Below are 57,671 nucleotides of genomic sequence, written 5' to 3'. Positions count from 1 at the left end.
TGTGTGGAAAGGCTTTGGTTATGGCGCGATTGTTTATTTAGCCGCATTAACAGGGATTGACCCTGGTCTTTATGAGGCATCTTCAATTGATGGTGCTAATCGCTATAAGCAATTACTGCATGTCACTTTACCAGGAATTTTGCCAACTATTATGCTGATTACAGCACTGAATTTGGGGAATATTCTAAACGCTGGTTTTGACCAAATCTTTGCCTTATATAATCCTATTGTGTATGAAACCGGGGATGTTATTGACACTTATGTGTATCGTGTAGGTCTGTTAGGACAACAATACAGTTTTGCAACGGCAATTGGCTTATTGAAATCAATCGTAAGTTGCGTATTAATTTTATCAGCTAACCAATTGTCCAAGAAACTTGCAAACATGCGGATCTTTTAAAAGGGGAGAAAGAGTCAATGAAATCAAAAACAGTTGGCAGTCAATTTGCCGTTGTATGGGGGAAACAGTCGATAAAATCCAAACGTTCTAAACCCTTTGGAAGTCGGATTGCCGATTTATTTATTTGGGCAATCCTATTGCTGATGACGGCCCTATGTGTATTACCATTACTTAATATGGTATCTATTTCTTTTAGTGACAGAGTTGCGGCTCAAGCAAATGAGGTTGGCTTGTTGCCAGTAAATTTCAATGTAAGTGCTTATCAGGTCTTACTTGGAGATGCACAATTTTGGCGTTCCTTTATGATTTCTGTGGAAAGAGTTGTTTTAGGGACTTCTTTGAACATGTTGTTAACGATTTTAATGGCCTATCCGTTGTCTAAAAATAAACGGGAATTTGGTGCACGCAATATTTATATGAATCTTTTGATTTTCGCGATGCTCTTTTCCGGTGGGATGATTCCAACGTTCCTAGTTGTAAAGAACTTAGGTTTGATTGATTCTATTTGGTCACTTATTTTACCGGGGGCAGTGCCAATTTTTAACGTTATTTTATTAATGAACTTTTTCAAGAGTATTCCAGGTTCGTTGGAAGAAGCCGCTATTATGGATGGTGCGACAAAATTAAAAGTTTTGTTTAAAGTTTACTTGCCCATTTCACTGCCGGCTTTGGCAACTATTTCACTTTTTTCTATTGTAGGGCATTGGAATGATTATTTTAGTGGTTTGCTTTACATTAACAAAGCTGCTAACTATCCGCTGCAAACGTATATTCAACAATTGAACATTGATGTTACTAAAATTACGGATGTGTCGCAATTAAAAGCTGTTGCGGCCATTTCAAACCAAACACTGAATGCAGCTAAGATTGTGGTCTCTACGATACCAGTGTTATTAATCTATCCGTTTTTGCAAAAATATTTTACAAGTGGGTTAGTGATCGGTTCTGTTAAAGAATAGGTATAATATCCTATTTGTGTTTAGGAGGATACAAAATGAACTTGTTTAAATACAGTGATCAGTTGATGAAGGGGCTCTATATGATTCTAAAACTGACGGGTATTTGGTGGCTATTTAATCTTCCATATGTTTTTTTAGGGGTGACTCTTTTGGGGGCACCCGATGTAACCAGTGTACACACGATGGTCATCGTCGGTATAGTTCTGTTACCCTTTGTTGCAGTACCGACAACGGTAGCTACCTTGGCTTTGGCAAGAAGATATGTGAAGGGTGAAGACGGGTTTCCATTCCTTAAAATATTCTGGAATTATTACAAAAGAGAGTATGTTAAAAGTATGGTTTTAGGCTGTCTTAATGCCACTGCGTTGATCGTTTTTTATCTATCACTAAGGTATTATTCAGGGCTGTCCTCACTATTGGCAATTGTCTTTTACGTATTAGTCATTGTGACACCATTTTTCTTTTTATTTGTATACAGTTTCCTTGTTGATCAGGAACTGCCTTTGAAGGCGTATCTGACTAATGCCATGTATCTATTGTTCCTGCATCCTTTGAATACAGTTCTGATGATTCTTGATGCAGTAGTCGCAGCTTATATCATGTGGATGATGTTTCCTCCTTTACTACTCTTTATTCTACCAGGATTAGTAGCTCTGATTGTTACTTATTTTTATCAAAAGAGTATGGGGAATGAAATCAGAAAAAGGCGATCAGTTCATATTCTTAATGCCAATTCATTAAAAGGAAGCTGAAAAAAGCGTTTTGTCCATTCTGACCATGGAAACAAAACAGTAAAGGCAAATCCGTGAAAGTATAAAATAACTTGAACCATTCCAGGTGAATAGGTAACATGAAATACAGATGTATGACGTAAAGAAGGGGATTTCACTGATGAAGAAGATGCAGGTAAACAAGTTTTCAACAAAGGTCATCATAGCCATATTCATTAGTATATTGATTCCTAGTTCGTTCATCAGTGTGTTCTATTTTATTTCTTCATCTAACATTGTGAAAGAGAATGTAAGAGAATCTTCACTTCAAACAGCTAAACAGGCTGCTGACTCCCTATCTTTCGTTTTATCAGTAGGAAGTGATATGTCGGATCTTCTATACAGTAATAAGCAGCTTCAGAATATTGTCAAAATGGATGAGGATCCCGTGCTCTCTTCGATAGATAAAGAGCAGAATGGTGCCGAATTGACTTCATTTTTAAACTCACAAATTTATTCGAGTTCCTTTGTCAGAATCCTCTATATTTTAAAGGATGAAGGAACAAGCTGGGGAAGCGGTTCCTTTTCTTATGTCAAATTGGGCAGATATCGACTCCATGATTTCAACTGGATCCAGGAATCGATAAAGAAAGACGGCGATCTGGTTTGGCAGGGGCTTCAATATGATCTTTTTAGCGGGGCCGGTGAGAATACCGAACTTGTTCTGCCTGTCACTAGGGAAATGAAAGACCTTGATACTATGGAAAATATCGCTTTTATTCAGGTGAATTTGGATGGAAGGTCCATTTTGAATAAAATCGAACAGTTGAAGCTAGGCAAAACGGGACATTTTTTCGTTGTAGATGATCAGGGGCGAATCATGATTGATTCCAATATGGATAAAATCAACAAGCAGATTGAAAATCCCGATTTACACAAGCACATCCGAAATAATAAGGTTGATGAATTTGAATATAAAGAGAATGGGGATTTCTTTTATGGAGTGAAACAACCGCTTTCAAATGGCTGGAACATTGTGGGTATTGTTCCGATTGACGAAATCACTGGTGAACTGGCAAAGGTACAGCGAATTACGATTCTCTCCTCCATCTTGTTTACTCTGTTTGCTGTTGTATTTGGTTTGTTCGCAGCCAATAAAGTGACAAAGCCGATTCTGACTCTGACGGAGCATATGAGGCAGGTTGGGAATGGGAATTTTAAAGTCCGAACCCATATTAAATCAAATGATGAAATTGGTTTGATGAGTGACACCTTTAATCAAATGACGAAACAAGTTGACCAGTTGATGGAACAGGTAAAAGAGGAACAAAGCCTTAAGACAGAAGCGGAACTTCGGGCGATTAAACATCGAATCAATCCTCATTTTCTGTTTAATACATTAAGTACGATTCGCTGGCTTGTAAAATTCAAGCAAACAGAAAAGGCAAATACAGCTTTATCTGCTTTAAGCCAGTTACTTGAAGTAAGCATGGGGAAAAGTGGTACCTTTGTAACGCTTCAGCAAGAGTTAGAAATCATTGAAAGATTCCTTGTTATATTACAAATTCGGTACGAGCAGTCCTTCCACCTGAAACTGGATATGGAAGCTGAGACAGAAGGGTTTATAATTCCAAGAATGCTTATTCAGCCTATAGTTGAAAATGCAGTTTTTCATGGCTTAGTCCCTACAGGAAAATCAGGGGTGATATCCATGAAAGCTTATTCCATTGGCAAGGGTGTAAAAATCGAAATCCAGGATAATGGAGTCGGGATCACCAAAGAAAGATTAGACCAAATCTTGCCATCGGAAGAATCCAAAAATTCTTTCATAGGAATCGGGTTAAATCATGTGTATGATTCGGTACGGCTTTATTTTTCGCTTGCATCAAGCGTGGATATTAAAAGCGGAGATCACGGAACGCTGGTTACATTAGAATTATTCCCGAAGGATGGAGGTGAAAATAATGTATAACGTAATGATTGTAGATGATGAACCAGTCATTCGGTTTGGTTTAAAGGCTTCTGTTGATTGGGCCGTGGAGGGCCTCCATTATCTGGGGGATTATCCGAATGGAGAGGAAGCCCTCAAAGCGGCTGAGGGTCGACTAGTTGATTTGTTAATCACGGATATCAAAATGCCTGTCATGGATGGCATCACTTTAATGAAGAAAATGCTTCAGCGGTTGCCTAATTTAAAAGTAATTTTAGTCAGTAGTTATACCGATTTTGACTATGTTCGGGAAGGTTTAAAGCTTGGCGCCGTGGATTATGTTTTAAAACCAACATTGGAACCTGAAGAATTTGTGAAACTTATCCAAAAAACTGTGGAAATGATAAAAAAAGAGCGGCTAGTTGAAGAGAAACTACAGTTGGCCAATCAGACCACTTTTTTAAGTGAACGTAAAAAACTAGAACAAGCCATCAAAAAAGTCATTCTTGAGGATTCTAATCTTAATGAGCTTCATCAGAAATTCGGGTGGCTGCAAGAGCCCTTCCTTATGTTAACAATGAGCCTAAATCATGTGGATAAGCTGGAGGAACAGCATGGCTTTTTATTTAAGACAATGCTTTTGGAAGACGTCCAAAATTATTTCTACAAGAATATAGACGAAGGAATATGTTTTCCAGTTAATGAGAACCAAATGCTTTTCTTACTATACACGTCATTAGATCCGTATGCTAACATAGAAAAATTGAAAAAGGAAATTGAGCTCGAAACAAGCTCCAGCTTTACTGTTGGTTTTGAGGTAATTCGAGATCTATCTTTTGTAAAGCAAGGATTTAAAAGAAGTGGCTCAGCACGCGAACGAAGATTTTTTAATCCAGGTGCATCCATTTTCCGATATGAGCAGTTTCCTGAGGGAAAATTGCCTCCTTTAGATACGGCTTCGCTTCACCAGATTTTATTGCCCTATGATAAACAAAGTCTTGCAGATTTCCTCTGTAGAAGATTTCAAGAATGGGAATCGGTGGTTATTTCCCCAGTCGACATTAAAAACGATGCGTGTGAGATTATTAGATATTTATTTATAAAGCAATTGAATGCTGATGAATTAATGGAAAAATACGAGCAGTTAAAAAAGATTGAAACGCTCGATGAATTAAAAAAGACCTTGTTGTTGCAAATAAGAGAGTATTCAGAGTTAATTCAATATAGTAAGCAACACCCACAAGGTGAAAATGTGATCATGAAAAAAGCACTGGAGTTTATTCATGATCATTATACGGAAGAACTGACATTGCAACTCGTTTCAAGTCATGTCCATATCAGCCGTAATTATTTTAGTGTCTTGTTTAAAAGGCTTGTCGGTCAGAATTTTATCGACTATGTCATGGATTTACGTGTCCGGAAGGCAAAAGAATTATTGGAAAATACTTCATTAAAGGTGTATGAAGTGGCGGAACAATCTGGGTTTAAGGATGTAAAGTATTTTAGCAAGCTTTTTAAGAAATTAATGGGCTCTTCTCCCATTGATTTCCGGACGAAGAATCAGAGTCCATAATAATGTTGCAGCTATGAACATACCTGTTGTGGAAGGGGGATGATGGCTTTGAACAGATGGCTTTTGGCTATTGTCTTAGCAGGATTGGTTTTAATCTCAGGATGTAATAATCAATCGATTATAGATGGCGATCATTCTCTTCAGAAACCTGATAACAAAAAAGAAGAGATTATTGTCTGGCATACCTATAGTGAAGAAGAAACCGCAGTTTTTGAAAACGAGGTCATTCCCCTATTTGAAAAACAACATCCTAATCTTGATGTAAAGCCTGTCCGCCAGCCCTATGGTGAACAGTTGAAGTGGACTCTTCTTGCTAGAGCTTCTGCCAAGAAGCCACCTGATGTCGTACGGATGGATATTTCCTGGGTTCCATTTTTCGCTAAAATGGGACAAATCTCTTCTGTTAGTGATTTCAAGGATTTTCACTTTGTAAAGGAAGGTTTACTGGAAACTCCGTTAAAATCGAATCTTTTTAACGGAAAATATTATGGCCTTCCTCTTAATACCAATACGAAGGCTGCCATTTACAATCGCGAGTTGCTGAAGGACGCTGGATACACCAGGCCTCCAGGAAATATGGATGAACTACTGGATTTAATCGTTAATCACCATTACCAACTAGGCCTGACTGGATATACAACATGGGAAAGTCTGCCGTACTTTTATGGGTTCGGCGGGACACTATTAAGTCCTGATCATACAAAGGCAGATGGATTTTTAAACAGCCCAAAAAGTATTCAAGCGGTTGAGAAATTACAGATCCTCTATAACTCCTCGGGAAAAACGGATACGTGGCAGGGAGTCGTTGATGGAAAGTATTTTATGATTGATGAAGGCCCTTGGTTCTATAGTGTCCAAACTCCTCAAAAGCTGGAAGAAATTACCGAGAATACTATCTCTGCTCCGTTTCCCGTTACAAATGGAAAAGGGTCTGTGCTTGGCGGGGAAAACCTTGTTATCATGAAAGGGGCTAGGAATCTAGAAGCGAGTTGGACGTTTATTAAATGGATGGCTAGTCCGGAACCACAAAAGCTTCTAATGAAAACCGGCTTAATGCCTACGGTAAAAGGAATCAAAATAAAAGAGTCGACTATGGAATCAGGCTACTTAAGCAGTTATATTGAAGGTCTTGAGAATTCCTTTTCACTACCGCCTGTGGTTAATTGGGCCGAGATTGAAGAAATTTATATAAAATATTTAAGAATGATAATCCTAGAACAAATCGGTGTAAAAGAAGGATTGTCGCTTGCAGCAAAGGAAATTGATAGCTTACTTTTGAAAGAGAAAGGAAGATAAAAAATGGAGAAACAATGGTGGAAAGAAAGTGTTGTGTATCAAATTTATCCGCGAAGCTTTATGGATAGCAATGGAGACGGAATCGGCGATCTTCGTGGAATTATTTCAAAGCTTGATTATTTAAATGAATTGGGAGTAGATGTGATCTGGTTGTCGCCAGTTTACAAGTCGCCAAATGATGATAATGGTTATGATATTAGTGATTATCAAAATATCATGGATGAGTTTGGATCAATGGTAGATATGGAAGAATTATTAAAACAGATACATGACCGCGGAATGAAGTTGATGATGGATCTCGTAGTAAATCATTCATCAGATGAGCACCACTGGTTTGTCGAGTCCCGTAAATCGAAGGATAATCCGTATCGTGACTATTATATTTGGCGGCCGGGAAAGGATGGGACAGAACCAAATAACTGGACCTCTTTTTTCAGCGGTTCGGCGTGGCAATATGATGAAGCAACCGAAGAATATTTCCTTCATCTTTTTAGTAAAAAACAGCCGGACCTGAACTGGGATAATCTAGCCTTAAGAAAAGAAATTTATGACATGATGAAATGGTGGCTGGATAAAGGAATTGATGGTTTCCGAATGGATGTTATTAACTTGATTTCCAAAGTAGATGGACTCCCAAGTGCTCCTGGAGGGAAACAGTACGACTGGGGCGGCGATTTCTTCATGAACGGTCCGCGTGTCCATGAGTACCTGCAGGAAATGAATCGTGAAGTTCTATCGAAATATGACATCATGACAGTGGGTGAAAGTCCGGGTGCATCTACTGATGATGCCGTAAAATATGCTAACAATGAAGGTACAGAATTGAATATGATTTTCACCTTTGAGCACATGGATCTAGATTCAGGTCCTGGCGGCAAATGGAATGTAAAACCATGGAAGTTGGCCGATCTGAAGGACGTCATGTCAAAATGGCAGAACGATCTGGACGGCAAGGGTTGGAACAGTCTTTATTTAAATAACCATGATCAGCCGCGGATGGTTTCCCGTTTCGGAAATGACAAGGAATACAGGGGGGAATCAGGTAAAATGCTCGGAACCTTCCTTCATATGATGAAAGGAACCCCATACATCTATCAAGGTGAAGAGCTAGGGATGACAAACGTCCGTTTTGAAAATTTGGAAGATTACAATGATATTGAAATCCACAATATGTATAGGGAAACAGTGGTAAAAGGCGATGCAGACCACAATACAATAATGGAGGCAATCTATAAAAAGGGCCGCGACAATGCAAGAACGCCAATGCAATGGGATAGCAGTGAAAATGGAGGTTTTACAACAGGTATTCCGTGGCTAAAGTTGAATCCGAATTATAAGGAAATCAATGCGGCAGAAGCTATTGCTGATCCAGACTCCATCTTTCATTACTATCAGCAGCTTATTAAGCTGCGTAAAGAAAACGAAATAATTGTATATGGAAAATATGAATTGATTTTGCAAGACGATGAAAAGATTTATGCATATACGCGAACGTTAGAGAATGAAAAATTAGTTGTTTTGTGCAATTTCTCTGCTGAGGAATCGCCATTTGAATTGCCAAAAGGTTTTGAGCTTGATACAGCTGAGTTGTTAATTGGCAACTATAAAGTTGAAGCAGGAGATTCTGTTAATTTATTTATTTTGAAGCCTTATGAAGCTAGAGTATATTTGCTTAAATAATGTATATTTGTTTGGTCCTGTCTTAATTGGCAGGGTCTTTTTTGGGGAGGGGAAGAACAATTTTAATAGAAATTTGTACAGTTTTTTTGTTCCTATAAAACTCAGTCTATTTTGGTGTTTTTTATCTCTCAACTAGTAATAATAAAACACTCCCTCTAACATGCTTCTATTTTCCATGAACAAGATATAAGACACCAACAAAGTAATGTTAACGGTTACAAATTTTCGTAATCTATATGAAAATGAACCTAACATACTTTTCCGAAAGGAGATACAAGATTAGTTTTGACGAACGCTTCCATAAATCTTAAGAAACTAAGGAGGAAAGCATGAAAATTTTCAAACGTAAACGAAAAAAGTTATCACTTGTCAGTTTAGTAGCATTAAATTTGGCATTAACGTCGGTGCCGTTTACACCAGTGATCAAAGCTCACGCCACTAGCGAGCAAATATCTCAGGCAGCTAAAAAGCAACTGCCTGCAGAACCTATTCAAGCATTTTTGGTAGACAAAGCACGTTATAATCCGGGAGAAAAAGTAACGATGTCGCTGTTGTTTGATTCATCCCAAGAGTGGAAAGGCACGCTTAATTTGGAAGTCTATCATTTAAATGAGAAGGTCGCGGAAGGTAAGAAAAATATTCAGGTCAAGAAGGATCTAAAGGGAGTCGAAATCGTATGGACACCTTCTGATGAAGACTTTCGAGGCTATCTGGTAAAAGCATCCATTGAGGGTTCCAATCAAGTTCTTACAGCAGCAATTGATGTCTCCAGTGATTGGACTCATTATCCACGGTACGGCTATACAACGGAGTTTCCTAAAGAGACAACAGCTGAAAGTGATAAGAAGATGAAGCAACTTACACAAGAATACTATTTAAATGGATTTCAATTTTATGATTGGATGTGGCGGCACGATGTATCTGTTTATTCCAAAACGGATAGCAGCGGGAAAGCACTTTTAGACGAAAAAGGAAATTTTATTACACAAGAGATCGGACCGAATACTGCTTATAATGATTTATTAGGCCGTAAACTTTTTCCGTTGTCCGTAAAACAGCAAGTTCAAGCAGCGCAAAAATATAATGCAGCAGCCTTAGCTTACCAAATGAATTATGCAGCTAGGGAAAATTACGAGGATTTTGGAGTGAAAAAAGAATGGGGGCTGTATCGGAAGAATGCTCAATTCCCAAATCCTAAACTTGCTGATCAGGAAGGTTTTTTCTTTGACTGGGCGAATACAGGGCTATACCTGCAGGATCCAGGCAATCCACTATGGCAAAAATACATTAACAAAGAGTTTACTAGAAGTGTAAACGAATTTGGCTTTGACGGCATACACCTAGATCAGTGGGGCGCGAATGATAATGATTACCTATATGATTACAGTGGTGAGAAACGTTATTTTTCAAAGGACTATGATTCTCTGATTAATTCAGTAAAAGATTCTCTTGTAAAAAATGATAATAAGAAAAATTTTGTTACCTTCAATATGGTTGGTGGAAATGAAGGTTACAAGGATGTTCCGATTCCATCTACAAACACAGATTTTGATTATAGTGAAATTTGGCAGGATAAAGACAACTATCGAGATTTAGTAAAAGTAGTTGAGGAAACCCGTAAGACAAATGGTGGAAAAGCTGTTGTCATTGCTGGATATATGAATTATAAGCAGGCTACCGGAGACCACTATGAGGTGGCAGATGTGAAAGGTATTCCTAAATCAGAGCAATTTGTATCGCGGATTCAAAAAACTCCTGGTTGGGTTGGGGACTTTGGAAAAAAAGACGAAGATCAAATTATATGGACAGTAGATGTTCCTGATGCAGGAACCTACAATGTTTCTCTCAAATACGGACATGATAATGGCGATAACCCTGAAGGGAAATTATCTGTCAATAATCAAATCGTTAATAATGCGATAAATTTTAATGAAAAAACAGGATGGGGAAATCCTGTGGCGATTAAAAATTTATCATTAGATTTAGAAAAAGGAATAAATCAAATAAAACTTCAACTCAATACTAATGATCTCTGGTTAAACGTGGATAGTATAGTTGTTAAAAAGGATTTGTTTGAAAAGGAATATGAGGCAGAAGATGCAGAACTAATCAGTTGTAAAGTAGATAAAATTGGACATGTATATAACTTTGATACAGACGGAGACTTTATTAAATTTACAGTGAATGAAGATCAGGCAGGAACATACCCAATTAAATTTGGATATGGTGTTGAAAGCGTGGCTGTAAATCGTCATATGTATGTCAATGATGAACTCGTTTTTGATTCTATTAAGTTCGAACCAACTGGTGGCTGGGAAGCTATTGAAAATTCTAAAGAAATTCAAGTGCCGTTAAAAGCAGGAGAAAACAAAGTTGTTCTAAAAGTAGAAGGTGCCAACGATACAGGGGGGAAAGTTGATTACATGATGGTTGGGGATACGCGATTCCAAGCTGAAAGAGCAGAAATCGGCTGGGAGCCAACACGGCAACCAATTATGGAAAAATCAACTAATTCTATAAGTAACTTTAAACAACAGGGAGATTATGTATCTTTTAAAGTAGATGCTGATGAGCCAAAAGAATATGCAATCTCCGTTGCGTATAAAAATGCTGGCAGGGTAACACAACGAAGCTTTTTCGTTAATGGTAAAAAAGCTGGAGTGGTTAACTTCTCCAAAACAAGCGGCGATGGCTGGAATAAAGTTGAAATACCAATCTATTTATATAAAGGAACAAATGAGATACAACTGAAGATGGAAGGACAAACCGCTGAAACAGGAATAGAAGTCGACAATTTTGAAGTGAGTAATAGAGTGATAGAAGCCGAACAAGCCGACCTTGGATGGAATCCTTTTGTGGAAAGAACTAGTAGTATTGCTGTTTCTCCTGGTAAGACTGATAACTTTGGAAGCGCAGGCCAACGTGCTATTTTCACTGTCAATAATCAAAGCGAAACTGATACACTAAGATTTAAATATAAAACAGGCAATAATCCAAAAGTAAATATCTATGTCGACGGAAAATTAATTCCAGCAAACAACAGTTATGTTGATGGAAAAACAGTTTCTGAAAATATATTTTCCAGTACACCAGGTGGTTGGGATGGTGCGATGGTTGAGAAGTCGATAAAAGCAACTGTTCCTGCTGGCCAGCATGCGGTTGTGTTTGAACTGGCTTCAAATGGTGAGTATATCAATTTAGATAGTTTACTGGTTGGTGATGAAGAATATCAAGTCGAAGAAGCAGCATTTGCGCCGGAGGGTAATGGAATTACAACTTCAATAGGAAATGTGTATGATTTTAATGATGATGGGGATTTCTTAACTTTTGAGGTAAATGCTCCACATACAGGAAACTTTGATTTAGTCTGGAGATATAAAAATGACTCTTCATCGAAAAGAGCTGCAAATCGCTCTGTCTATGTAAATGATGAGAAAATGAAAAACATTAGCTTTACTTATAGTTACAGTTGGAAAGATGAAACAATGACTGGAATTCCTTTGAAAGAAGGAAAAAATAAGATAACCATTAGAGTGGAAAACCTCGATGATGACGGAGTGAAGTTGGATTATTTGCAAATAGGAAGTAAAAAATATCAAGCAGAATCAACCAATTCTCTTCCTCCAATGCATATCTACAAAGATACATTGTTAAATTTCGGGCATGCAGGGGACGAAGTAACGTTTGACGTAAATTTAGCTCAAAAGGGAGAGACTAGTTTTATCTTCACTTATGCTAATGCAGGAGCAGATACAGTAAGGAAAATTTATGTAGATGGAAAACCGATATTAGATGACAACGGGAAACCTTATACGGTTGTATTTAAGAGTACAGGAAGTAAGGATTCCTATAATGAGGATGGATACGTTGTTTTACCAGGTTTAGACTCAGGGAAACATAAAATAACATTGAAACAAGAGGAAGATCAAAAAGGATCTATTGATTTACGCAGAATGACAGTAGGCCTATTTGATGAACCATCTGTACGTTTAATGGATGCGGGATTAGCGGCTCTGGGTGCAACACATATTGAATTGGGTACTGCAGAAAAATATGAAGAAGGACCTAACATGTTGGCCCATGAATATTATCCAAATCGTAGCAAAAAAATGACAAGTCCTCTCAAAGGATCGATGAAGGATTACTATAAGTTCTTCGCTGCTTACGAAAATCTTCTGTTTGATAGTAAAGAGACGGATCGATTGATAAAGGTGGAAGAAAAAGGGCAGCCACTTAAAGTTAGCAGAAATGGAGAGAAAAATACCATTTGGTCAATTGTCAGGGAAAATAGGAATAATAAAGGATTTGAGGATTACGATGTTGTTCATCTTATCAATCTCTTAAATAATGATTCAAACTGGAGGAATGCCGCTTTACCACCGAATAAGTATAATGATATAACGGTACGCTATCCGATTGGAAAGAGCCAACAAGAACTGCCTGACTTAAAAGTTTATACGGCAAGCCCGGATGCAGATCAGGGACAATTAAAAGAAATTCAATATAAATGGGAGAATAAAGAGATAGTTATTACTCTTCCAAGTCTGGAATATTGGGAAATGATTGTCATTGACCGCGACGGAACTGAAAATATAAAACCGACGAAAATAAAATAGTTAAAGAGATAAGTAATAGTGTTATAGAACTTTGATGGAACGCATTGAATCCTCAGTGCGTTTCATCTTTATTTAGGTGTAGTCTAGTAGGACTAGGCTGCGGAATACCGTTTGAAAGCTTTAAAATCAGCATAGATTAATTTATAAAAAGTGTTGCTACCTGTAGAAATAAAAAAGAGATATAAATAAAACTAAGTAGATTTCAAGGGCTTTTTTGGAACGCTGAAGTAGGAGAACCACAAATATAATGCAGAAAAAGAGTGATGGGTATGGATGAAAAATGGTTAGTTGGTGTTGATTTAGGTGGCACCACGATTAAAATGGCATTTATTAGTTTGCATGGTGAAATCATTTATAGCTGGGAGATAGATACTGACAAAAGAGAAAGGGGTCAGTTTATTCCAATAGCGATTGCAAGATCGATTGATCAAAAGTTGGAGGAATTAAATCAAACAAAAAATCGGCTAATCGGTATTGGAATCGGAGCGCCGGGGCCTGTTAATGAGGATGATGGTTCCATAGAGGTAGCTGTTAATTTGGGATGGGAGAACTTTCCTTTACAGGATATCCTCGAGCGAGAAACCTCATTGCCAGTTGTTGTTGACAATGATGCTAATATTGCAGCCATCGGTGAAATGTGGAAAGGTGCCGGCAAAGGAGCTACGAACTTAATCTGTGTAACATTAGGGACAGGCGTAGGGGGTGGGATTATCGTTAATGGTGAAATTGTACATGGTGCAAATGGAGCTGGTGGTGAAATTGGTCATATTACCTCTGTTCCTAAGGATGGTTCAGCTTGTAATTGTGGGAAATCCGGATGTTTAGAAACTGTTGCGTCTGCAACAGGAATTGTCCGTTTAGCACAAAAGGAACTATCTTTTACTGATTGTACTAGTAAATTAAGGGACTTTTACGAGGAAAATAAAACCCTAACAGCCAAGAAAGTTTTTGATGCTGCAAACGAAGGGGATGAAATTGCTAAGAAAATCATCCAACAGGTTGTATATCACTTAGGACTGGCTCTTGCCAATTTAGCTAATGGCTTAAATCCAGAAAAAATTGTACTAGGAGGCGGAGTTTCAAAAGCAGGTGGCACACTTTTGGGACCTTTGAAAGAGGAATTTATTTCTTTTGCTTTTCCAAGAGTGGCTCAAGGTGTTGAGATTGTTACTGCAACACTAGGAAATAATGCAGGCGTAATTGGAGGAGCGTGGCTGGTAAAAGAGAAACTGTTGATAAATTTAAATAAATGAAATGTGCATTCCTTTGAAAAAATTAGGGGGGTGGTTTTGTTGAAATCAAATCAAGAAACCCTTGAAGATTTAAAAAAAGAATTGCTTCGAATCGGTTCAACGAATCAAAGGGATTATGATTTAATGAAGAGGAAAAACCAAGTATTTAGTACAACTATTTGTCGAAGATTAAAATTATGTTGGCCAAGGGTTGTCGAGAAAACAGGGCTAATATCTTCAAAGAGATAATGGTACAATCGTCCGTATTCTTTTTTATTGTTTACGCTTTAACTGGTGAATATGAAAATAGACATAAAAAGGAAATGACGAGGAATTTGGATTTTTATCATTCAAAACCTCGTCATATTTTTCTTTATTTTGTTCAATTAAGTAATCTTAATAAAAAATTGACAGGGTTGAGGTCATTTACAATAACGCAGATTAATGGTCAATTTCGTAATATGTAAACAGTAAAAATTTAATAAAGTAAATAAAATAATCTGCAGACCACTTAAAACAGGATCTGCAGATGATGTCGGTAACATAGGGTTTGGTGCCGAATAGAAATAAAGTGGTAACATTTTGGTCACGAACTCAAAATAACTAACGATAATAATTAATAACAAAATTAATAAAAATGACGTAAAACCCTTTAAGAATAAGGATTGCTATAACTATTGATACTTAAAAATAACTTTAAATAACACTTTCCCTCTAACTTCAAAACTGCTTGAGACCTGCGTGCCAGGTCTGGTGGGTTCGATTCCCACGCAGTCCCGCCAACCAATCCAGTAATATCAATAGTTTCGACTGTTTTTAAGCTAAGTTTTTACCGCTGTTTAAACAGTGATTTGAAAGTGAAAAGTCACCAGTATTTTTTCTGAAAATTAAATAGTACTAGTGCGACTGATTTAGGGTGTACAAGTGTGTCAAATCCACCAATTTCTCAATGAAAGGTGGATTTTTTTATGCAAACCGTTAGGAAAACTCAGTAAAAAGGTTCAAGAAGTACTCAGAATATTAAACGGTTCAAACATACTGAACAAAAGATGACTCTGTTTGAAATGTTTGAGCGATTTTTGGCATTTAAACAAACTGAGGGATTGCCAAAACCTACAATCCAAGGCTATTATGAACATTTTCATTATCTCAATGATTACTTGGGAGGAGATGTTCCTAATGAAGTTACTGTTGAGTTGTTTCGAAATTATATTGGCTTTATGCTTAATGACCAAGGTTTAAAACTAACTACTGTTAATGTACGTATCAGAATAAATCGTGCTTTCTTGCGACATTGTTATCAAGACACGGTAATTGGCAGTACCAAAACTCATTCCCTAAAACAAAGTAACATTTTTTTAACCAAACACCGTTTTTAGTACTAAATATAGGGAGCAGACAAGGTAGATACAAAGCAAGATAGGAATTTTATGTAAATGATCTGACTGACTACAGCAGTAACCCTGTGATTGGTCCCTTATGTGGGAGATGGACGTCACCGAAGGTATCGATCAGAGACTGCGGACATACTGCGGTTCATTGCGGAAGGGTTCAACTGCAACCTAACCGCAATGGAGATTGAGGAAGAAACCGCAGTGACAACCGCAGCAGCGCAGCAGCAGTCTAATCAACAGACGATATCCGTTCAGGTAAAGATAGGAGAACAATTTCAAGAACTCATGAAACAGACCCAAGCTGCTAAACAGATAATGGTCGAACAAAAGGAAGAGATTATGGAGTTGCGGAAGGCCGTTGCGAAACTGCGGAACCAGCAAGTTAAGCAAAAAGAGTATATTGATCATCGATTAGAGAAACGTGATGGCGAGTTAGTGAACGCGATGAAAGAGATGATGGAAATGAAAAAACAAGTTACTGTGTTAGAGGAACAGAAAGCTCAAAGGAAGTGGTGGCAATTTTGGAGATAATGTTGGGAATTAAAAAGAACAGTTCAAGACAAAATTGATTGTCTCGGATGATTTATGGACCATGCTGGATAAACAGGTACAAGCAAACAGGATCTGGGTGTTTTAGCCCGAGTTCCACTAGCTAGTGGATTCTTAAGTGGGAAATACAGACCTGGTGCAGTGTTCAAAGATAATGTAAGGAAAAGACGAGACCGGGAAGAAATGGATGAAAAGTTACGGCTAGTAGAACAAATTCAGCAGAATGAAGTTCCAGAAGGTGTGAATATGGCAGAATGGGCTTTGGCCTGGTGCTTGCAGCACCCTGCAGTGACATGTGTCATACTTGGTTGTAAAAGTGTAGAGCAAGTTGAAGTTAATGCCAGAGCAGCCGATCTAGACTTGGTAAAAGAAGATCATCCTAGTGCGGTAATTAAATAAATAAAACTTAAATCATAGCTACATAAAAAATAACCGAGGCAATTCAATTCGGATACGAAAGTCAATTTATAACCTTTATGTAAACTTGTTAAGTTACCGAGGACATGTTTGTGAATACAAACATGTCCTTTTTGTGACTGGCATGAGCGACAAATACTTAGCGGGATGTGATAATACCACTTAGTATTTTTTTATAAAATATTCACCAACAAAAGTGTAAAATTAATTAGTTGGCAAGGAGAATATCGATTTCAGCTGCTGCACGATCCAATCCTTCTTGAACGGACAACTCACCAAGGAAAATTCTGCTCATATATCCCGTATACACCTGTTCGATATTGCCCCAGTTTTTTACAGGCGGCCGTAGAAAAACATCATCCGTAGCGTTCACATAAGGATAGAGGAAAGAATTCCGGTTCACTTTCCAAGCATCACGCGCCTTCAGATTGGTCGGTATCAATCCGGTTTGTGCCATCGTTAGCTGAGCTTTCTTTGCGGTCATCCACTTCATAAAAGTCCATGCCTCAGCTGGGTGTTTGCTCCCTTTCATGATAACCAAATGATTTCCGCCCATTATTGAAGCCGTGCCTGCATTACTCGGAAACGATACAGGAATGGTCTGCTTTAATGCGCGATCTAAGCCTTCTTTATCCAAAATTCCATAAAACCAAGGGCCTTCATCCGTCATCAGCACATTTCCGGACTTTACTTCAGTCCAGATGTCGCCGTGGTCTTTCATCCGTGAAAAATGGATGATCTTTTCCCTGTAAAGAGCCCTTAACTGCTTGACCGCTTGGACTGTCTCTTCGCTATTTAAAAACCCGGAAGACTTCGTGAAGTTCTCATTCATCAGCGATCCTCCGAGGCTGTATATATAAGGAAGCGTATCCCACGGTTCCCATCCCCCGAGTCCAATCGAATAATGGTATTTCCGTGCAAGATCAATTACTTTTTGAAACGTGGGTGGCGGCTCTGAATATCCAGCCCGTTGGAGAAGCTTCCGGTTAAAAATAGCCGATTTAACATACATATCAAGTGGCAGGGAGTAATATTGATTCTGCTCAAAGCCGACTCTCCTAGCTTCCCGTTGATATAGCCGACTGATATCTTTGTAATCGGAAAATCCGTTTAACGGTTCAAGAAGTCCTTTATGTGAAAACTCGGGTACCCAGGACAAATCGATTCGGACCACATCCGGACCCCGGTTGGAGGAGGCAAGTGAAATCAAGGTGTTCCTTAATTCGTTATTGATCGCTAGGTTTATGGAATCGACCCGAATATTCGGGTACTGCCGTTCAAAAGCCGGAATTAGCTCCTCCTCCAGTACCCGGGTTTCTTCATCGCTGTACGTGTGCCAAAAAGAAACGACAGTGACTTCGTTTCCGTGGAGTGTTTCAACCTTATTCGGATCGGAGATCAACGATTGACTCCCGCAACCGGTAGTAAATACAACAAACATTAATATTAAAATCAAACGGAAGGCCATTTCGGAATGCCTCCTTTCTTAATTGAGTTAAGAGTCTGCTGCTTTGTGCTCTTCTCTGTATTTAACCGGAGTAAATCCGGTCATTTTCTTGAACATCTTACTGAAATACTTCACATCTTTAAATCCCGCGGCTTCGGCCACTTCGTAGATATGGCAATCATACTGCGCCAAAAGCCGTTTAGCTTCCCGAATCCGCAGTTCGATTATATAATCGATAAAATTTCGGCCCGTTTGTTTTTTGAATAGAAGACTAAAATAACTTTTATTAAGATGAACGAAATCCGCCACACTCTGTAGCGTCAAGTTCTCTTTATAATGCTTTTCTATATATTCTAATGCCTTTGTAATCATTTGCCCGCCATATCCGTTATTCTCCACTTTTAATACAACTGGCTTTACGATTTCCTCCAGCTGACACTTTAAAATGAACACCAATTGTTCTAAAGTTTCCGCCCTCTGAAGCTGATTAAGCTGTTCAACGAGCAATGGTCTTTCCCCCTCATACAGCTTATAACTACCGGATAGAAGTCTGCATGCTTCTTCCTTTACTTTTTCAGGGGAGTGACCTTCACTATTCCATCGTTTAAACGCAAATTCAACAGCAATGGAAACCGGATCTCCATTATGGAGCATTTTGTAGAAAGAAGCCCAATCGCTTTTCACTTCCCCATCCATTAATGATACTCCATCGCTATTACTCTTTTCCTGTTCGTTCATTCGGTATAGCCCACCCAAGCCATTGAAAAATCGCCTTTGACAGGCTGAACGGCTGTTAAAATATCCATTTAGAATGCTCTGAATTCCTTGTTCTACCGTAAAACCGATCGATGTTGAAATTCCCCATTCCAATTCTAAATACCGCTTCCACTGAAGAAGCCAATGCTTCGCTTCTCCGTCATAATCAGGAAATAAAAGAAACATGCTGTCTTCAGATACCAGTAATGCGGATCCCTCTTTTTGCTTTAAATAAAAGCTTCCTTGCAAATCTTCCATGAGCATCTGCACATAAAGATAACCATGATTTTCTATCCATCCTTCCGCCCCATCGAGCATGAGATAGGCACATACATAAGATTGTTCGATCCACACTGGAGCCCAATCGGCTGAAGAAGGAGGAGTCTTTTCTTGTGCGATCAATCTTTTGATCTCCTGTTCAACACTTTTTTGTTTCCGATAAAGTGCTGCCTCCTGGTATTGAATCAACTCGGTATCCTTTTTCTGCTCTTCTTCGAGCATGGAGATACACCTCCGGAGGACTGCAAGAAGGTCATCCCGTAGCAAGGTCAACTTTAACAAATAATCAACGGCTCCCAACTTAAGCCCTTCCTTCACGTATTCGAAGTCGCTGTAGTTGCTAATCAGAATCACTTTCAGCGAAGGATAAAGGGGCAGTGCTTGCTTAATGAGATCGATACCGTTTAACAAAGGCATTTTAATGTCTGTTATGAGAATGTCGAAGGGATGAATTGCCATTGCATCCAGTGCCTCTTTCCCGTTGGCACATCCTTGCTCCGCCGACATTCCTTCCATTTCCCAATTAATTAAGGCGTGAATTCCGTTACTGATGATTGGCTCGTCATCCACGATGAGTACGCGATACATCGTTTTCCCTCCTGATCTATTGGTTCTATGAGACGATTGGCGCTTGGTTTTTCAACAAAATCCGAACGGTGACGCCTTTCTCAGGGCCATTCGTTATGGACCATTCCGAATGACCAGGATAATAAAGCCGCAGCGTATCGTAGAGATGGCGCAGACCGATGCCGATTTCGCCGCTTACAATAGCCGTCTCCGGATCGTTCAATTCCTTCAGCTTACGGTTCTCGATGCCCAATCCGTCATCTGAAACAAGAAACTCCACATTCCCTTTAACCAAACGTATTCGAATCAAGATTCGCCCGTCCATTTTTTTCGGCACAATTCCGTGAAAAATGGCATTTTCAACCAGTGGCTGTAACAGCATGCGGGGAATGATGAGCTCCTCCGTTCCCGGCTCCACATCCAGCTCCAGATGGAAATTTTTTTCGTAGCGAAGCTCCAAAATCACTAGGTACTTGCGGATTATGTCAAGTTCCTCCGCTACCGTTATCATATTTCCGTTTTTGCCCATATTCGCCACAAGCAGGTGATTCAGGGCCGACAATACTTGGGAGGCACGGTCGTTTTGGTTCGATTGAATAAGCCACCCGAGCGTGTTAAGCGTATTATAAAGAAAGTGGGGGTGAACCCGGTGAGTGACAGCCCTTAATTCCGCATGAAACTTCTGATTCTGCTCTTCTTGTACCTGATGTATCAATTGTTCGATCTGGTCTAGCATTCTGTTAAATTGGTTGCTCAGTATTCCGATTTCATCAGATGAGCAGACATCAGTTCTTACTGTCATATCTCCCTGCTGAATACGCTGCATGTCACGGGATAGCTGATTTACAGGCTTGACAACCCGTCTTGCGATGAGTAGTCCTATGCAGATGGCAAGTACCGAGAACACGGCGGATGAGATTAAAATCCGGGTTTTGAGCCGATCCAGCTGCCCGGTGATTTCTTGAAGCGGAACAGTACCGACAATCAGCCAGCCATTGCTCAGCAGTTGCTTGACTCCGTAATACCGTACTCCATTCAGGCTATACTCAAATTCTGTCCGGTCGTTACCCACAATGTTTTCGTATAATTCAGGAGCCGCTACTTGCTTGTTAATTAATCGTAGATTACTGTCGATCATGATACTGCCTTTTTTATCCGCAACAAAAAACTTTCCTGTTTTTCCAATCTTCAGCTTGTCGATCGTGCCAAGAATGGAACGGCCGTCCAAATGAACCTGAACCAGTCCGATATTATCGAGCGTGTCAAAATTTTTCAGAACTCGGCCGACGGGCACAATTAGGTCCGTATTGACGCCGCCTCCGCTGAAACGGTCATATTGAAGCCCCTGCCAAACAAGTTCTCCGTCTCTGCGCTTGGCCTCCTTTACCCATTCCAGATCAGAGAGCCGGACACTCTTCAATTTTTTTTCTGAGAATGTGCCGCTGCCCCAACCCCTGCCATCCTCTTTTAACACATAAACAATTTTGACAAAGGAATTGGAATAGACAAGATTGTTCAGTAAGCTATTGATGAATTGATAATTCCAGCTCTCTTCGTATGAGGGACTATTGTTCAAGTGCATCGTTGCTCGCTGAATGTTTGGATCGCTGGCAATTAAATCGGAAGTATTTATCCCGGCATTTAATATGGAAGATAGTGAATCCGCCGTTTGCTTGCTGATTTGTACAATAGACTCCCGGGTGTTTTTCTTTAAAATAGAATTGGATTCCAGATAGTAAGATAAGCTTGTAAAACAGGCCGGGATCAGGACAACAAGAACAAGAGCAAGTATGATTTTGGATGAAAAACTATTTGCTAAAATTCGGGTCATGGTGTTATCACCTTATTAAATTTTTATTTCCTATTGTAAAGGTAAGGAGTTTACTAGGCAAATGAAGGATATGGAAAGTCGAATAGTGTAGTATGTTTGTAAAACTGCAAAAGAAAGTACACTCTAAAATGGCAGAAAAAAGAAAGATCATATTACCTAATATAAGGAAATTTATCGTGAAGAAGTGTCATTTTTTTGGGGATATATAAAATAAAAAAGGTTGACTGTTTGATCGAAAGGAATTGTTAATCGAGTCAATCATACCTTGGAACTGTTTTATTTTTATTAAAAATGGTATTTTACAGTTTATTTATTGCTTTAAAGCAGTGTCCTGCATCTGTTTTAAAATTTTCCGACATACCCTTGTTAAATCTAGTTATTATTCATCATTGTACCTGTCGACTTTTGTTGTTAGATTTTTTAGTAGACCCGGGTCAAACGTTTGTTTGAAATAAACAATTTAGGAGTTGGACGATGATGATTAAAAAGAAATGGATGACGATACCCTTATGTTGCAGTCTGTTATCGGGATCAATCTTGACAAGCACGATAACGGCATCCGCTCAGATGAAAGATCAGACGGAAACATCGAAAGTATTTGTTTCGAATACCGAATTGGATAAATATGTCATCTTTCAAAGTTTCAGCCTTTATCAGCCGTATGAAAGCAATATGTATACGAATTTGATGAAAAAAAGCGCCTTATTAAAACAATGGGGACTAACTGATGTGTGGATGCCGCCCGCATACAGAGCTTTTGCCCAATCCTACTATGGAGAAGGTTACGCCATAAATGATAGATATGATTTGGGGGAATTCCCTCAAGGGAAAAATGGGGAAAAGGCAACTAAATATGGGACAAGCGATCAACTAAAACTGTTGATAACCAATCTTCATGATAATGGACTTAAAGTTCAGGAAGATCTTGTGCCTAACCAGATGATGGGTCTTCCAACGCCTGAAATATCGAGTATCACTTCAGTGGATGTTTATGGCAATGAAAATGATCCAAATGTAAAAGACAAACTTGCTGTCGCTTATACCAAAGGCGGTGGAGAGGGACAGAAAAAATACGGATTAATTAAGCAATGGACTCAAGAGTATTACAATGGAACCGGTCCACAGCAGCAAGGAATGTACCGCGTAATGGTCGATGAAAACATGAAACCATACAGATATTATGGTCCCAATGACCCTAAAAATTATCTTCCTAGTTGGTTGGCAAATACTGATGCCCAAAATTACGGGAAAATCAATACCGTTGACAATTATTTAACAGTTGATTCCTATTTTGCAGTGAAAGGGGCTAGTACGGAGTTGGATGCCGTATGGCGACCACTTTTACTGTATTATGTGGATCCTCAAAATGGAGCGACAACACAAACCTATCTTGATTATCTGAGAGCGAATGGCTTCAGTGGGGGGAATGATGATGACGTACGGAATAAAATAATTGCGGCCGATACAAAGACCGTCTCAAACCTGACGGATAAATATCTTGCTTCCCAGCCAGGGTATTCTGCTGCAACTGATCCTAAAGGCATTATGCGGTTTAACCATGGCACTGATGGAAATGTAAACAAAGATGTATTACAGTATGAATTCTTGCTTGGTAATGATATTGATAATTCGAACCCAACTGTGCAACAGGAACAATTGAATTGGCAAAGATTTCTGATCGATCAATATGGATTTGATGGATTCCGTATTGATGCGGCTTCACATTTCAATACAAAGATTCTTACAGACTCAAGGGATTTAATGACCACGCGTTATGGCAATAACTTAAATGATCATTTAAGTTATATTGAATCCTACACCGACGACCAATTAAGCTTTGAAAACAACAACAACAATGGGCAATTGGTCTATGATCACAAACTATTCGGTGCCTTGCGAAATAGTTTAGGAAGAGCATCAGGCAACAATCCTTTAAGTGACCTAGTCAACGCTTCATATGTTGACCGGACAAATCCGAATGCAGATAGGGTTCCAAACTGGTCATTTGCGAATAATCATGACCAAGAACACAATGTACTGCATGACATTCCGTTGACAGCTGAAGAAGCCAATGGAACTAAACCTGACACACCTGAATATGAGGCTATCCAGTATCAAAAATACGCTGATGACTTGATGAAGGCGGACAAACAGTATGCCCCTCATAATATTCCGAGCCAATATGCGTATATTTTAACAAATAAAGACACAGTTCCTACTGTTTATTATGGGGATATGTTTGTATCAAATAAACCTTACATGTCAACGAAGTCGATCTATCATGACACAATCGTTAATCTGCTTCAGGCAAGAAATCAATTTGCTTCAGGTGACCAGAAAATTAACTATTACACATCGAATACATCTCAAACGCCAGGATACGATTTAATCGCCAGTGTTCGGTACGGAACAAATAGAAATACAGGTGTAGCAACTGTCATTGGTAACAACCCAAATACAAAAACCACAATCAATGTTGATTTGGGGAAAAATCATGCAAACCAAACATTTGAAGATGCTACAGGATTTAACACTGAGCTATTAAAAACTGATAAAAATGGAGCATTAGCGGTCCCAGTTAATGGAGTTAAAAATTCACAAGTTCATGGTTATTTAGGGGTATGGGTACCTTCCAAAAAAGACGGAGGTCGTCAAATTGTTGTCAATAATGGTACCAACGGGGTTGCAGCCAACTACAATAAATATGAAAAATTAAATATCCCAAAATTAACTGGCCACAATTGGCAACAAGAAAATGAATCGAAAAGAATAAACCAAGAGAACGCAAGTCTAGAAGCCGATCGGTTACGAAATCAAGTTAAATAACCTTTGGACCCGTTACAATTAAGTTGTTAATATAGAGCAACTAGATGTCAGGAACTAAACATTATAAAAAGGTCTGCCCATTCAAAGCTATTTTTTATTTCAATCATTGTATTTGTTATAACATCTATTATTTGAAATGCCGCCCATAGGGTTTCGGGTCCTTAGAGTTTAATAAGGTATGCTGTTTCTACCGTTTTTGACCTTCGTAAGGAAAACGAGCAAATTATTATCTCATATGACCGAGAGAAATTCCTACACCTGAGGACAAGCTGCGAAATGATGTAGAAAAAAGTCATTTAGTGTCAACCTTCTTTTTTACAATGTAACATTAACGATATCCATAGGACTTGCCAAGGATATCAAATATATAAAAAGAAAATTAATTCGCTATTAAATATTGGGGATTAGAGGAGTGAAGGAAATTGTGGATAAACTCAGCACAGAAGAATTGCTAGAAATATATAAAAAAGCTATTAGGTTTAATGTAAGTAAAGACTTTATTATGTTATTATCCGAGGAATTAAATAAGCGGTTTATATTTGAATCTTTCCAAAAGGTTATACAAAAAGCTAGAAAATATAATTATATCCAGGCAAAATAGCATAAATAAAGATAATAAAGCCGCTAACAAGTTTACATTTGCAACATGTGTCATACTTGGTTGTAAGAGTGTAGAACAAGTTGAAGTTAATGCCAGAGCAGCCAATCTGGTTTTGTAAAAAGGAGATCATCCTAGTGCGGAATTAAATAATAAAAAGATTTGTTAAGTTACCAAGGACATGTTTGTGAAAGCAAGCATGTCCTTTTTTGTTACTGGCATGATGCGTCAAACAATTTTTTCAAAAATATTCACCTTTGGATGTTATCATTGAAAGAGCATGTGGATTAGATGTCCATAAGGACAATATCACTGCTTGTATTATGACTTCACAAGGAAAGGAGATTCAAACATTTTCTACTAAAACGGTTTTCTAAGGCTGTATTGAATTCTTTATTGAATGAGAACAAGTTATTTTGAAGAAATATAGTCCAAATATGGTTTGAACCGTGACTGGTGAGGTTACTTATCAAATTAAGGCATTTGAAGAGTTTGAGGGATTATCTGAAAGAAAAGAAATTTAATATATAAAGTTGTACGAAGAGTGTGTTTCAGAACAGGTAAGTTGGAAAGCATTAAAAACAGACTGCAACTGCTTAACTCCAGGATAAAATACCTGGAGTTTTGATGTTCTTCCTCATCTTCCCTTAGGGGGATCATCAGCAATATGCAAAAAAACCACGTTAAGGTTTAAATTAATTCAGAAAAGTCATTTCAAAATGTGCTTTAAAGGAATGACATATGTCAAAAAGAGAAAACTCGCCCTTTTGACATACAGATTAGAACTTCTTTCTAATGTGTTATAAAGTATGCTTTTTGACAGTAGCCATCCTTTTATTACTGTTTTAAAAACGTTAGTCATGGTATTCCATTAAAGAGCCATTATATTGAATAATAGGTAGCATAAAACCGATCGGACTGAACCAACCAAGCAGATTATCATCCTCATCAATTGGTTGAACGGCAATCATGCAGTTACCCCCTGGAGAAACAAAAAGCAGATGGTAATGAGAATCTATAAAAGATTCCCGCTATACCGTCTGCTTTTTCATTGTTTTAGTTCTTCACTTGGATTATTGCGAATCCATAAGGCGAAAGTTCAACTTTTGACGTTTCTCTAAGAGGTTTATTATTCCATAAATCAATGGGGCTTTTACCAGTAAAATCATATGGAATCGTCACATCCAGCGTAGAGTTATTAATCGCAATAATAATCGTTTCATCACCGGACTGCTTGGAATAAATGATATGGTTTGTGCTATTATTCGTTTCTAAAACCGTAAATTTGCCTTCATTTCCAAATGCAGCATGCTCTTTTCGAAGTGAAATTAATTTTTGGACAGTGTAAAAGAGTTCGAGGTTTTGTTCCTCTTCATCCCAAATCATGCATTTCCGACAGCCTGGGTCATTTTCTCCCATTAATCCGATTTCGTCCCCGTAATAAATACAAGGTGTGCCGATAAATGATAGCTGGAATAGGAAAAGCAACTTCAGCTTGTCGATATTTTCGTCACAAACCGTTAAAACTCTTGGGGTATCATGACTCCCTAATAAATTAAATGCCACTTCGTTTACATTCTTCGGATAAGAGGTTAAAACTTTTGTCAGCTGCTGGGCAAATTCCTCTGCATTAATCTTATCCTTTGCAAAAAAGTCTAAAGACGTATTTGTAAAAGGATAGTTCATCACTGCATCAAATTGATCGCCTTGAAGCCAAGGCATAGAATCATGCCAAATTTCGCCCAGAATGTAGGCATCTGATTTGATCGCTTTTACCGTTTTTCTAAACGCTCTCCAAAACTCGTGATCAACTTCATTGGCAACATCGAGGCGCCATCCATCAATATCAAATTCTTCAATCCAGTATTTTGCGACATGAAGAAGATATTCCTGCACTTCAGGATGCTCAGTATTTAACTTTGGCATCATATGTGTAAATGCAAAGGTATCATAGTTTGGTTCAGGAAAGGCCTGCACTGGAAATTCTCTTAAATGAAACCAATCTTTATAGTTGGATTTCTCTTGTTTTTCTAGCACATCCTGAAAAGCATTAAAATAAAAACCACTGTGATTGAATACGGCATCAAGCATGACACGAATCCCATTCTCGTGGCATACTTCCACAAGCTGTTTAAAAGTTGCTTTGTCTCCAAAATGCGGATCAATTTCCATATAATCAATCGTGTCATATTTATGATTCGTTACTGCTTTAAAAATGGGCGTGAAGTAAATGCCTGTAACCCCAAGTTTTACTAAATGATTAATATTTTCAATAATTCCTTCAAAGTCGCCGCCGAAGAATGTATCTGGTTCAGGATTTTGGCTTCCCCACGGAAGTGTGCCTTCAGGGTTTAACTTAGGATTGCCATTCGCAAACCGTTCTGGGAAGATTTGATACCATACCGTATTCTTAACCCATTCCGGCGCTTTGAATACATCAATCCGATTTAAAAACGGAAAACAAAAATAAAAGCTGGAATCACGGGGATCTTTTTCTACAAAACCTCTCTCGCCATATACAGCGGCTTCAGTATCCGAATAGAGTTCAAATCCGTAGCGTAATCGCCGGAATTCAGGTTTCACTTCCGTAAACCAGTAATCAAATAACTCATCTGAGCCTTCAAGTGTCATTGGTTTAGTAAGGTTTGTCCACCCATCTTTGGTCCATTGATAGGGATCCCCATATATTAGAAACACTTTTGTTAAGTCACCTTTTTTAGCACGAAGGCGAATGTGTAATGTTTTGTTATCATAGGCATAGGCAAAATTGTTTTTTGGTCGGTGATAAATAGCTTCTTTTAACATCAGAATTCCTCATTTCTGGATAATTTGATAAATAATTCTTATTAGTAATTTCGAAAAGGGACTTTCAAGAAAAAAATAAGTGAATGGCAGAGGTTATATGAAATAGTAAAAAAAATCACAAAATATATTGACAATTTAGAATCAGGATGATTTAATAGATTACAAGTTAGGTTAAACGTTTACGTTTATTATTATATATTTTTTTAATAGTTAAGTAAACGTTTTCGTATTAAATTGTTTATTTTTTTTAATAGTTAAGTAAACGTTTACTGAAAACAATTTTTTGAAATATTTTTCGTTAATTGCTGTTTAAAATGGAATATATACCAGAGAAAAGAAAGGAAAAAAGTAAAACCTTTATTCTTACAATTAGCTTTTTTATAGCAAAGAGAGAGTGAATGAAGTTAAAAAAATTTACAAAATCAGCAAGTGCGACTTTTTTAGCAACAAGCATACTTGTGACAGGATGTTCAAATGAAACAACTAGTATAAATCCCGAAAAAACCAAACTATTAAGCTCTGAACCTCATGGTGTCTATTATGAAATTTTAGTTCGTTCCTTTGCCGGATTCGGATGGAGATGGAATAGGAGATCTTAAAGGGGCTGCCAAGAAGCTGGACTATTTAAAAGATTTAGGAATTGAAGGAATTTGGCTTATGCCGATAAATCTATCACCAAGCTATCACTGTTATGATGTTACAAACTATCAGGAGATTAATCCAGAGTATGGCACATTGGAAGAAATGAGAGCGCTTGTAAAAGAAGCGCATTAAAGAGGAATCAATGTCATTATCGATCTTGTTGTCAATCACACAGGTAAAGAACATCCATGGTTCCAAAAAGCATTATCAGGTGATCCAAAATATAAAGATTACTATGTCTAGTTAATAAAGACACAGATACAACGGCAATGGGTGAATGTGGCCAGCAAGTTTGGCATCAAGCAGGAAGCAATAAATATTACGAAGGTGTCTTTTGGGAAGGAATGCCTGATTTGAATTATAAAAATCCTTAGGTAAGGAAAGAAATAATTGACATAAGTAGAAGGATTTCTTTCATTTAAACGAGTGACCGATAGCGAACAAATGCTGGTTATCCACAATTTAATAGGTAAAGCAAAAGAGTTCACTTTATCAGAAAAGGAAAGTGACTTTACCAATCATACTATATGACAAAGCAAGAATCAGAAGTAGACAATGAGGGAGAAAAGGAACAAATTAAAATGCCTTCCTATTTTCCATTATTTTAAAAAAGAATTCGAAGTATAGTTACACTTTAGCCAATTGTGCAAACGATTGCACTAACTTAAATTTTCAACTGTTTATTTTGGTAGAAACTTTACCAAATAAGCATTGAGATAAATATTAATAAATCAAAAGGTGGGAATTATTTTGAAAAAGCTATTAAATCTATCTTTAATCGCACTGTTACTATTTGCATTAGCAGCATGCAGTAAGCCAGGGGCCCAAACGGGAGGAGAAGCTTCTAAAGAAACCGCTAAAAGCAGTTCAGCAAAAGAAACAGCAAAAGAAGAAATTACCCCGGAAGAAGGAGCAAAGCTGGTTTTATGGGATAACAAGGATGAAGAAGGTGAATGGGCAAAATATGTCGCAAAAGAATTCACAAAAAAATATGGAATCCCGGTTAAATATGCAAATGTAAATCATACTGATGCTCCTGGAAAGCTTGAAACAGATGGTCCTGCCGGATTAGGAGCAGACGTATTTAATGCGGCCAACGATCATTTAGGAGAGATGAGCAAGGCTGGATTAGTTTACGATAACTATTATGCAGATGAATATAAGAAACGCTTTATGGATAGTGCCATTACAGCCGTATCTGCAAAAGATGAAGAGGGCAAGCTTAAAACATTTGGTTTCCCGTTAAACATTGAAGGAGTTGCCCTTTTCTATAACAAAACTTTATTGGATGAAATGGGCTTTAAACCAGCCGAAACAATGGAAGAATTAATCAAGCAATCGAAAGAGTTTCAGAAAAAACACCAAGGTTCATATGGTTTCATGATTGAACCAGGTAATTTCTACTTAATCCATGGATTTGTTGGAGGATATGGCGGTTATATTTTCGGGGACAAAAATACAGATCCAAATGAAATTGGTTTAAACAATGAAGGTTCGCTAAAAGCAGCGAAATTAATGCAACGTATCCGTGATGAATTATTGCCGCTGAAAAAAGAAGACCTTACCAGTGATGTCATCAATTCTTACTTTACTGAAGGAAAACTTTTATATAATATCACTGGCCCTTGGATGGTGAAAGGCTATTCAGATGCTAAAGTCAATTTTGGAATTACAACTCTACCGAAACTTGACAATGGGGAAGTTCCAACCACTTTTTCAGGAACAAAGGCCTACTATGTTAATGCTTATAGTAAATATCCACAAGCAGCGACATTGTTGGCAAAATTCGCGACAAGTGATGAAATGCTGTTAAAACGTTATGAATTAACAGGACAGCTGCCACCTTCTAAAGCATTATTAGAAAATGAAACCATTAAGCAAGACAAATTAAATCATGCTTTCTTAGAACAAGCACAATATTCCATTTCAATGCCTAATATCCCTGAAATGCAAAATGTATGGGGTGCAGAAGAAGTGGCATATACAGCGATTTGGAATAAGGCTGCTGAACCTCAAACAGCACTGGATAAAGGGGTTCAACAAATTAAAGATGCCATCAAGTCCCAGACTAAATAATTACATTTAAAAATGAGGCTGACTCATTGGTAAGTCTCCCGAAAGCAAAATAAATAGTATGCTTTTCCTGAGAGAAATCTATCTATTTTGTTGGTTTAAGGGGTTAATGCCTGGAGAGTCCAGCCTCTCATTTCAAAAGGAGGGTGAAAAATGAATACGACAGCTCGAAAATATGTAGATGATCAACTGCCTATCTCGCAAAAGTATGAATCAAAGAATAGAAAAAAATCTTCTAAATCACCGCAACCAGCTAAAAAATCATTCCTGACAAAGCCTAGAATGGCTGCTATACTTTCCGGATTATTTATGGGACTTGGACAGCTGTATAATCGACAAATCGTAAAAGGATTGAGTTTTTTAGCACTGGAATTGTATCTGCTTATATTTTGGACGGTCCCTTTCCAATGGGCTATGTGGGGGATTACAACATTAGGGGAAACACCTCAGCATCGGGTCGGGTTTAAAATTGTTCAGGGTGACCATTCCATTTTCTTATTAATTAACGGAATCATATTTTTAATTTCATCCCTACTTTTCCTATGGTTCTATTATTTAAATATTCGGGATGCCTCTAAGGTTGCCGTTAGAAATGAAAAGGGAATTAAACCTAATAACGCAAAAGAGATGTTTAAAAACATATGGGAAAATGGCTTTCCTTATATTTTGTTAACACCCTCTGTTCTATTTACAGCTTTTCTAACCATTCTTCCATTATTATTTGGTATTTTAATTGCATTTACAAATTATTCAGCACCCAATCACCTGCCGCCAAAGCACTTAGTGGATTGGGTAGGATTTGATACCTTTATTCAGCTGTTTCAAATGAAAACATGGAGTGCCACTTTTTATGGTGTGTTTTCATGGACCGTTGTTTGGGCCATTATTTCAACTGCTACCACTTTTTTCTTAGGACTTTTTTTCGCTGTATTACTTAACCAGCAAGGAATTAAATTGAAAAAGTTTTGGCGAAGCATTTTTATCCTGCCATGGGCGATTCCACAGTTTGTTTCGATTTTAATCATGAGAAACATTTTTAATGGTGAATTTGGTCCTTTAAATCGTTATTTAATGGACTTGGGTGTGATTCAGCATGCAATCCCTTGGTTATCCGATCCATTATGGGCGAAAATGACACTTATTGTTGTCAATATGTGGTTTGGCTTTCCCTTCTGGATGGTATTAATGAGCGGAGTATTAACAAGTATAGATAAAGAAATATACGAAGCAGCAGATGTGGATGGTGCATCACCAATACAAAAATTTTGGAAAATTACCATGCCGTTGATGATGTTTGCGACTGCACCACTTGCGATCATGTCTTTTGCAGGAAATTTTAACAACTTTAACATTATTTATTTAATGACAGAAGGCGGACCTGTCAATGTGGATTATAGCTATGCCGGATCGACAGACATTTTGATAAGCTGGATTTATAAACTGACACTGGACAATAATCAATTTGCAATGGCTTCTGTCGTCTCCATATTGATTTTCGTTGTGATTGCTACATTCTCCATTTGGAACTTTAGAAGAACAAAAGCCTTTAAAGAGGAGGATATGATGTCATGATGGGATTAAGCTTAAAAAAGAAAATTAGCCATACCGTTATTTATACTATTTTAATCATAACAACGGTATTTATTTTATACCCTGTCATTTGGATTCTAACTGGTTCTATGAACCCAGGAAACTCTTTATTCTCTACTCGTTTAATTCCTGATTCTATATCATTTGTACATTATCAATATCTATTTAAAGAAACGGATTATCTATTATGGTATAAAAATACGTTGAAAATTGCATTCGCGAATACGATATTGTCTACGCTTCTAGTTGTAACAGCAGCTTATGCTTTTTCCAGATTTCGTTTTCCCGGAAGAAAACAAGGTTTAATGACCATGCTTGTTTTGCAAATGTTTCCTAGCTTTATGGGCATGATTGCTATCTATATCCTATTATTGCAAATGAATTTACTCGACAACCATTGGGGACTCGTTCTCGTTTATGCCGGAGGATCGATTCCATTTGGTGCGTGGCTTGTGAAAGGGTACTTTGACGGTTTCCCAAAAAGTCTTGAAGAAGCAGCAAAAATTGACGGTGCCAGCCATATGACGATTTTCTATAAAATCATGATGCCACTTTCAAAACCTATTCTAGTCTTTGTGGCGGTTACAAACTTTATTGGACCGTGGATGGACTTTATTTTTGCAAAGCTTGTTCTACGTTCTGATCAAAAGAAAACATTGGCTGTTGGGCTGTTCGAGATGGTAACCGGCCGCGGGAATACAGAGTTCACTAACTTTGCTGCCGGTGCTGTGTTAGTAGCTGTACCAATTACGATTTTATTCTTTATATTCCAGGATCATCTTACAGAAGGACTGAAAGCAGGGGCAAATAAAGGTTAATGATGATTGATCTCCCTTAATCGTTGTTGTTATTAGTAAAAGAGAAGGAATGAAAAATGATCGCTTCAATTACTAGCAGGTGATGCGTCAGAATCTCGCTTCTTCTCTTTTCGAATAGTTAGGTAGTTCTTTAGTTTATCATAATTCAGAACATACAAATAATAGGGGGGTGTAAAGCTGTTGAAGAAGTTTTACACATGTGGTAATGTTTATTAGTAAAACGTTTACGTGAAAGTTGGTGATAGATAATGGTTACTATTAAAGATGTAGCAAAACAAGCAGGTGTATCTGTCGCGACTGTTTCTCGTATTTTGAATAACCTACCAGGCTACTCTGAAAAAACGAAACAGCGGGTAGAACAAGTGATTGAATCGATTGGCTATCAGCCTAACGCTGTTGCCCGGGGTTTGATTAATCGTGAAACAAAAACAATTGGCGTCCTTGTCCCCGATGTATCACAGCTATTTGCAAATGAGGTTCTGGCAGGGGTTGAGGAACGTGCTCATGAGCTTGGTTATACTGTGATGATCTGTAAAACAAACTATCGTACAAGGGATTATTTACAAACTTTGTATGAAAAACGTGTAGATGGAATTATTATGGTGAGTGGCACGATTACGCCTGATGAATATAAACAGATAGAAATGATGAAGGTACCGGTAGTATTAGTCGCAACCCAAACAAACTATCCTATACGATTTTTAAAAGTGGATGATTATCAAGCTTCATATGATGCTGCAGCCTATCTAATTAAAAAGGGTCATTCTCGTATTGGGATGATTGCAGGAACAAAAGAAGATGCTGTCGCGACCATTCCACGTGTAAAAGGATTTACGGATGCGTTAAATGACGCTGGTATAAAAGTAACCAATGAAATGGTTACGCACGGCGATTATCATTTTAAAAGTGGAATAGAATGTATGGATCAATTATTAAGCAATGATCCGTCCATTACAGGTGTATTTTGTGCAAGTGATGAAATGGCTGCAGGTGCATTATCTTTTTTATATAAACAAGGAATCAGAGTTCCAGAAAAACTATCGGTTATTGGGTTTGATAACACTCCAACGGCTGAAAAGGCGATTCCTCCACTTACGACGGTAGCGCAGCCATTATACGAAATGGGAAGGTCCTCCGTTCAGCTATTATTGGATCCATATGTAATTGTGAATCAGATTTTTCCCCATCGAATAGTTGAACGTGACACGGTCCGTTCCTTAAAATAAGATTCAGTATTTTGTAACGTTGAGTGAAAATGATGGATTTATTACTTTCACTCAACGTTATAAAATCGCTTAACCGTAAACGTTTACGTTGAAATATGAATATAAGAAATGAAAGGAAGATCAATATGGAGAAAAAATGGTGGAAAGAGAGTGTCGTATATCAAATATATCCTCGCAGCTTTATGGATAGTAACGGTGATGGAATTGGTGATTTAAAAGGTATTATAAGCAGATTAGAGTATTTAGAAAAACTGGGGATTACTGCCATTTGGCTTAGCCCAGTCTACCAATCACCAAATGATGATAATGGCTATGATATTAGTGATTATCAAGATATAATGACAGAATTTGGCACGATGGATGACATGGATGAGTTGATTAAGAAGGCTGAACAACGAAACATTAAAATCATAATGGATTTAGTTGTTAACCACACATCAGATGAGCACAAGTGGTTTATCGAATCTCGTAAAGGTAAAGACAATCCTTATCGTGATTATTATGTCTGGAGAGACCCCGTACACGGTGAAGCACCTAATTCACTCAGATCAACGTTTAGTGGTTCAGCCTGGGAGTATGATGAAGAGACGGGTCAATATTATTTACATCTATTCAGCAAAAAACAACCAGACTTAAACTGGGAAAACGAAAAAGTCAGACAAGAAGTATGGGATATGATGAATTTTTGGCTAGAAAAAGGTGTTGGTGGATTTCGGATGGATGTGATTGATTTAATCGGTAAAATTCCAGATGAAGAAGTAACAGGAAATGGGCCAAGATTACACGATTACTTGCAAGAAATGAATCGGGAAACCTTTGGAAAACACGATGTGTTAACAGTTGGAGAAACCTGGGGGGCAACGCCAGAAATTGCCAAGCTTTATTCTGATCCAAAACGTAATGAGTTATCCATGGTCTTCCAATTTGAACATGTTTGCCTGGACCAACAACCCGGTAAAGAAAAATGGGACCTTAATCGGTTAGAGGTAGAGGAATTAAAACAGGTCCTTAGTAAATGGCAAACATCCTTAGGGAATGAGGGTTGGAATAGTTTGTTTTGGAACAACCACGATTTACCTCGAATTGTGTCCCGGTGGGGAAATGATACAACGTATCGAGTGGAAAGTGCAAAAATGTTTGCAATTTTGCTTCACCTAATGAAGGGAACACCTTACATCTATCAAGGTGAAGAGATTGGCATGACGAATTGTCCTGTAAAAGATATAAGTGAAGTCGATGATATTGAAAGCATGAATATGTACCATGAGCGTTTGGCAAACGGTTATGAAAAAGAAGATATAATTGCGTCAATCAACGCAATGGGACGCGATAACGCTAGGACACCAATGCAATGGGATGATTCACAAAACGCTGGATTTACATCTGGTACCCCTTGGTTACATGTAAATCCAAATTTTGATGAGATTAATGTAAAAGCAAACCTAGAAGATTCCAAATCTATTTTTTACTGCTACCAAAAATTAATTCAATTAAGAAAAGAAAATTCAATTGTTGTCTGGGGAGACTTTGAATTAGTAATGGATGTACCTGAGCAAGTCTTTATGTATTTACGCCATTATGAAGGCCAAACCTGGGCTGTTGTTGCAAACTTTAATGAAGAGGTAACAACAGTAGAACTATCGGATTTTGGACAAAGTGATTATGTAATTATCAGTAATTATGAAAGATCAGTGATTGACTTTAAGCAACTTGATTTAAAACCGTACGAAGCATTTGCTGTGAAATTATGACTTTGGCTGAATTTATATTTATTAAAAATGTTCCTGTGACTTGGGACGATACTATCGTACCAAATGGTGAAATTGGGGAATATATATTACGGTGACCCTCATAGTTCCATCAGCTGGGAAGAACACTCGAACTACACGGATGATAAGTGTGTATAGATTGTACAGAAAACCAATCAACATTCCTGAAGATTAGCAAGGAAAATCATTAAAAGTAACATAAGGTAAGATTGATAATGTCGAAGAAACTTACTGTCTGGGGAACATTTAACTAAAAAAGGACAGCTAAAATAGCTAGAATGCTAGTGTTACATAAAAGTTTAAAAGGGGTGAAGAAAGTGGAAAAGATTGTAGTACATCTTCAAGATGGAATTCAGGCAAGAAAAGCCACCGAATTTGTACAAATAGCATCTTCATTCGTAAGTGAGATTAGCCTAATTAAAGACGAAAAATCTGTAGACGCTAAAAGTATTATGGGAGTAATGAGCCTAGCAATTAGAAAAGGTGAAGAAGTAGCCATCATTACAAATGGAAACGATGAACAAAAAGCCGTTGTAGTCTTAGGAGATTTCCTGCTAAGCGAAAACTATTGAGTTTAATAGATAAATTATTAGTTATTTTCATATCTATAATGTTCCAAAAGACGATGAAAGGTTTGAATAGGTTGATGATTTATCAGTTATAAGGATATTATGGACGAGTTTGGCACAATATCGGACTTTTAACAACTGCTTGAAAAAGTTCATTAGCGCGATATGTAATTGATTTTAGACTTAGTCATAAATCATCTGATTTATGACATCCTTGCTTTATTGAGTCCCGTTCATCCAAAGATAATCCGAACGAGATTGTGTATATTTGGGGAGATGGTAAAAACGGCAGGGAACCAAACAATGCGGGAGTTTATTTTCAGCTATCCAGCCTGGAAGTAGGATAAAGAATCAGACCAATATTTTATGCATTTTTATTCTTCCGCTAGACTGATTTAAAATTAGGAAATCCAGAGGTAAGAAACTCCCTGTATCCATGATTATTCGTGGTCTGTAAAGGTATGGATGATTTCCGAATTGACGGGATTTCGTATAAAAATAAGAGACTGATATTTCCTCTTTTCTGTAAATTAGGCAGTAATAAGCGATTGTCATTAATATTATTCGTGAAAAATCATTAGTAAAGATAAATTGAGGCAAAAAAAGTAGGTAATTATTGAAAATTATATAACTGAAAAAGAGTGATTGTTGATGGATGAAAAATGGTTAGTTGGTGTAGATGTAGGCGGTACCACAATTAAATTGGCATTCATAAGTCTGCATGGTGATATCAAATATAGCTGGGAAATAGCTACCGACAAAAGAGTAAAAGGGCGTTATATTCCTGCTTTGATTGCAAGTTCGATTGACCAAAAGTTAAACGAATTAAATCAAACCAAAAATCGTCTTATTGGAATTGGAATCGGAGCCCCGGGTCCCGTTAATGTCGAAGATGGTTCAATTGAAGTGGCTGTTAACTTAGGATGGGAGAACTTCCCGCTACAAAATATTCTAGAGATAGAAGCATCCTTGCCAGTTGTTGTAGATAATGATGCCAATATTGCTGCAATCGGCGAAATGTGGAAGGGTGCTGGTAAAGGGGCTAAGAACTTAATTTGTGTAACATTAGGAACGGGTGTAGGTGGTGGGATTATTGTGAATGGTGAGATTGTGCACGGGGTGAATGGAGCGGGTGGTGAAATTGGTCATATTACATCTGTTCCGAAAGGAGGTTCAGCTTGTAATTGTGGGAAATCGGGATGTTTAGAAACTGTTGCGTCAGCAACAGGAATTGTCCGTTTAGCACAAAAGGAACTATCTTTTACTGATTGTACTAGTAAATTAAGGGACTTTTATGAGGAAAAGCAAACCCTAACAGCCAAGAAAGTTTTTGATACTGCAAACGAAGGGGATGAAATTGCTAAGCAAATCATTCAACAGGTTGTATATCACTTAGGACTGGCTCTTGCCAATTTAGCTAATAGCTTAAATCCAGAAAAAATTGTACTAGGAGGCGGAGTTTCAAAAGCAGGTGGCACACTTTTGGGACCTTTGAAAGAGGAATTTATTTCTTTTGCTTTTCCAAGAGTGGCTCAAGGTGTTGAGATTGTTACTGCAACACTAGGAAATAATGCAGGCGTAATTGGAGGAGCGTGGCTGGTAAAAGAGAAACTGTTGATAAATTTAAATAAATGAAATGTGCATTCCTTTGAAAAAATTAGGGGGGCGGTTTTGTTGAAATCAAATCAAGAAACCCTTGAAGATTTAAAAAAAGAATTGCTTCGAATCGGTTCAACGAATCAAAGGGATTATGATTTAATGAAGAGGAAAAACCAAGTATTTAGTACAACTATTTGTCGAAGATTAAAATTATGTTGGCCAAGGGTTGTCGAGAAAACAGGGCTAATATCTTTAAAGAGATAATAGTACCAATTTTTATCATTCAAAACCTCGTCATATTTTTTCTATATTTTGTTCAATTAAGTAATCTTAATAAAAATTGGTAAATCATATTCCATTCGTTCAAATACATTCATGATTTTGTAATGTGCCGTGAGTTACATAAAATAATTAATGAAAAGTTTTCGTGTGTAGTAAAAATATTAAGATTACTTTTTACAAAGTGCCTTATATTTAGATGGATTAAATAGCATCCCCAGTGGCATGCTTTTGGCATCCAACTTAAAATAATCAGCGATAATTTTTGATTATTAGAAAATACAATAGGTAGCAAACCACTTGATAAATAAACATTTATAGAAACTGTCGGTAACACTAAATAACTAGAAAGAATACAAGACTCGTCCTTGACAGGGTTGAGGTCATATACAATAACGCAGATTAATGGTCAATTTCGTAATATGCTAAACAGTAAAAATTTAATAAAGTAAATAAAATAATCTGCAGACCACTTAAAACAGGATCTGCAGATGATGTCGGTAACAAGGGTTTGGTGCCGAATAGAAATAAAGTGGTAACATTTTGGTCACGAACTCAAAATAACTAACGATAATAATTAATAACAAAATTAATAAAATTGACGTAAAACCCTTTAAGAATAAGGATTGCTAATAACTATTGATACTTAAAAATAACTTTAAATAACACTTTTCCTCTAACTTCAAAACTGTCTATGTCAATAACAAATTTACTCATTTATAATAAATCAAAAAGTCTCGAAAAGTATTTACGAGACTTTTTGTATTTGTGAAGAAATTTTACTCCCTGCAAGTGCTAGGGGACGATAGGAATATTAATTTCTCACAAAATAAATATTATATATCGACATATATGTTATAAATTTCATATATTATATAATTGTTGTTATTTCCGATTATATAGTATATTGCATTATTACTATTAAATATAAATCATATTAATATGATTATTTAAACTCAGAGATAAAAGGTAAGCGGATATTGTATCTTTAACAATAAATGATCTTTTTAAAAGAGGAGACAAATATTTGTATATACAATCTTTTTTCTTTAATTCTCAAACAATTAACCTACAACGAATTTACATGTAGGATTGTACATAAAAGAAAAGATAAATGCGCTAGAGAGTAAATCTCCAGCTCCAAAATTAATAAGGGATCTTTTGTTATTTAATTTAAAACATCTAGATAATATTAAATATTAGACTTTCAATATTGGTTTAACATGTTTGGTGATTTACAGCTATTGCAAATAAAAATTAAAGGAATAGAGAGAGAGTTTTCCCATAAGCAATCTTGCAAAAGGGCACTCAAAAAAGAAGTAACCTGAATTCCCATTTGATATTCATCACCATGCGGTATAATTGTAACCCCCCCTTGATTCAAATTCCTGAATTCACATGTTTGTGTGCATCTTTGTGACGAGTTCCTTCTATTAATTCGTGATCTATTTTTATTTTCATTATAGTCTCGACTAATTATTAAAGTGATTATTAGATGTTACCGTTTTTGAATTATCACTGCTAATATTTGAATTCAAATCATGGATTTTACTCTATTTTGTTTACGAAAATGCTAAGTTCCGATAATATATAGTTATCGGAACTTAGAACCGGAAAAACCAGCCGTTAAGGAGGTTCGATATTATGTTAACTGAAAGTGGAAAATTTCTTCAGATTGACAAAGAAACGCTGGAAAATATTAAATTCTACATACAAAACTCTAAAAGTAGTAACACCCAGAGAAGTTACGCGTCGGATTGGAAGCATTTCACAGAGTGGTGTGAGTTGAATGGACGTGATCCTCTTCCGGTATCTGCTGGCACGCTTTGCCTTTATTTATCGGAATTGGCCTCAACACATAAATATTCGACCATACGAAGACGAGTTTCTTCTATTAATATGGCGCATAAATTCAAACATCTTCTTCCACCTTCCAAGGAAGTGGAGGTTCAAGCCTTATTGGAAGGAATTAAAAGAGAAATCGGTACTCGGCAAGAACCGAAGAAGGAATTGATGATACAGGTCCTTCCGGCCCTAATCGATAAGATTGACACCTCGACTCTTATTGGTGTACGAGATAAGGCCATCCTTTTGTTAGGATTTGCCCTGGCGAGCAGGCGTTCAGAATTGGTATCTATTAACATAGAAGATTTAGAAATTAACGAATTTGGAATGGACGTAAGGGTTCGCAAAACTAAAACGAAGAATGATGATCTTATAAAAGGTGTTGTTTATACGTACAATGAATTTTGTCCAGTTAAGGCAACTAAAGAATGGATTAAAATAAGTAAAATCACTACTGGAGCGTTGTTTCGGTCAATTGATCGGCATGGAAATATCAAGGAGAGGTTGAGTGATAAATCCGTAGCACTCATTATAAAGAAATATATCGGGGAACTTGGGATGGATGCAAACGACTTTGCTGCACATAGTTTGAGAAGCGGGCTTTCAACAAGTGCTGCCATGATGGGAATGACAGAAATTGCTATTATGAAACAAACAGGTCATAAAACCAGAGAGATGGTTGATCGCTACGTTCAGGCAGGCTTACGATACAAAAACAATGCGAGCAGCATTCTGAAAAATTTATAGTTTACAATTTTTAGCACGCTGGAGATTTGCATTGAAAAATGGAGAATTTATTGGAAGACCTAAATCCGTTATATGAAGAGTGGTTTAAAGAGCTTTCTTCCAAATTAAAATGAATGAATCAACTGGTAAATCAATTATAAATAGATTTAATGACATTTATAGTAGTGTTAAAATTAATGTTTAATAAACCATTTTGCTGAAACGGCTTGAAAAAATATTTATTTGAAGCCAGTTTAGATGGTATTAAGTTTGGTGTTGGTCCTGAAACTACTTTTCTATAATTCCTAGTATTAATATTAGTATTAAAGTTAATATTTAAAATTATTTTGCAAAATGCATTTTTTTATAAGAGAAAAAACATGGTAAAAAACTTTAGGTGATTCCCAAGCAGTTGAGGCTAATTTTTAATGGGTTTTTAACCCTATAACTGGTGTACATTCTTATTTACAAATGCAATCACAGCTACTTATATGAAGGGGGAACAAAAAAGCCCAATTTCTCAATTTTAATTCTGAGAAATTGGGCTCAATTTTATTTATATAGGGATGCTAAACTACCAGCAAAACATTTACACCGTTAAGGAAATTCCGGAATAAGTCTTACGACCTTCAAATTTTGGAATCCAGTCACCGTGTGCATCAATTAAATCATCGCACATCGCAATAATGTCATCCATTGATAATTCAGCGGCCGTATGAGGGTCAAGCATTGCTGCCTGATAGATGTGTTCTCTCTTTTTCGTTGCTGCTGCTTCAATTGTTAAAAGCTGTGTATTAATATTTGTACGGTTGAGGGCTGCTAACTGTTCTGGAAGATCACCTACATAGCAAGGGTTGATGCCACTACGGTCAGCAACGCATGATACTTCAACAACAGCTTTTTCCGGTAAATTGCTAATTAGGCGCCCCTTATTTAAAACGTTCCCGCCAAATTTAAATGGAACATTCGTCTCAATCGCTTCAATAATACGGGAACCATATTCGTGAGAACGAGTATGGGTAAGCTGCGCATTATTGACTATCTCGTCGCGCATTTTTTCCCAGCGTTCAATTTGCTCTACACAACGACGCGGATACTCATCTAGAGGGATATTGAATTTCTCAATTAATTCCGGATAATTGCGTTTAATGAAATACGGATGGTACTCAGCATTATGCTCAGATGATTCAGTTACGTAGTATCCGAATTTGTCCATTAACTCGAAGCGGACCATATCATCATGTTTTGTTTGTTGTTTTTCTCTCGCAAGACGTTTAATTTCCGGATATAAATCTTTCCCGTCGCGTTTGATCTCAAGGAGCCAGGCCATATGATTGATACCAGCTATTTTTTCTTCAACACCTTCATGATCCAGACCTAAGGATTTAAAGAGGTGCTCGCTACAAACTTGTACACTGTGACATAATCCAACTGTTTTAACATTTGTATAGCGCAGCATTGCTCCTGTTAATGTTGCCATCGGATTTGTGTAATTTAAAAACAGGGCATCCGGACATGCCTCTTCGATATCCTTAGCGAAATCCCACAAAACCGGAATGGTACGAAGCGAACGGAAAATTCCGCCAATCCCGATTGTGTCAGCAATTGTTTGACGCAGGCCATATTTTTTAGGTATTTCAAAATCTATAACGGTGCTTGGTTTGTAGCCACCAACTTGAATGGCATTAATAACGTATTTTGCTCCTCGCAATGCTTCTTTGCGATCCGAATACGCTTTCACAACTATGTTTGCTTGTAAGCTTTGTTTTAAATTATTTAACATATTTTCCGAGTCTTTTAAGCGTTGCTTGTCTATATCAAATAATGCGAACTCGAACCCAGCTAATGCGGGAACGGACATACAGTCACCAAGAACATTTTTTGCAAAAACGGTACTTCCTGCTCCAATAAACGTGATTTTTGACATAAATTTACCTCCTATAAGGTGAAGCCGGGAATGCCTATAGAATCTTCTAATAGGATAAAAAATTGCTTAAATACCAAATTCATTCCCCGTATTCATCTTTGTATTTTTTGTTGTTATAATAATATTAAAACGTTTACCTAATAACCTCAATGGTAAGTTAGTGTGATTGGAGGGTAAAATATTGTCCTTTATTAATAGAGAGAAACCTGTAAAAGATTATCGAACTTACGGTTTTCGTTTTCAAGATGTGCTTCCTAACGATGTAGCAAACATTTTCGTGCTTGGACGGGAAGAAAAAATGCCCGGCACGGTTTATGATTGGCATGGATTAAAGCGGAAAGATGTTGGCACTTATGTTTTTCAATACACTCTGTCAGGATCAGGAAGGCTTGACATAGCGGATAAAAGCTATACAGTGAAGGCTGGAGAAGCATTCATTGTCGAGATTCCTAGCGATCATCGATATTATTTTCCAAAGGATAGCGAGGGATGGGAGTTTATGTTTATTACATTAGTAGGAAGAGAGGCAGCCGATTGCTGGCGGTTTATGAAGGAACAGAGTGGTCCTGTCTTGAAAGTACCTCCGAATTCAAAGTTGATCCAGCTTTTACTGAAAATCTATCAAGAGACATATGATCAAAGGATTACAGATGCATATTATGCCTCTGCAAAAGCTTACGAGTTTATTATGGAGTGTTACCGTTTCATAAGAAATATTGAAAAAACAACGAAAGATATCTCTCTCCAGATTACAAAAGCTCTTTCCTTTATCCAAACACATTATCATGAACCGATTACACTCGACGATATAGCGGCCGTATCCGGTCTCTCAAGATATTACTTTATTAAGCAGTTTCAACACCAACTAAATATGACACCTGTGCAATACCTTACCAAAATCAGAATTCAAAAAGCGGCGGAGCTTCTTCGTACTACAAGCTCCTCTGTTACGGACGTTGCAGCCCAAGTGGGTTATGCAAATGCCAACTATTTCAATAAGGTATTCCGTAAAATGGTTGGTGTATCCGCCGGGACGTTTCGTGATAGTAAGGAAGTTGTTGAAATTGATCAATTGATCATTGATTAAGTTGATGACAATATGAATTGATAAATGAAAAGGGGATATTCGCATAATAAGGGTACACCGGAGTGGAAAGATATTGATGTAAATCTAGAGGATTATTAGATTCAAGTTCTCTTAACAAAAGAATTGAGAGGACTTCGGAGAAAAAATAAGGGAGAATCAATACGATTCCCCTTTAACTCTACGAAGTAAGCTACCTTATTTTCATTACCGACTAAGCTTTTTTGCATCTCTTTTTCCTAATACCAGGGTTAATATAAATGCAATAATCATCGAGATTACCATGCCAATTACATAATAAGGAATTGATGCTACCTTAATCGAAATAATTCCTGGAAGTCCTGCTGCTCCCATAGCAATGGCTCTTACCTTAAAGAAGGTAACAAATGCAGAGGCTATACCAGATCCGATGATTGCTCCAATAAATGGATATTTAAGTTTCAAATTCACACCGAACATTGCCGGCTCAGTTATTCCTAAAAGGGCAGAAATTCCTGATGCAGATGCAACACTTTTCATTTTTTTATCTTTCGTCATGAAAAAAACGGCAAGAGTGGCTGCTCCCTGAGCTACGTTAGACATGGCTGCAATTGAAAATAGGAATGAACCACCTGTTTTGGCGATATTTGCCAACAATTGGGTTTCAACTGCAATAAAGCTTTGGTGCATACCAGTTATAACGATTGGGGCATAAAAGAATCCAAAAATCCCTCCACCAACAAAGCCTGTTGTATTATATAACCACACGATTCCATCCGTAAAATAATTACCTGCTGAGCGAGTTAACGGACCTACAATTGTGAATGTTAGCGCTGCAGTTATCAAGATTGATAATAAAGGTGTAAATAGGTTATCCAGTGCAGAAGGAATGACTTTTCGTAAGTTGATTTCAATTTTCGCTAAAAGAAAAGAGGAAGCAAGGACCGGCAAAACAGTTCCCTGATATCCAACTTTTTCAATTGTAAGACCGAGAATATGCCATGCTGGAACCTTATGAGCTACTAATGCCGCACCATACCCATACGCATTTAATAAATCCGGATGAACCATAATCATACCAAGTGCTGCCCCTAAAAAAGCATTCCCGCCAAATCTTTTTGTAGCGGAAAAACCAATTAACACCGGGAGGAAGACAAACGCAGCGTTTGCAAATGTATTTATCATTGCTGCTAAGTCGGCAATACTAGGGTTGGCATCAATTAATGATTTTCCGTGGATAAATAAATCTTTTGCGGTTAATACATTATTAAGTCCCATTAATAAACCACCTGCTACGATGGCTGGGATGATGGGAACAAAAATATCTGAAAGTAATTTAATTAATTGAAGAAACGGATTCTGTTTTTTCGCCCCTGCATTTTTTACTTGACTGGTCGACATTTCGCTAATCCCGGTAAGATTAACAAATTGTTTAAAGACTTCGTTTACTGTACCGGCACCAATGATAATTTGAAACTGTCCTCCAGTTGAAAAGGTACCTTTTACAACCTCGAGGCTATCTAAAGAAGCTTGATTGATTTTTCCCTCATCATGCAATACTAAACGCAGCCTTGTCGCACAATGTGCTGCTGCTGAAACATTTTCTTTTCCTCCAATAGCGGTTAAAATGGCTTGTGCGCTTTCTTTGTAATTCATATCCTTTCTCCTTTGTTTTAAGTTTTTATTTGGAACCAATTTCAATCCATGGTAAAAATAAAGTAGTAAAAACAACTTGTTCCATTAAGTGTTACCAGGAACCGGTTCCATTTTATAACATAATGAGAACCGATTCTGAATCAGTAGATAAAAGATGATGCTGATTTCCTTTTGTTTTCTTTTTATTAATTGCATTTCCATATTTTTGATAAATCATGATTAATTGGTCTAATTTCCGACTACAACGAATTGTTTCATGGCTGTTTAAGCCAGTTTCTTTAGCAATCTTAATCAAATCTTTTTTGAGTAGATCGATCTGTTCTTCTAACACTTCAATCTGTAAAATCATCATGCGTACCCCAATTCTTGTAACTGTTTAATTCGTAAATGAGTTACTCGCAGCATAATATGCAAAAAAGGTAACATGTTCATTACAATGTACTATGTTTAAACCTTCTTTAGTCTCCAGAATAGGCTTATAAAATCTCCTTTAATTCTTGGTATCGTAATCCCTATGTTCATAAGCTCATCCCCACCGTACACTTCACCTGTTTCCATATGTTTGTACAAACTATCTCGATCCAATCCTTTTAATTTGAGAATCCGAATAGATGCTGCAGGTTGAGATAATACTCTGAAATAACCAACTATTGTTTCCGAATAATTTTCAGAGACAAAAGACCAGGCGGTTTCATTTCCTTCAAATGGGCTAAGGATACGGTAGAAAGTGCCAAATTGAATCAACGGTCGAATCTCCTTGTAAAAAGCAACCTGTTGCATAATCATTCCCTTTTCTTCTGATGATAATTTTGTTAAATCTAATTCATAACCGAGGTTGCCAGACATGGCTACATGGCCACGCATATCAAGTGGTGTTACTCGGCCAACCTGATTGTTTGGAACAGCTGAAACATGTGAGCCTATAGAGCTGATTGGGTATACCAGACTAGTACCATACTGGATATTCAACCGGCATACGGCATCTGTATTATCACTGGCCCATGTTTGAGGCATAAAGTACAGCATACCTGGATCAAAACGTCCTCCTCCACTAGAACAACTTTCAAATAATATGTTTGGAAACTTTGAAGTCAGCTCGTCCATAACTCGGTACAGTCCCAAAATATAACGATGTGCAGTTTCTCGCTGTCTCTCCGGTGGTAGAGTTGCCGATCCAACCTCTGTCATATGACGGTTCATGTCCCATTTAACGTAACTAATTGAAGTACTTGATAATATTTTAGATAATGCCTCAATAATATAATCACAGACCTCTTTACGAGATAAATCGAGAACCAACTGATTTCTGCCTACTGTACGAGGTCGATTTGGCACGTGCAAACACCAATCTGGATGTTTCCGATACAAATCGCTATCTTCTGATACCATCTCTGGTTCAAACCATAGACCAAATTCCATATCCATATCACGAATACGCATGGCTAAATCTTCTAGACCATTGGGAAGTTTTCTTTTATCTACTATCCAATCTCCTAGTGAACTTTTGTCATCATCTCTATGACCAAACCAACCGTCGTCTAATACAAATAGTTCCATTCCAAGTTTTTTTCCTTCTTTTGCAATCTGCTCGATTTTTTCTGTGTTGAAGTCAAAGAAGGTGGCTTCCCAGTTATTAATTAAAATAGGACGTATACGATCGCGGAATTTTCCTCGACATAAACGAGTACGATAAAGCTCGTGAAAGGTTCGTGACATTTCTCCTAATCCATTTGAAGAATAAACCATAACTACTTCCGGTGTTTGAAAACCCTCATTTGGTTCAAGCAACCATGAAAAATCAAATGGATTAATACCCATAGAGACTCGGGTATTACGATATTGATCTAACTCTACTTGGGTTAAAAAGTTTCCACTGTATACGAAATTAAATGCATATACTTCCCCATGATCTTCATCGGCTCCTTTACGAAGTAATGCCAAAAATGGATCCTGTTGTGGACTACTTGCACCACGACGGCTTTCCATAATGTGAACACCTGGCGTTATCGGACGTCTAGAAATATTTCGTTCGTTTATATGAGCCCCATATAATGATAATAATTCGAACTCATCGTCTCGAAAATCTACACTAGCACTTAATGCTCTCATGATTTTGAGATTTTCATTTCCATGATTATCAAATCGTACAGAGCGAGTGACTACATTAAAATTTCTAAAGACTGTGTAAATTAACGTAACCTTTAATCCAATCAATTCATCTATCATGACAATTTCTAATGTTTCAGCTTCTTTTTCCGATTCAATATAAGTAGATGGCAGACCTTGTAATTTTGGCTTCCCTTCATAGATTTGATGCGTAAGATAACGTAGATCTGTCACAGTAGAGCCATTTTCTAATTGAATCTGGTAAGCGGGTGATCGAAAATCCCCATTTCCATAGGCGGGATACTCAAGTGGTATTGTATCTAATGAAAATGTTCGGTCTAACGGGTCTGGATTTGGTGAAAATCCTCTATCAATGAATGTAACAGGATTACTTTTGCGATATTTTTTAATTCTTTCTCCCCAATATAAATGGACTAAATATCCATCTCGGATTACTTGCATAACATAGCTTGTATTTTTTCCTTTTAAATGAAAAATTTTATTCTCTGAATCAAACTGAATAGTCATATAGCTCTCCTAGATTATTTATTGTATTACTTGTCTCTAAAGTCTTTTTAAGCAATTTGTTGCTTATATAATTCAGGATAAAACTATTTGTTTTGTGGGACAAGGGTAAAAAAGATATACATAAGGTAAATTATTGCTCTTCGTTCGACCACAAATTTCAGTTGGATTTTAATTGTTAATACTATGCTTCTGTCTACAGGGAATTGGAAGGAGTTCCATAGTTAAATTAATTATAAATGGGGTTGAAGTGGATGTACTTATATCGTACAGTCAATTTAGAAGGAGATAACATTGATTATTATCTAAGTGAGTCAAGTGATTACAAGTAGCCAAACGCTTTTTCAAGGAAGCCTTGGCTACTTCTCATATTTTTTCAACCTCGAAGAATACATGATCTTAATTATTAAGTTAAACTACTTTTTAAATAAAATCCGATTCATATCATAATGATTATTATTCCTACGAAATTCCATTGGAGAAATCCCCATATGTTTTTTAAAAACTTTCCCAAAATAATTGGCGCATGTAAATCCCACCATTTTCGCCACCATCTCTAAATTCATTTCAGTTGAAGAAACTAATAGTTGAGTGGCCTTTTCTAATCGGACTTGAGTCAGGTAACGGTTAGGGGTCATTCCTAATTTTTTCTCAAATTCACGAGTGAGATGAAATTTAGAAATCCCTACTGCATTTGCCATATCGTCCAACCCAATTGATTCTTGATACGTTTCATTAATAAACTTCTTACATAGTTCAATCTTAGAAGGCAAAGGCCTTGTCTTTTGTTCTTGATAAAAGTGACTGGTTAACTCCATTACCAGTTGATAAGCGTATTTAGAACACTGATACACATCCTTTATTTGATCTTTCACAGCCAATTCATAGACGGTCCAAGCCAATTGCATAAAGGCTGAATCTTCTTTTACTGAAATAACAGGACCTGACAAACTAAAGAGTTGATGCCAAAAAGGTATGGCTTCTTTTGAAAATTCGATATAGAGTACTTCCCACTCTTTAGAATAGGATGGCAGTCGATAGCAGTGATCACTAGGGATTTCAACAATAAAAACATCACCTGGTTTCTGACTATAAATTTTCCCTTCAATCTCAATTTCTCCTTGACCACTTACAGTATATTGAAATAAGCAATATTCATTAGAGCGGCGTCTTCCATCCCAAATATATGTGGGAGATGAATAAGAGCGCCAGCCGATTCCCTTTAACATTAAAAGAGGCATGGGCATAATAAATTGAAAACCTATTGAAGCTTGAGATAAATCACCCAGCAAGATATTACCCTCCATTTGTTTTTTTTACTCTTGTATCAAATTAACTATCATTTTATCTTAATTATATAAGGAGTTTACCTTTTTAAAAAGTGACTTCAATGGAGGTGAATAACCGCAAGAATGTACAAATCTTGTTTCGTTGACTGTATGTATAAGACCCGGGATTTATGAAAGCGGTAAAATTTAATAACGACAGGCGCTTCAAGAATCAAACATTTCCGTTCCAAATTATTATTATCGAATCAATACCAGGAAACTTCGATTGAAAGTAACCGTTCCTACTTAATTGGTGATTAGAGAAAGCGGTGAAAAAGTAGGTAGGGAGAAGATATGACTTTAGGGGGTGAATCCAGAAAAACTGCAGACAGGATTCTTCATATTGGTAAAAAGGTTTAACATCCCTAATGAATGCTAGTGACGGCCATCACATTTTAATAGGGACATTAAACCGGAGACTCACTAGCTAACAAATGAGTTATAAATATTATATAGTAGTCTCTGCTGATTATATAGTATATGTGTTTACTAGCTAGTAGGAAATATTATTTGAGTTAAGAATTTGTGGGCAGATTTTTTTATCTCGAAACGAAAGCGGATTCAAAGTTTTAGGTTACTGCCAAAAATAGTATTCAGGTATCTTTGATATCTAGTGATAAGAAATTCAACGAACTTATCTAAGATTATTAATAACTAAGTTTGAAGAAAGAAAATGAAACTAGATTGAAAGAAAAGCATCCCAATAAGACTTAGCAATTTACCTTTTTTTAAAAAACTTATTATTTTTCAAATTTAATGGGAGGTTTCAAAATGAAAATAAAATCAAAGGTAATGTTCAAGATTGTTCCAGCAGTTCTTGCCGGCTTGCTTGCCCTTTCCGGGTGCAGTGGCAACAGCACAAAAACATCCTCAGAATCAGGTGGAAGCGCCTCTGGTAAAACAGTGAACCTTACGATGTCTGTTTGGGGAAATCCCGACGAGTTGAAGGTATACCAGAAGGGGATCGATGCTTATACAAAAGAACATCCAAACGTAAAAATTAAAATGATACCGGTGCCTAGTGACGGGTATGAGCAAAAATTATTGACGCAGCTGCAAGGCGGAAATGCTTCAGACGTATTCTATGTTGGCGACACTACCATGGCGAAGTTGGCAAAAAAAGGTGCCCTTGCTGAGTTGGGTAAATTCATGAAGAGTGATGAGAGCTATGCCAAGCCGGATGAATATGCAGTCGGTCTATGGGGCGCTGCCAAGCAAGGTGACAAAATTTACGGTATCTCAGTTGACTGTAATCCAGTGGTTATGTACTACAACAAAAAAATGTTTAAAGACCTGGGCATTAAATCGCCTCAAGAATATTTTGATGAAGGCAAATGGAATTGGAATGCCTTTAATGAAGTAACGAATAAATTAAAAGATGCCGGTAAAAAGGGATTTATAGCCGAACAATGGCTAATGGATACTTGGATTTGGTCAAACGGCGGTCTTTCCTTTGATGAATCAGGAAATTACGTGATGGACCAAAATCAAAAAGCGAAAGATGCGATCCAATTTGTAAACGATTTAATGAAAAAGAGGCAAATCACGTACGCTGGATCTCTTCCAAAAGGACAAGGAATAGATGCGATGTTCATGTCCAACCAAGTGGGAATTGTGGCTGCAGGGCGCTGGTTAACTCCAATGTTCAGCCAAAACAAGAGCCTCAAATTTGATTATATTTCCTGGCCAACTAATACTGGCAACAAAATGGAGCCAGTCCAAATTCCTGTAGCATACATTGCTGTAAACAAAAAGTCTAAAGAAGTAGACGAGGCAATGAAGTTTGCAACATTCTATGTATCAAAGGAAGGACAAAAAGAGCGTTTAACCGGAAATGGTAGCGCAGTTCCTTCAGTAAGCGGTATTGATGACATAGTAACGAGCGACAAGACAGTTGAGCATTCACAATATCTAATCGATGGTCGTGAAACAGGTTTTGCAAGCGGCTCTCCTAAACTATTTAAAGGACAAGTTCCTGGCTTGAACAAGGAGATTGAAGACCAATATGACTTGTTGTTCCTAAAAAAGCAAGATGTGGATACAACCATCAAGAAAATTTCAGAAAAATCAAAGAAAATGATAGAAGAATTTAAAGCGGGTAACTAATTTTACTAAAATCATAGGGAAAGGGAGTTGATAGAATGCTTTCCCTTTCTCTACTATCATTGAAAACGGAGGGTGAGTTCCATGCATAATCGCCAAAGGACGTTAGCAGGTTATTTATTTATCACACCGCAATTAATTGGCCTATTTGCTTTCTCTTTATTCCCGGTTATTTACGCACTTGTATTAAGTTTCACAAAATGGGACGGGTTTGGTGCAAAAACATTTGTAGGTTTTGCCAACTATTTGAAGCAGTTTGAAAATCCGGATTTTTGGATGGCAATGAAAAATACAGTATATTATATGGTTTTAGTGATTCCAGCGAGCATTATTCTTTCCTTACTCCTTGCGGTTGCGCTTAACAAGGTGAAAGGGAAGGAGATCTATCGGATATTTTACTTTATGCCTGTTGTAACAAGTTCCGTATCTATCGGGGTTATTTGGATGTGGATTTTAAACGGTGACTTTGGAATTTTGAATCTGCTGCTTTCGCATATCGGAATTGAAGGGCCAAAGTGGCTGACCGATACCCATTGGGTTATTCCGGCAATTGCAATTTTAAGTATTTGGTGGGGACTTGGTAATAACATGGTTATCTTTCTCGCAGGTTTACAAGGAATTTCCAAAAGTTATTATGAGGCTGCTGAAATTGACGGCGCTTCCCGTTTTCGTAAATTTTGGCATATTACCTTGCCATTGCTCTCACCTACAACATTCTTTATTGCCATCATGTCTATCATTGGCTCCTTCCAAGTATTTGACCAGGCCTTCGTTATGACGAACGGTGGTCCTGCGAAATCTAGTTATACACTTGTATACCATATTTATCAACAAGGGTTTATTGACTTTAAAATGGGAGAGAGCGCTGCTTCTGCGATGATTCTGTTTGTGATTATTTTAATCTTCACTCTTATCCAATTTAAAATGTCGAAAAGGTGGGTTCACTATGCTGAATAATATAGTCACAGCAGTTAAAAAGACAGCCATTCCAGTCGTACAGACAAAGGTGAAGAAAAGGGTAAAGCCATCTCAAATTATTCTTCATGGCATCTTAACTCTTGGCGCTCTTACTATGATCTTCCCGTTCCTTTGGACGGTAATCAGTTCCTTGAAGGACATGTCGCAAATCTTTCTCGTACCTCCGGTATGGATCCCTCATCCAATTCAATGGTCTAATTATCTGAATTCATTGACCGCAATGCCGTTCGGAAAAGCATACTGGAATAGCTTCTATATTACTAGTACGGTTGTGTTGGCTACATTGCTAACTGCATCTATGGCAGCTTACGCGTTTGCAAAAATTCGTTTTACAGGAGCAAACGTTTTATTCATTCTTTTCTTGTCTACAATGATGATTCCCAAGCAAGTAACGATGATTCCTTTATATATTATCATGGGGAAAATTGGATGGCTGGATTCCCACCTGTCCCTGATTGTACCTGGTGGTTTATTTAACGCCTTCGCTGTATTTTTACTGCGGCAATTTATCATGGGTATTCCAAAAGAATTGGAAGAGGCAGCCGTCATTGACGGAGCAGGCTACTTCAGAATCTACTGGAGCATTATTTTACCACTGATACGCCCTGCCCTGGCTGCTGTTGGTATTTTCGTATTTTTAGGGTCATGGAATAACTTCCTTGACGCCTTAATTTATTTGAACACACCTGAGAAATTTACAGTTCCATTACTGCTAAATACGTTCAAAGGTTTATATGTGTCTGACTGGGCATTGATGATGGCGGGTACAACAATCTCTGTTATTCCAGTACTTATTATTTATATCGTTGCACAAAAGCAAATTATAGAAGGTGTCACGATTACAGGTATTAAATAATTGCGGGAAAAGGGCACATTTACAAAATTTTAAAAACCAGTGGTGAAAATATGAACTTTATGAACAGCAAAGTGTATTCAACATTCGAGGTAGTTTGTAATCTTTTTCTGTTAAATTTGCTTTGGCTTCTGATGAGTTTGCCTGTCGTAACGATTTTCCCGGCAACCGCTGCTATGTTTGGGGTTGTGCGACAATCGGTTTTGTATAAGGATTCCAGCGTTTTTACTTCGTTTTTTCGCTATTTTAAGGAAAATTTTAAGCAAAGTTTTCTACTGGGGATTTTGTGGCTGACTTTTGCCTATATATTCTATTCTGACTATAAGTTCATATACGGATTAGGTTCCATCCGTAACGTATTGTTGCCGGTTCTGCTTTTTGTCGGCGTTTTGTATACTTTTACAACCGTATTTTTGTTTCCTGTCATGGTTCACTACAAAACGAATTGGCGTGTATTGCTAAAGAATGCGTTGTTCTTTTCACTTTTACATTTTCCGATTACCCTTCTAGGTCTTGTTATCTTGGTTGCAACGGCAGTGATCGCAATGGCACTTCCAATTACAGGCTTTATAATTTTTAGTATCAGCGCTTACTGGATATTTTCACTTTGCAACCGTGTTTTTCGGAAAATAGAACAGGTAAAGGTTATGGAATCCGTCAACTAATAATGTGATCTCGGGTTTTCTCAAATATAAAATGACAATTTAGTAGGATTATAATGACAGCTGAAAAACAAGAGGGGGAGTTCCCCTTTTGTTTTTCAGCTTTATTGGTTAGTATATTGCGCATCTCTTTGTATCAAACTAGTGTAATTACGGGGTAGTTTAACTTAATGGAAGGCGGTATGAAGTAGTGCAGAATGAATGACGAAAAAGTCTGAGATACTCCATTAAATGGCACTTAAGAAAATCTTAGAATCCTTTGGATTCACCGTAAAAACTTACAGAATTAAGGGAGATTGAAATTGCAAAAATAATAAGGGGGAACTAGAACGTGACCTCGGAAAAAATCATCGTAAAACATAATGATGAAATTTTGTTTAAAGGAGTTTCAGTTAAAGTAAAACTTGGTGATGGTAAATCGTGTCTACTATCTTTTAAATTTGTGAGCTGTATGTAAATACAGTAATAAAAATTCTCGAAATAGCAATTTTCGAGAATTTTTATTTTGGAGTTAGAATTCCAGCTATTATTGGTTTTACTCAAAATTAATAGAGAAAAGGGATAAAATTTCACAATTAACCGTATATGTTAATAATAATATTAAATAATATTTAAACATATATGATAAAACATATTATATAGAATATATTATAATATATATTTTATTAAATTGTATTTAAAATATTCATCATATATTTGTCCCAAGTAGAGTTAAAAAGTAAAGAGAAGAAATTTTACATGTAATCGAACGCTTTAAATTATTCGTTAAATAGCGACTCATAAATTAATTAAATATTGAAACACATTATATACAACAAAATTAGATGGAAGGCAATACATAAAAGGATAGATAAATGTGTTTTTTGGCAAATCTCCATATATCAAATTATAGAAATAAAGTTGAAGTTCATCATAGGGTGTTTCCACCAAAATTAGAAGGTACAAGCGTACCCAAATATTATGAAAATGGACCTTTAAGGAACACCATACCACATCAAATGAATGCAAAAATATAACAAAAAATAAAAAGATGTATGCTCTACGATAATAAATTATATCTTTAAAACAAATTAACTTTATTTAAATGAAGATATGAGTTATCCTGGTTGATACGTTCTAAGTATATGTTGGTTGTGGAAACATCCGAATGGCCAGCCCAATCCTTTACGACAGCAAGAGGAACGTCATTCTCTAGTAGAAGAGTAACAAATGTATGACGGAACCAGTGAGGCGTTACGCTTAAAATCCCATAGCTTTCGTTGAAAAATCGGGTTGCAGCGGCAGCCCTTTTTCTTGTTCCACTAGTGGGAGTTTAGTTGAACTAAAAATGTTAAAATAATGAAAAAACATTTTATATAAAAGGGGGGGAATGTAAATGAAAAAAATAATAGTTGTTTGGGTAGTTCTACTTGGGGTAGTGATTTCTGGATGTGGAAAAACGAACGGTGAATCAACCAAAACTTCTCCAGAAAGTTCGAAGCAAAAACCCAAAACAACTGAAACAACATCACAAAGTTCGAAGCAAAACACAAATCCGGCAGTGAAAGCATCGCCATCCAAAAGTTCAACATCTTCAGAAATACCACAGGCGAGTGATAATATCAGCGATGTTTGGCTGGCAACAGGAAAACGGGATGGGGTAAGTAGCACTTGGTACTTTAACAATGGGCAATTAACAGTCAATAACGTGTACCATTTTTCTTTTACAATCGCTAAAAATAAAGATTCTCATGGGTATACGGTTGTAACGATATCAAATAAAGAAGGCAAAAAACATGCTCTCTTATTGAAAAGAAATGGCAGTAATTTTGACGGTAGAACTGTTGAGGGTGAGGATTATGTAAAATATTTAGCGGATGGCACGGTTCCAAGTGGACAATTTATCGAATTTATATATCAACAGAAACAGGAAAAAGTTGTTTCCCAAAATGCTTCGCTTGAAGAGATGGAGCATTTAAAGAAGACGCTTAGGACCTATATATTTGATACGTATATGCCGGGTCCTGATTATGTTTATGCTAAAGGTATCAACTGGTCTGAGAATTTCTACGATAATTTAAACGCTAATGAGATTTGGAATGTTATAGAGGAATTTAAGAAAAAAAATAACGGTAAAGAAGGAACTCTCTTTGAACAAGCCCAGTACCTTTCTTGGAATGCGCCTATAAAAGATAATTGGAAAGAGCTATTTTTTGAGGATTGGAATAACAGTAATAATAGGGAAGATGAAATAGTAAAATTAATTGATAAAGGTGATACTGTATGGGTTTATACGGATTCTGTACCTTATACTGGAGAAAAAGATAATTATCCTATTGAAACAGTAGATAAAAGAACTGGTTCTTGGCACGGATAGAATTTACTAGAAGACTTGCCGACTCTATTTTAAAAAGAAAGTATAAGATTTTCACCCACTACAGTTTGATAAAATAAGTTGTGTTTTTGTTGGAATCCTCTTCAACTCCCTCAGTTTGATACGAGTATCTCTTGAATGCTCACTTATTCGCAGGATTTCATAACCTCTATAAATAGAATGACGGGTAATTGGAATGAATTCAGATCATTTGGCTTCGTGAAGGCATAGTTAAATAAAGGAGTTAGCTAATACTCCATATTTTACCATATGATGTACATTCTCCACGCCGCCCCTGGAGGCTTTCCCTCCCATGTCTCAACGGGTCAATTGCCCTATCATTCCTTCGTCATGCCTATCCAAGGGGTGGAGGCCAGTTATGCTAACCTGATGGGTCAGTGCCCTTTTGTTCAATAAACCTGGTACTCCGTACATATTTGAAATCCTACGAATAAGACAACATTCAAAATTAAAGTTAACTATCTTAATTGAAACATTTTATTAACTAATGTTTTATTTCTAAGCTGCTAAAGGGATTAATTCTTGTATTTTATTTGGACAGTAAGACTCGTTTCGTCGTGCTATTCCTACAAAAATCCTTGCTAGTTTACCGATCAGTTTCATTATTGATTTCATTTTCTTTATCTTCTTAACCTTCACATTATAGGAATGCATGGCTTTAAATTCAGGGTTATTCATCACAAGGCTCATGGTTGCTAAGTAGAGGAAACGTCGTAGTCTCGACCTTCCACGCTTCGAAATAACAATCTGACCTTTCCACTTGCCAGAACTTGCTTCAGCTAGATGTAATCCTGCATGACGTAATAGAGAGTTTCCGTGAGAGAATCCACTTAGATCACCTGACTCACCTAGTATCCCAGCTAATGAAATTTCACTTATTCCTTTAATCATAAGTAGTTTTTTTGCAAATGGAATATTGTTGAGAACTTCTGTAACTTGTTGTTCAACTCTTTCGAGTTGTTTTACAGAGAGGTCATATTCTTCTAATAATTGTTCTAGATGGAATTTATAAGCATCAAGTGCTTGTCCCGTTCCAATAGAACATTTTGCTAGATTGATCAGTAATTGAGCTTTTTTAGGTCCTGGTTGTCTTTT

41 protein-coding genes and 2 pseudogenes (1 of these 43 running past the window's edge) are annotated in these 57,671 nt (G+C 37.1%); 32 read left to right on the top strand and 11 right to left on the bottom strand.

Annotation, left to right across the window (positions count from 1 at the left end):
* From J7E67_RS14160 to J7E67_RS14100, 13 genes and pseudogenes are all read left to right on the top strand, one after another.
* A protein-coding gene (locus tag J7E67_RS14160) for an ABC transporter permease (RefSeq protein WP_214713573.1) crosses the window boundary here: on the top strand, positions 1–400 show its final stretch. 491 nt of this gene lie to the left of the window's left edge; only the last 400 of its 891 coding nucleotides appear in the window; its start codon lies beyond the left edge, outside the window; the stop codon is at positions 398–400.
* Between the two features lie 17 nt (positions 401–417).
* Complete coding sequence (locus tag J7E67_RS14155; protein ID WP_214713572.1) at positions 418–1,359, top strand: carbohydrate ABC transporter permease; 942 nt, start codon at positions 418–420, stop codon at positions 1,357–1,359.
* A gap of 35 nt (positions 1,360–1,394) precedes the next feature.
* Positions 1,395–2,111 (top strand): YesL family protein, encoded by a 717-nt coding sequence (locus tag J7E67_RS14150; protein ID WP_214713571.1) that lies wholly within the window; start codon positions 1,395–1,397, stop codon positions 2,109–2,111.
* A 139-nt stretch (positions 2,112–2,250) separates the two neighbouring features.
* On the top strand, positions 2,251–4,041 hold the full coding sequence (locus tag J7E67_RS14145) for a cache domain-containing sensor histidine kinase (RefSeq protein WP_214732167.1): 1,791 nt from the start codon (positions 2,251–2,253) through the stop codon (positions 4,039–4,041).
* Complete coding sequence (locus tag J7E67_RS14140) at positions 4,034–5,572, top strand: response regulator (protein ID WP_214713569.1); 1,539 nt, start codon at positions 4,034–4,036, stop codon at positions 5,570–5,572. The genes J7E67_RS14145 and J7E67_RS14140 overlap by 8 nt, the downstream gene beginning before the upstream one ends.
* 48 nt (positions 5,573–5,620) lie before the next feature.
* Positions 5,621–6,868 (top strand): extracellular solute-binding protein, encoded by a 1,248-nt coding sequence (locus J7E67_RS14135; RefSeq protein WP_214713568.1) that lies wholly within the window; start codon positions 5,621–5,623, stop codon positions 6,866–6,868.
* A 3-nt stretch (positions 6,869–6,871) separates the two neighbouring features.
* Positions 6,872–8,548 (top strand): glycoside hydrolase family 13 protein, encoded by a 1,677-nt coding sequence (locus J7E67_RS14130; protein WP_214732166.1) that lies wholly within the window; start codon positions 6,872–6,874, stop codon positions 8,546–8,548.
* A 329-nt stretch (positions 8,549–8,877) separates the two neighbouring features.
* The gene (locus J7E67_RS14125) at positions 8,878–13,164 is read left to right on the top strand and encodes a glycoside hydrolase family 66 protein (protein WP_214732165.1); all 4,287 of its coding nucleotides are present in this window, start codon (positions 8,878–8,880) and stop codon (positions 13,162–13,164) included.
* A gap of 269 nt (positions 13,165–13,433) precedes the next feature.
* Positions 13,434–14,417: an ROK family glucokinase gene (locus J7E67_RS14120; RefSeq protein ID WP_214732164.1), complete on the top strand. Its 984-nt coding sequence runs from the start codon at positions 13,434–13,436 to the stop codon at positions 14,415–14,417.
* A 39-nt stretch (positions 14,418–14,456) separates the two neighbouring features.
* Positions 14,457–14,645: a hypothetical protein gene (locus J7E67_RS14115; RefSeq protein ID WP_214732163.1), complete on the top strand. Its 189-nt coding sequence runs from the start codon at positions 14,457–14,459 to the stop codon at positions 14,643–14,645.
* 830 nt (positions 14,646–15,475) lie between these two features.
* The gene (locus J7E67_RS14110; protein WP_214732162.1) at positions 15,476–15,775 is read left to right on the top strand and encodes a hypothetical protein; all 300 of its coding nucleotides are present in this window, start codon (positions 15,476–15,478) and stop codon (positions 15,773–15,775) included.
* A gap of 90 nt (positions 15,776–15,865) precedes the next feature.
* Complete coding sequence (locus J7E67_RS14105) at positions 15,866–16,321, top strand: DUF3967 domain-containing protein (RefSeq protein WP_214713562.1); 456 nt, start codon at positions 15,866–15,868, stop codon at positions 16,319–16,321.
* A gap of 84 nt (positions 16,322–16,405) precedes the next feature.
* Positions 16,406–16,738, top strand: a pseudogene (locus J7E67_RS14100) (aldo/keto reductase); the annotation flags it as partial.
* Positions 16,739–16,964: 226 nt separating this feature from the next.
* Here J7E67_RS14100 and J7E67_RS14095 read toward each other — a convergent pair.
* From J7E67_RS14095 to J7E67_RS14085, 3 genes are read right to left on the bottom strand one after another with little or no spacing between them, the layout of a single operon-like run.
* Entirely contained in the window at positions 16,965–18,224 is a 1,260-nt protein-coding gene (locus tag J7E67_RS14095) for an extracellular solute-binding protein (protein ID WP_214732161.1), read from the bottom strand.
* A gap of 27 nt (positions 18,225–18,251) precedes the next feature.
* On the bottom strand, positions 18,252–19,826 hold the full coding sequence (locus tag J7E67_RS14090; RefSeq protein WP_214732160.1) for a response regulator transcription factor: 1,575 nt from the start codon (positions 19,824–19,826) through the stop codon (positions 18,252–18,254).
* A gap of 25 nt (positions 19,827–19,851) precedes the next feature.
* On the bottom strand, positions 19,852–21,636 hold the full coding sequence (locus J7E67_RS14085) for a cache domain-containing sensor histidine kinase (RefSeq protein WP_214732159.1): 1,785 nt from the start codon (positions 21,634–21,636) through the stop codon (positions 19,852–19,854).
* A 474-nt stretch (positions 21,637–22,110) separates the two neighbouring features.
* Here J7E67_RS14085 and J7E67_RS14080 point away from each other — a divergent pair, with 474 nt between their 5' ends.
* Positions 22,111–24,462 carry a glycoside hydrolase family 70 protein gene (locus J7E67_RS14080; protein ID WP_214732158.1) on the top strand — a complete coding sequence of 784 codons (2,352 nt, stop codon included), beginning with the start codon at positions 22,111–22,113 and terminating at the stop codon, positions 24,460–24,462.
* A gap of 412 nt (positions 24,463–24,874) precedes the next feature.
* The gene (gene sda / locus J7E67_RS14075; RefSeq protein ID WP_214713557.1) at positions 24,875–25,063 is read left to right on the top strand and encodes a sporulation histidine kinase inhibitor Sda; all 189 of its coding nucleotides are present in this window, start codon (positions 24,875–24,877) and stop codon (positions 25,061–25,063) included.
* 1,053 nt (positions 25,064–26,116) lie between these two features.
* On the opposite strand, the gene J7E67_RS14070 is transcribed toward sda, so the two are convergent.
* Positions 26,117–27,865 carry an alpha-glycosidase gene (locus J7E67_RS14070; RefSeq protein WP_214713556.1) on the bottom strand — a complete coding sequence of 583 codons (1,749 nt, stop codon included), beginning with the start codon at positions 27,863–27,865 and terminating at the stop codon, positions 26,117–26,119.
* 561 nt (positions 27,866–28,426) lie between these two features.
* On the opposite strand from J7E67_RS14070, the pseudogene J7E67_RS31295 reads away from it, so the two are divergent.
* The 11 genes and pseudogenes from J7E67_RS31295 (at position 28,427) to J7E67_RS14020 (ending at position 41,022) form a co-directional block, all read left to right on the top strand.
* Positions 28,427–28,750, top strand: a pseudogene (locus tag J7E67_RS31295) (alpha-amylase family glycosyl hydrolase).
* A gap of 183 nt (positions 28,751–28,933) precedes the next feature.
* The gene (locus tag J7E67_RS32535) at positions 28,934–29,038 is read left to right on the top strand and encodes a hypothetical protein (protein ID WP_483861471.1); all 105 of its coding nucleotides are present in this window, start codon (positions 28,934–28,936) and stop codon (positions 29,036–29,038) included.
* A gap of 219 nt (positions 29,039–29,257) precedes the next feature.
* Positions 29,258–30,583 (top strand): sugar ABC transporter substrate-binding protein, encoded by a 1,326-nt coding sequence (locus J7E67_RS14060; protein WP_214713555.1) that lies wholly within the window; start codon positions 29,258–29,260, stop codon positions 30,581–30,583.
* A 150-nt stretch (positions 30,584–30,733) separates the two neighbouring features.
* On the top strand, positions 30,734–32,152 hold the full coding sequence (locus J7E67_RS14055; protein ID WP_308161404.1) for a carbohydrate ABC transporter permease: 1,419 nt from the start codon (positions 30,734–30,736) through the stop codon (positions 32,150–32,152).
* Positions 32,152–32,988: a sugar ABC transporter permease gene (locus tag J7E67_RS14050; protein ID WP_214713632.1), complete on the top strand. Its 837-nt coding sequence runs from the start codon at positions 32,152–32,154 to the stop codon at positions 32,986–32,988. The genes J7E67_RS14055 and J7E67_RS14050 overlap by 1 nt, the downstream gene beginning before the upstream one ends.
* Positions 32,989–33,236: 248 nt before the next feature.
* On the top strand, positions 33,237–34,214 hold the full coding sequence (locus tag J7E67_RS14045) for a LacI family DNA-binding transcriptional regulator (RefSeq protein ID WP_251026771.1): 978 nt from the start codon (positions 33,237–33,239) through the stop codon (positions 34,212–34,214).
* A gap of 125 nt (positions 34,215–34,339) precedes the next feature.
* A complete protein-coding gene (locus J7E67_RS14040; RefSeq protein ID WP_214732157.1) occupies positions 34,340–35,965 on the top strand; it encodes a glycoside hydrolase family 13 protein in 1,626 nt (541 codons plus the stop codon).
* Between the two features lie 335 nt (positions 35,966–36,300).
* Complete coding sequence (locus J7E67_RS14035) at positions 36,301–36,555, top strand: HPr family phosphocarrier protein (protein ID WP_374102958.1); 255 nt, start codon at positions 36,301–36,303, stop codon at positions 36,553–36,555.
* Between the two features lie 648 nt (positions 36,556–37,203).
* Entirely contained in the window at positions 37,204–38,187 is a 984-nt protein-coding gene (locus tag J7E67_RS14030) for an ROK family glucokinase (protein WP_214713552.1), read from the top strand.
* A 39-nt stretch (positions 38,188–38,226) separates the two neighbouring features.
* Positions 38,227–38,415 carry a hypothetical protein gene (locus J7E67_RS14025; protein WP_214713551.1) on the top strand — a complete coding sequence of 63 codons (189 nt, stop codon included), beginning with the start codon at positions 38,227–38,229 and terminating at the stop codon, positions 38,413–38,415.
* A gap of 1,659 nt (positions 38,416–40,074) precedes the next feature.
* Positions 40,075–41,022 (top strand): site-specific integrase, encoded by a 948-nt coding sequence (locus J7E67_RS14020; protein WP_214732156.1) that lies wholly within the window; start codon positions 40,075–40,077, stop codon positions 41,020–41,022.
* Between the two features lie 568 nt (positions 41,023–41,590).
* On the opposite strand, the gene melA is transcribed toward J7E67_RS14020, so the two are convergent.
* Positions 41,591–42,928, bottom strand: a complete 1,338-nt coding sequence (melA, locus tag J7E67_RS14015) for an alpha-glucosidase/alpha-galactosidase (RefSeq protein WP_214732155.1) — start codon at positions 42,926–42,928, stop codon at positions 41,591–41,593.
* Positions 42,929–43,109: 181 nt separating this feature from the next.
* On the opposite strand from melA, the gene J7E67_RS14010 reads away from it, so the two are divergent.
* Positions 43,110–44,015 carry an AraC family transcriptional regulator gene (locus tag J7E67_RS14010; RefSeq protein WP_251026770.1) on the top strand — a complete coding sequence of 302 codons (906 nt, stop codon included), beginning with the start codon at positions 43,110–43,112 and terminating at the stop codon, positions 44,013–44,015.
* A 204-nt stretch (positions 44,016–44,219) separates the two neighbouring features.
* On the opposite strand, the gene J7E67_RS14005 is transcribed toward J7E67_RS14010, so the two are convergent.
* The 4 genes from J7E67_RS14005 to J7E67_RS13990 all read right to left on the bottom strand — a co-directional run bounded on the left by J7E67_RS14005 (position 44,220) and on the right by J7E67_RS13990 (position 49,570).
* Entirely contained in the window at positions 44,220–45,647 is a 1,428-nt protein-coding gene (locus tag J7E67_RS14005) for a sucrose-specific PTS transporter subunit IIBC (RefSeq protein ID WP_214732154.1), read from the bottom strand.
* 112 nt (positions 45,648–45,759) lie between these two features.
* The gene (locus J7E67_RS14000; RefSeq protein WP_251026769.1) at positions 45,760–45,999 is read right to left on the bottom strand and encodes an aspartyl-phosphate phosphatase Spo0E family protein; all 240 of its coding nucleotides are present in this window, start codon (positions 45,997–45,999) and stop codon (positions 45,760–45,762) included.
* A gap of 95 nt (positions 46,000–46,094) precedes the next feature.
* Positions 46,095–48,281, bottom strand: coding sequence for an alpha-galactosidase (locus J7E67_RS13995; RefSeq protein ID WP_214732152.1), 2,187 nt, complete (start codon positions 48,279–48,281; stop codon positions 46,095–46,097).
* Positions 48,282–48,694: 413 nt separating this feature from the next.
* Positions 48,695–49,570: an AraC family transcriptional regulator gene (locus J7E67_RS13990; protein ID WP_214732150.1), complete on the bottom strand. Its 876-nt coding sequence runs from the start codon at positions 49,568–49,570 to the stop codon at positions 48,695–48,697.
* A gap of 807 nt (positions 49,571–50,377) precedes the next feature.
* Between J7E67_RS13990 and J7E67_RS13985 the strand changes: the two genes are divergently transcribed.
* From J7E67_RS13985 to J7E67_RS13970, 4 genes are all read left to right on the top strand, one after another.
* Positions 50,378–51,712, top strand: coding sequence for an ABC transporter substrate-binding protein (locus J7E67_RS13985; protein WP_214732148.1), 1,335 nt, complete (start codon positions 50,378–50,380; stop codon positions 51,710–51,712).
* Between the two features lie 81 nt (positions 51,713–51,793).
* A complete protein-coding gene (locus J7E67_RS13980) occupies positions 51,794–52,666 on the top strand; it encodes a carbohydrate ABC transporter permease (protein ID WP_214732146.1) in 873 nt (290 codons plus the stop codon).
* Complete coding sequence (locus J7E67_RS13975) at positions 52,656–53,543, top strand: carbohydrate ABC transporter permease (protein ID WP_214732144.1); 888 nt, start codon at positions 52,656–52,658, stop codon at positions 53,541–53,543. The genes J7E67_RS13980 and J7E67_RS13975 overlap by 11 nt, the downstream gene beginning before the upstream one ends.
* A 50-nt stretch (positions 53,544–53,593) precedes the next feature.
* Positions 53,594–54,205, top strand: coding sequence for a YesL family protein (locus J7E67_RS13970; RefSeq protein WP_214732142.1), 612 nt, complete (start codon positions 53,594–53,596; stop codon positions 54,203–54,205).
* 1,057 nt (positions 54,206–55,262) lie between these two features.
* Here the strand turns inward: J7E67_RS13970 and J7E67_RS13965 are convergent.
* Complete coding sequence (locus J7E67_RS13965; RefSeq protein WP_214732169.1) at positions 55,263–55,448, bottom strand: tyrosine-type recombinase/integrase; 186 nt, start codon at positions 55,446–55,448, stop codon at positions 55,263–55,265.
* A gap of 129 nt (positions 55,449–55,577) precedes the next feature.
* On the opposite strand from J7E67_RS13965, the gene J7E67_RS13960 reads away from it, so the two are divergent.
* Complete coding sequence (locus J7E67_RS13960; protein WP_214732140.1) at positions 55,578–56,558, top strand: hypothetical protein; 981 nt, start codon at positions 55,578–55,580, stop codon at positions 56,556–56,558.
* 516 nt (positions 56,559–57,074) lie between these two features.
* Here the strand turns inward: J7E67_RS13960 and J7E67_RS13955 are convergent.
* The coding region (locus J7E67_RS13955; RefSeq protein WP_214732138.1) for a transposase at positions 57,075–57,671 on the bottom strand (597 nt) is incomplete at its 5' end.

The sequence above is a fragment of the Bacillus sp. ISL-46 genome, assembly GCF_018613205.1.
The sequence above is the reverse complement of the archived record's forward strand: the minus strand, read 5'-3'. Positions and strand labels throughout refer to the sequence as shown.

What these genes read in the sequence shown, in the direction of transcription:
- J7E67_RS13995 (WP_214732152.1), bottom strand. Translation starts at nt 48,281, where the DNA reads ATGACTATTCAGTTTGATTCAGAGAATAAAATTTTTCATTTAAAAGGA.
- J7E67_RS14055 (WP_308161404.1), top strand. Translation starts at nt 30,734, where the DNA reads ATGAATACGACAGCTCGAAAATATGTAGATGATCAACTGCCTATCTCG.
- J7E67_RS14125 (WP_214732165.1), top strand. Translation starts at nt 8,878, where the DNA reads ATGAAAATTTTCAAACGTAAACGAAAAAAGTTATCACTTGTCAGTTTA.
- melA (WP_214732155.1), bottom strand. Translation starts at nt 42,928, where the DNA reads ATGTCAAAAATCACGTTTATTGGAGCAGGAAGTACCGTTTTTGCAAAA.
- J7E67_RS14155 (WP_214713572.1), top strand. Translation starts at nt 418, where the DNA reads ATGAAATCAAAAACAGTTGGCAGTCAATTTGCCGTTGTATGGGGGAAA.
- J7E67_RS14145 (WP_214732167.1), top strand. Translation starts at nt 2,251, where the DNA reads ATGAAGAAGATGCAGGTAAACAAGTTTTCAACAAAGGTCATCATAGCC.
- J7E67_RS14080 (WP_214732158.1), top strand. Translation starts at nt 22,111, where the DNA reads ATGATGATTAAAAAGAAATGGATGACGATACCCTTATGTTGCAGTCTG.
- J7E67_RS14150 (WP_214713571.1), top strand. Translation starts at nt 1,395, where the DNA reads ATGAACTTGTTTAAATACAGTGATCAGTTGATGAAGGGGCTCTATATG.
- J7E67_RS14020 (WP_214732156.1), top strand. Translation starts at nt 40,075, where the DNA reads ATGTTAACTGAAAGTGGAAAATTTCTTCAGATTGACAAAGAAACGCTG.
- J7E67_RS13980 (WP_214732146.1), top strand. Translation starts at nt 51,794, where the DNA reads ATGCATAATCGCCAAAGGACGTTAGCAGGTTATTTATTTATCACACCG.
- J7E67_RS14005 (WP_214732154.1), bottom strand. Translation starts at nt 45,647, where the DNA reads ATGAATTACAAAGAAAGCGCACAAGCCATTTTAACCGCTATTGGAGGA.
- J7E67_RS14050 (WP_214713632.1), top strand. Translation starts at nt 32,152, where the DNA reads ATGGGATTAAGCTTAAAAAAGAAAATTAGCCATACCGTTATTTATACT.
- J7E67_RS14095 (WP_214732161.1), bottom strand. Translation starts at nt 18,224, where the DNA reads ATGGCCTTCCGTTTGATTTTAATATTAATGTTTGTTGTATTTACTACC.
- J7E67_RS14040 (WP_214732157.1), top strand. Translation starts at nt 34,340, where the DNA reads ATGGAGAAAAAATGGTGGAAAGAGAGTGTCGTATATCAAATATATCCT.
- J7E67_RS14030 (WP_214713552.1), top strand. Translation starts at nt 37,204, where the DNA reads ATGGATGAAAAATGGTTAGTTGGTGTAGATGTAGGCGGTACCACAATT.
- J7E67_RS13970 (WP_214732142.1), top strand. Translation starts at nt 53,594, where the DNA reads ATGAACTTTATGAACAGCAAAGTGTATTCAACATTCGAGGTAGTTTGT.
- J7E67_RS13975 (WP_214732144.1), top strand. Translation starts at nt 52,656, where the DNA reads ATGCTGAATAATATAGTCACAGCAGTTAAAAAGACAGCCATTCCAGTC.
- J7E67_RS14000 (WP_251026769.1), bottom strand. Translation starts at nt 45,999, where the DNA reads ATGATGATTTTACAGATTGAAGTGTTAGAAGAACAGATCGATCTACTC.
- J7E67_RS14130 (WP_214732166.1), top strand. Translation starts at nt 6,872, where the DNA reads ATGGAGAAACAATGGTGGAAAGAAAGTGTTGTGTATCAAATTTATCCG.
- J7E67_RS13960 (WP_214732140.1), top strand. Translation starts at nt 55,578, where the DNA reads ATGAAAAAAATAATAGTTGTTTGGGTAGTTCTACTTGGGGTAGTGATT.
- J7E67_RS14090 (WP_214732160.1), bottom strand. Translation starts at nt 19,826, where the DNA reads ATGTATCGCGTACTCATCGTGGATGACGAGCCAATCATCAGTAACGGA.
- J7E67_RS14085 (WP_214732159.1), bottom strand. Translation starts at nt 21,636, where the DNA reads ATGACCCGAATTTTAGCAAATAGTTTTTCATCCAAAATCATACTTGCT.
- J7E67_RS14045 (WP_251026771.1), top strand. Translation starts at nt 33,237, where the DNA reads ATGGTTACTATTAAAGATGTAGCAAAACAAGCAGGTGTATCTGTCGCG.
- J7E67_RS14120 (WP_214732164.1), top strand. Translation starts at nt 13,434, where the DNA reads ATGGATGAAAAATGGTTAGTTGGTGTTGATTTAGGTGGCACCACGATT.
- J7E67_RS14070 (WP_214713556.1), bottom strand. Translation starts at nt 27,865, where the DNA reads ATGTTAAAAGAAGCTATTTATCACCGACCAAAAAACAATTTTGCCTAT.
- J7E67_RS14140 (WP_214713569.1), top strand. Translation starts at nt 4,034, where the DNA reads ATGTATAACGTAATGATTGTAGATGATGAACCAGTCATTCGGTTTGGT.
- J7E67_RS13985 (WP_214732148.1), top strand. Translation starts at nt 50,378, where the DNA reads ATGAAAATAAAATCAAAGGTAATGTTCAAGATTGTTCCAGCAGTTCTT.